Genomic DNA, 52,765 nt, shown 5'->3' on the forward strand with positions numbered 1-52,765 from the left:
TGCGAACTGCCGGAAGGCGTTGAGATGGTAATGCCGGGCGACAACATCAAAATGGTTGTCACCCTGATCAAGCCGATCGCCATGGAAGACGGCCTGCGCTTCGCCATTCGCGAAGGTGGTCGTACCGTTGGTGCTGGCGTGGTTGCCAAGATCGTCGAGTAATCGATTGATCTGATCCAAAAAGAGCCCCCGCCCAGCGGGGGCTTTTTTATGGGCGGAAGATATCTGCTGGTTATTTTCTAACCGGGTTGACACTCCCTGGGGGCGTCTATAGAATCACGCCTCCTTTTAACGGGCGTATTGCGTCCGTTAACTGGGAATCGCAGCTTGGAATCTGAGGTCAAAATGCAAAACCAACAAATCCGTATACGGTTGAAGGCTTTTGACCATCGCCTGATCGATCAATCAACCCAGGAAATCGTGGAAACCGCGAAACGTACTGGTGCTCAGGTGCGTGGTCCGATTCCTCTGCCAACTCGCAAAGAGCGGTTCACCGTTCTGACTTCGCCACACGTCAACAAAGACGCTCGCGATCAGTACGAAATCCGCACTCATAAGCGTGTACTGGACATCGTCCAGCCAACGGATAAAACCGTTGATGCTCTTATGAAGCTCGATCTTGCGGCTGGCGTGGAAGTGCAGATCAGCCTCGGCTAAAACCTGGCGGTTTTAGTCGTGTAACGCTCTGAAATGGGCGGCCATAGCGGGTGAAAGCCCCGTACACTCATGAGGTTACAACATGACTATTGGTGTAGTCGGTCGTAAGTGCGGCATGACCCGCATTTTCACCGAAGAAGGTGTCTCCATTCCGGTCACGGTCATTGAGATCGAGCCGAATCGCGTCACCCAGTTCAAAACTGAGGAGTCCGATGGCTATCGTGCAGTGCAAGTCACTGTCGGCGAGCGTCGCGTTTCTCGTGTCAGCAAGGCTCAAGCCGGTCACTTCGCCAAGGCGAACGTCGCGGCAGGTCGTACCGTTCTGGAATTCCGTCTTGAAGAAGGCGACTACCAGGCTGGCGATCTGATCAACGCTGAAATTTTCCAAGCTGGTCAACTGGTCGACGTGACCGGTCAGTCCAAAGGTAAAGGCTTCGCCGGTACCATCAAGCGTTGGAACTTCCGCGGCCAAGACAACACCCACGGTAACTCCGTGTCCCACCGCGTTCCGGGTTCGATTGGCCAGTGCCAGACGCCGGGCCGTGTATTCAAGGGCAAGAAAATGTCCGGTCACATGGGTGCTGAGCGCGTGACTGTGCAGTCCCTGGAAGTAGTGCGCGTGGATGCTGAACGCAACCTGCTGCTGGTCAAGGGTGCCGTTCCTGGCGCTACTGGCGGCAACCTGGTTGTGCGTCCGGCTGCCAAGGCTCGCGGTTAAGGGGAAGCTGACATGCAATTAAATGTAAATGGCGCTCAAGCGATCGAAGTCTCCGATGCGACTTTCGGTGGCGACTACAACGAGACCCTGGTTCACCAAGCTGTCGTCGCCTACATGGCTGGCGGCCGTCAGGGCAGCAAGCAGCAGAAGACTCGTTCCGACGTTTCCGGTGGCGGTAAGCGCCCGTGGCGTCAGAAGGGTACTGGCCGCGCGCGTGCCGGTACCTCCCGTGGTCCGATCTGGCGTGGCGGTGGTGTGACCTTCGCAGCACGTCCGCAGAACCATGATCAGAAGCTGAACAAGAAGATGTATCGCGCTGCGATCCGTTCGATTCTTGCTGAGCTGGTCCGTAGCGACCGTCTGGTAGTGGTTGAAGACTTCGCTGTCGAGGCTCCGAAAACCAAAGAGCTGCTGGGCAAGCTGAATGGTCTGGGTCTGAGCGACGTTCTGATCGTCTCCGACGCCGTAGATCAAAATCTGTACCTGGCTGCTCGCAACCTGCCACACGTCGACGTTCGTGACGTGCAGGGTTCCGATCCGGTCAGTCTGATCGCGTATGAAAAGGTACTGGTTACCGTTTCTGCCGTGAAGAAATTCGAGGAGCTGCTGGGATGAACCAGGAACGCGTATTCAAAGTGCTGCTTGGCCCGCACATCTCCGAGAAGGCCACGACTCTGGCAGACAAGAAAAGCCAGTTCGTTTTCAAAGTTGCGACTGACGCAACCAAGCTGGAAATCAAGAAGGCCGTCGAAAGCCTGTTCAGCGTGAAGGTTCAGCATGTCACTACCCAGAACGTTCTGGGCAAGAGCAAGCGCACCGCTCGCGGTCTGGGCAAGCGTAACGACTGGAAGAAGGCGATCATCTCCCTTCAGCCAGGCCAGGATCTCGATTTCGCCACCAGCAGTGCTGAGTAAGGAAGGGGTGCATCATGGCAATCGTTAAATGCAAACCGACTTCCGCGGGCCGCCGTTTTGTGGTCAAGGTGGTCAATCAGGAGCTGCACAAAGGCGCTCCTCATGCTCCACTGCTCGAGAAGAAGTCGAAGTCTGGCGGTCGTAACAACAACGGCCGTATCACCACCCGTCATATCGGTGGTGGTCACAAGCAGCATTACCGTCTGGTCGATTTTCGTCGCAACGACAAAGATGGCATCCCTGCCACTGTCGAGCGCGTTGAATATGACCCGAACCGTACCGCGCACATCGCTCTGCTGAAATATGCCGATGGTGAGCGTCGTTACATCATCGCACCGAAAGGTGTGAGCGCCGGCGATCAGCTGGTTGCAGGTTCGATGGCGCCGATCAAGGCCGGCAACAGCCTGCCGCTGCGTAACATTCCGGTGGGTTCGACCGTTCACGGTATCGAGCTGAAGCCGGGTAAAGGTGCTCAAATCGCTCGTTCCGCTGGTGCTTCGGCTCAGCTGATCGCACGTGAAGGCGTCTACGTCACCCTGCGTCTGCGCAGCGGTGAAATGCGTAAAGTGCTGGCCGAATGCCGCGCGACCCTGGGTGAAGTCTCGAACTCCGAGCACAGCCTGCGTTCGCTGGGTAAAGCTGGTGCCAAGCGCTGGCGTGGCGTTCGCCCGACCGTTCGTGGTGTTGCCATGAACCCGGTCGACCACCCACACGGTGGTGGTGAAGGTCGTACCTCTGGTGGTCGTCATCCGGTGTCTCCATGGGGCTTCCCGACGAAGGGCGCGAAGACTCGTGGTAACAAACGCACCGACAACATGATCGTCCGTCGTCGCAAGTAACTAGAGGGATACGACAGTGCCACGTTCTCTGAAAAAAGGTCCTTTTATCGATCTTCACCTACTGAAGAAGGTCGAAGTGGCAGCAGAAAAGAACGATCGCAAACCGGTTAAAACCTGGTCGCGCCGTTCGATGATTCTGCCGCAGATGGTCGGTCTGACCATCGCCGTGCATAACGGCCGCCAACACGTCCCCGTTCTCGTGAACGAAGACATGGTCGGCCACAAACTGGGCGAATTTGCCGGCACCCGTACCTATCGTGGGCACGTGGCTGACAAGAAAGCCAAGCGTTAAGGGGTAAGGAAATGGAAGTAGCCGCTAAGTTGTCGGGCGCTCGCATCTCCGCCCAGAAAGCCCGCTTGGTCGCCGACCAGATCCGCGGGAAGAAGGTGGGCGAAGCGCTCAACCTGCTGGCTTTCAGCAGTAAGAAAGCCGCGGAAATCATGAAGAAAGTGCTGGAGTCGGCCGTGGCCAACGCCGAGCACAACGAAGGCGCCGACGTTGATGACCTGAAGGTCAGCACCGTTTTCGTCAACGAAGGGCGTTCGCTGAAGCGCATCATGCCGCGTGCCAAAGGCCGCGCTGATCGCATCGTCAAGCGGTCTTGCCATATCACTGTCAAGGTTGCGGACAAGTAACGGAGTCGATCAGATGGGTCAGAAAGTACATCCCACTGGCATTCGCCTGGGAATCGTCAAGGATCACACCTCCGTCTGGTACGCAGACGGCCGGACTTATGCGGACTACCTGTTCGCTGATCTGAAGGTGCGTGAGTATCTCCTCGACAAACTAAAAAGCGCGTCCGTAAGCCGTGTCGACATCGCTCGTCCGGCCCAAACCGCACGCATCACCATCCACACCGCTCGTCCCGGCATTGTGATCGGCAAGAAAGGTGAAGATGTTGAGAAGCTGCGTCAGGACCTGACCAAGCAAATGGGTGTGCCAGTGCACATCAATATCGAAGAGATCCGCAAGCCGGAGCTCGACGGTATGCTGGTTGCGCAGAGCGTAGCTCAGCAGCTGGAGCGTCGCGTTATGTTCCGTCGCGCCATGAAGCGCGCTGTACAGAACGCCATGCGTATTGGTGCCAAGGGCATCAAGATCCAGGTGAGTGGTCGTCTCGGCGGTGCGGAAATCGCACGTACCGAGTGGTATCGCGAAGGTCGTGTGCCGTTGCACACCCTGCGCGCTGACATTGACTATGCCACCTACGAAGCGCACACCACTTACGGTGTGATCGGTGTGAAGGTTTGGATCTTCAAGGGTGAGGTCATCGGTGGCCGCCATGAAGAGCTGAAGCCGCAAGCACCTGCGCCTCGTAAAGCTGCTAAGAAATAAGGAGTACGCATCATGTTGCAACCAAAGCGTACGAAGTTCCGCAAGCAGATGACCGGCCACAACCGTGGTCTGGCTCAGCGCGGTAGCAAGGTCAGCTTCGGCGAGTTCGCGCTGAAGTCCGTTGCCCGCGGTCGTCTCACCGCCCGTCAGATCGAGTCCGCTCGTCGTGCTCTGACTCGTCACGTCAAGCGTGGCGGGAAGATCTGGATTCGCGTTTTCCCGGACAAGCCGGTTACCAAGAAGCCTCTCGAGGTGCGTATGGGTAAAGGTAAGGGTGGCGTTGAATATTGGGTAGCCCAGATCCAGCCAGGCAAAGTCCTGTACGAGATCGAAGGCGTTTCCGAAGAGCTGGCGCGTGAGGCTTTCGCCCTGGCTGCTGCAAAGCTGCCGCTCGCCACCACCTTTGTTAAACGGACGGTGATGTGATGAAAGCGAAAGAACTTCGTGAAAAAAACGCAGAGCAGCTGAACGAGCAACTGCTCGGCCTGCTGCGCGACCAGTTCAATCTGCGCATGCAGAAAGCAACTGGCCAGTTGGGGCAGTCTCACCTGCTCTCGCAAGTTAAGCGCGACATCGCTCGTGTGAAAACTGTGCTCAACCAGCAGGCAGGTAAGTGATCATGGCCGAAGTTGAAAAAACAGTCCGTACGCTGACCGGCCGTGTCGTCAGCGACAAGATGGACAAGACCATCACCGTTCTGATCGAGCGTCGCGTAAAGCACCCGATCTACGGTAAATACGTGAAGCGTTCGACCAAGCTGCACGCTCACGACGAATCCAACCAGTGCAAGATCGGCGACAAGGTTTCCATCCGCGAAACCCGTCCGCAGTCCAAGACCAAGTCCTGGGCTCTGGTTGAAGTCGTCGAACGCGCCGTCGAAGTCTAAGAGCTAAGGGTCGGAGAAATTTTATGATTCAGACTCAATCCATGCTCGATGTGGCTGACAACAGCGGTGCACGTCGCGTCATGTGCATCAAGGTGTTGGGCGGTTCGCATCGTCGCTACGCCGGCATCGGCGACATCATCAAGGTCACCGTCAAGGAAGCAATTCCGCGCGGCAAAGTGAAGAAAGGTCAGGTCATGACCGCAGTGGTCGTTCGTACCCGTCACGGCGTTCGCCGTGCCGACGGTTCGATCATCCGCTTCGACGGCAACGCTGCTGTTCTGCTGAACAACAAGCAAGAGCCGATCGGTACCCGCATCTTCGGGCCAGTGACCCGTGAACTGCGTACCGAGAAGTTCATGAAGATCGTCTCGCTCGCCCCTGAAGTGCTTTAAGGAGATCCGACATGCAAAAGATTCGTCGTGACGACGAGATCATCGTGATCGCCGGCAAAGACAAAGGTAAGCGCGGTAAGGTGCTCAAGGTTCTCGCTGACGACCGTCTGGTCGTCGGTGGCATCAACCTGGTCAAGCGTCATACCAAGCCGAACCCGATGTCGGGCGTTCAAGGCGGTATCGTCGAGAAAGAAGCGCCACTGCACGCTTCCAACGTTGCCATTTTCAACAGCGAAACCAACAAGGCTGATCGCGTTGGTTTCAAAGTCGAAGACGGCAAGAAAATTCGTGTCTTCAAGTCCACCCAGAAGCCGGTTGGCGCTTGAGAATCATAGGTAAAACACCATGGCACGACTGAAAGAGATTTACCGGAAGGAAATCGCGCCCAAGCTGAAGGAAGAACTGAAGCTGGCGAACGTGATGGAAGTTCCGCGCATCACCAAGATCACCCTGAACATGGGCCTGGGCGAAGCGATCGGTGACAAGAAAGTCATCGAGAACGCCGTTGCCGACCTCGAGAAGATCACCGGTCAGAAAGTCGTTGTGACTCATGCCCGTAAGTCGATCGCAGGTTTCAAGGTTCGTGAAGGTTGGCCGATTGGCGTCAAGGTCACTCTGCGTCGCGAGCGTATGTACGAGTTCCTGGATCGTCTGCTGTCCATCTCCCTGCCGCGCGTGCGTGACTTCCGCGGCCTGAATGCCAAGTCCTTCGACGGCCGCGGCAACTACAGCATGGGCGTGAAAGAGCAGATCATCTTCCCGGAAATCGATTACGACAAGATCGATGCGCTGCGTGGTCTGGACATCACCCTGACCACCACTGCCCGTACGGATGATGAAGGCCGCGCTCTGCTGCGTGCTTTCAAATTCCCGTTCCGCAACTGATTGGAGTAGGAACATGGCCAAGACGAGCATGAAAAACCGCGAGCTGAAGCGTCAGCGCACGGTTGCCAAGTACGCCAAAAAGCGTGCCGAGCTGAAAGCCATCATCGTGGATCAGAACGCAACTCCAGAAGCACGTTGGGAAGCCAGCGTTGCCCTGCAGAAGCAGCCACGTGATGCCAGCGCTTCGCGTCTGCGCAACCGCTGCCGCATCACCGGCCGTCCGCACGGTGTATTCCGTAAGTTCGGTCTGTCGCGTATCAAGCTGCGTGAAGCAGCCATGCGCGGCGACGTACCAGGTCTGGTCAAAGCCAGCTGGTAAGCCGACGCGGCAAACGCCGGAGCTAGCTCCGGCGTACAAGCAATATGAATCAAGCCCCTTTTGGGGCTTGATTCATTTTTGATCAGTCTCTAGAATGCCCGGCTCGCCTGAGCCCGGATTTCCGTGAGTTCTGGTGATTCTTAGCCGAGAGGCTAATTCTTTTTGTATCAGGAGCGTCTAGCCCATGAGTATGCAGGACCCGTTAGCGGACATGCTAACTCGTATCCGTAATGCCCAGATGGCTGAAAAGTCCGTCGTAAGCATGCCTTCTTCTACCCTGAAGGTGGCTGTAGCCAAAGTTCTGAAAGACGAAGGTTATATTGCGGGTTATCAGATCAGCGGCGAAGCAAAGCCGCAGCTGTCCATCGAGCTGAAGTACTTCGAAGGCCGTCCGGTCATCGAAGAAGTCAAGCGCGTCAGCCGTCCCGGCCTTCGCCAGTACAAATCCGTCGATGATCTGCCGAAAGTTCGCGGCGGTCTCGGTGTTTCCATCGTCTCCACCAACAAGGGTGTGATGACGGACCGCGCTGCGCGCGCTGCCGGTGTCGGCGGCGAAGTGCTTTGCACTGTGTTCTAAGGGGGGATAAGCATGTCTCGCGTTGCTAAGAACCCCGTCAAGCTGCCTGCTGGTGTAGAGATCAAACTCGCCGGTCAGCAGCTTTCGGTGAAGGGTGCCAAGGGCACTCTGGAACTGAACGTTCACTCGTCCGTTGAAGTGCTGCAGGAATCCGGTGAGCTGCGTTTCGCTGCTCGCAACGGCGACCAGCAGACTCGTGCGATGGCCGGTACTACCCGCGCTCTGGTCAACAACATGGTCATCGGCGTAAGCCAAGGCTTCGAGCGCAAGCTCCAGCTGATCGGTGTTGGTTACAAGGCGCAGGCCAAGGGTCAGGTGCTGAACCTGGCGTTGGGCTTCTCTCACCCTATCGACTACCAACTGCCGGAAGGCGTTGTGGCCGAAACCCCGAACCAGACCGAGATCCTGATCAAGGGTGTCGACAAGCAGCTGGTTGGTCAGGTTGCCGCGGAGATTCGTGACTTCCGCCGTCCTGAACCTTACAAGGGCAAAGGTGTTCGTTACGCTGACGAAGTCGTCCGCCGTAAAGAAGCCAAGAAGAAGTAAGGGGCTAGGAAATGACCGACAAAAAAGTTACTCGTCTGCGTCGCGCTCGCAAAGCACGCCTGAAAATGCACGAGCTCGAAGCCGTGCGTCTGTGCGTGTACCGCTCTTCGCAGCACATCTATGCCCAGGTCATCTCGGCCGACGGCAGCAAGGTTCTGGCCAGCGCCTCTACCTTGGACAAAGCACTGCGTGACGGCGCCACCGGCAACGTCGACGCGGCCAAGAAAGTTGGTGAGCTGGTTGCCGAGCGTGCGAAAGCCGCTGGTGTGACCCAGGTTGCATTCGACCGTTCTGGCTTCAAGTACCACGGCCGCGTCAAGGCGCTGGCTGATGCTGCTCGTGAAGGCGGGCTGGAGTTCTAAGTTATGGCAAATAACGACCAAAAGCGCGACGAAGGCTATATCGAGAAGCTGGTTCAGGTGAACCGCGTTGCCAAGACCGTTAAAGGCGGCCGTATCTTCACCTTCACCGCGCTGACCGTGGTAGGTGATGGCAAGGGCCGTGTAGGTTTCGGCCGTGGCAAATCCCGTGAAGTGCCGGCTGCCATCCAGAAAGCGATGGAAGCTGCTCGTCGCAACATGATCCAAGTTGATCTGAACGGCACCACTCTGCAGTACGCCATGAAGTCCGCCCACGGCGCTTCGAAGGTTTACATGCAGCCTGCTTCCGAAGGTACCGGCATCATCGCTGGTGGCGCCATGCGTGCCGTCCTGGAAGTCGCTGGTGTTCAGAACGTTCTGGCCAAGTGCTACGGCTCTACCAACCCCGTGAACGTGGTTCATGCCACTTTCAAAGGTCTGAAGGCTATGCAGTCTCCGGATTCGGTTGCAGCCAAGCGTGGCAAGAGTGTCGAGGAGATTCTCTAACCATGGCTAACACCGTCAAAGTGACTCTGATCAAGAGCACCAATGGCCGTCTGGCCAATCACAAAGCCTGCGTCAAAGGCCTCGGCCTGCGTCGCATCAATCATACCGTCGAAGTTCTGGATACTCCGGAAAACCGCGGCATGATCAACAAGGCTTATTACCTTCTCCGTGTGGAGGGTTGATCCATGTACCTGAACGATTTGAGTCCAGCGCCGGGTTCCCGTCGCGAGAAGCACCGTCCGGGCCGTGGTATCGGTAGTGGTTTGGGCAAGACCGGTGGCCGTGGTCACAAAGGTCAGACCTCCCGCTCCGGTGGCACCATTGCTCCGGGTTTCGAAGGCGGCCAGCAGCCTCTGCACCGTCGTCTTCCCAAGTTCGGTTTCGTGTCTCTGAAGGCTATGGATCGCGCGCAAGTGCGTACTTCCGAGCTGAACAAGATCGAAGGCGACGTAGTTACTCTGCAGGCGCTGAAGGATGCCAACCTGATTAATCAAAACGTACAGCGTGTGAAAGTCATGCTGTCCGGTGAGATTACTCGTGCGGTCACCCTCAAAGGTATCGCCGCCACCAAAGGTGCGCGTGCGGCTATCGAAGCAGCTGGCGGTAAGTTCGAGGAATAAATGGCTAAGCAAGGTGCTCTCTCTGCTCTGGCTGGTGGCGGGTTGTCCGAACTCTGGGCTCGTCTGCGTTTTCTGTTCATGGCGATCATCGTCTATCGAATCGGCGCGCATATCCCAGTTCCCGGTATAAACCCTGACCGTCTGGCCGATCTGTTTCGACAGAATGAGGGGACCATTCTTAGCTTGTTCAACATGTTTTCCGGCGGCGCGCTGGAGCGGATGAGTATCTTTGCACTGGGGATCATGCCGTACATCTCGGCATCGATCATCATGCAGCTGATGACCGCCGTCAGTCCGCAGCTGGAGCAGTTGAAGAAGGAAGGTGAGGCTGGTCGTCGCAAGATCAGCCAGTACACCCGCTACGGCACCTTGGTTCTGGCTTTCGTCCAGGCTATCGGCATGTCCGTTGGTCTGGCGAGCCAGGGCGTAGCGTTCTCGGGCGATTTCGGCTTCCACTTCGTCGCAGTCACCACGTTCGTGGCGGGTGCGATGTTCATGATGTGGCTGGGCGAGCAAATCACCGAGCGCGGTGTTGGCAACGGTATTTCGATGCTGATTTTTGCGGGCATCGTAGCCGGTCTGCCGTCGGCGATCGGGCAGTCTTTCGAGTCTGCACGTCAGGGCGATATCAATATTTTCGCTCTCATCGCCATCGGTTTGCTGGCAGTAGCGATCATCGGTTTCGTGGTGTTCATTGAGCGTGGCCAGCGTCGCATTGCGGTGCACTACGCCAAGCGTCAGCAGGGCCGCAAGGTCTTCGCTGCGCAGACCAGCCACCTGCCGTTGAAGGTGAACATGGCGGGCGTAATCCCGGCCATTTTCGCCAGCAGCCTTCTGTTGTTCCCGGCCTCGCTGGGTGCCTGGTTTGGTCAGTCCGAAGGTATGGGCTGGCTGCAGGATATTTCACAGGCTATCGCTCCTGGTCAGCCGTTGAACATTTTGCTGTTTAGTGCAGGGATCATCTTCTTCTGCTTCTTCTACACAGCGCTGATGTTCAACCCCAAAGACGTAGCGGAAAACCTGAAGAAGTCCGGTGCCTTTATTCCGGGTATCCGTCCCGGTGAGCAGTCTGCACGCTATATCGATGGCGTTCTGACTCGCTTGACCATGTTCGGTGCTCTGTACATGACGGCCGTATGCTTGTTGCCCCAGTTCCTGGTGGTGGCGGCCAACGTACCGTTCTACCTTGGCGGGACCTCGTTGCTGATCGTGGTGGTGGTTGTGATGGACTTCATGTCGCAAGTACAATCGCACCTCGTTTCGCACCAGTACGAATCCCTGATGAAGAAAGCCAACCTGAAGGGCTACGGCAGCGGCATGCTCCGCTGAAGTGTCCATAGGGTTCGAGGAGTTGGTGATGAAAGTTCGTGCATCGGTGAAAAAGCTGTGCCGCAACTGCAAAATTATTCGCCGTGAAGGTGTAGTGCGAGTGATTTGCAGCGCGGAACCGCGTCACAAACAGCGCCAAGGCTGAATGTGATCGACGCTATAAGCCCGGCAGCTAGTGCGCTGCCGGGTTGATTATTTGTTTTTACAGCGATAATATCTCGCGCCCCATTTCTTGGCTTCCGGGGCGTAGGTAGCTGTCAATTGGAGTTCCACTGAATGGCCCGTATTGCAGGCGTTAACATTCCGGATAACAAGCACGCTGTTATCTCGCTGACCTACATCTTTGGTGTTGGTCGCACTACTGCACAGAAGATCTGTGCCGCTACCGGTATTAATCCGGCAGCAAAGATCAAGGATCTCTCTGACGAGCAGATCGAGCAGCTGCGTGGTGAAGTCGCCAAGGTGAATACCGAGGGTGATCTGCGCCGTGAAGTGAACATGAAAATCAAACGCTTGATGGATCTGGGTTGCTACCGCGGCCTGCGTCATCGTAAAGGTCTGCCGGTTCGCGGTCAGCGCACCAAGACCAACGCACGCACCCGCAAGGGCCCGCGTAAGCCGATCCGCAAGTAATCGCGTTCGCGAATCGACAGGAATTTAGTCATGGCAAAACCTGCTGCTCGTACTCGTAAGAAAGTCAAAAAGACGGTGGTTGATGGCATCGCCCACATCCACGCTTCTTTCAACAACACCATCGTGACCATTACCGACCGTCAAGGTAACGCCCTGTCCTGGGCTACTTCCGGTGGTTCGGGTTTCCGCGGTTCCCGCAAGTCCACCCCGTTCGCTGCCCAGGTGGCTGCTGAGCGTGCTGGTCAAGCTGCGCTGGAATACGGCCTGAAGAACCTCGACGTCAACGTCAAGGGCCCAGGTCCGGGTCGTGAGTCCGCTGTCCGTGCTCTTAACGGCTGCGGTTACAAGATCGCCAGCATCACCGATGTGACGCCAATCCCGCATAACGGGTGCCGTCCTTCGAAGAAGCGTCGCGTGTAATCAGGAGACAGTGAGAAATGGCTCGTTACATTGGTCCCAAATGCAAACTGTCTCGTCGTGAAGGCACTGATCTGTTCCTGAAGAGTGGCGTCCGCGCTCTGGAATCGAAGTGCAACATCGAAGCAGCCCCAGGTATCCACGGTCAGCGCCGTGGCCGTCAGTCCGACTACGGCACCCAGCTGCGTGAGAAGCAAAAAGTTCGTCGTATCTACGGTGTACTGGAGCGTCAGTTCAGCGGTTACTACAAGCAGGCAGCTAGCCAGAAAGGCGCTACCGGCGAAAACCTGCTGCAACTGCTCGAGTGCCGTCTGGATAACGTCGTTTACCGTATGGGTTTCGGCGCTACTCGTGCCGAGTCCCGTCAGCTGGTTTCGCACAAAGCGATCAGCGTAAACGGCAAGACTGTCAACGTACCGTCCTACCAGGTCAAAGCTGGTGACGTGGTTGCAGTTCGCGAGAAGTCGAAGAATCAGCTGCGCATCGTTCAGGCTCTTGAGCTGTGTGCTCAGCGTGGCCGTGTTGAGTGGGTAGATGTAGACACCGAGAAGAAATCCGGCGTGTTCAAAAGCGTTCCGGTTCGTGGTGATCTCTCCGCTGACATCAACGAGAGCCTGATTGTCGAGCTCTACTCCAAGTAAGGGCTAGAAAATAGGTGCATCCATGCAGATTTCGGTAAATGAGTTCCTGACCCCCCGCCATATCGATGTGCAGGTGGTCAGTCAGACCCGCGCCAAGATCACCCTCGAGCCTCTCGAGCGTGGTTTCGGCCATACCCTGGGCAACGCGCTGCGTCGCATCCTGTTGTCCTCCATGCCTGGCTGTGCAGTAGTCGAGGCCGAGATTGACGGTGTACTCCATGAGTACAGCGCCATTGAAGGTGTTCAGGAAGACGTCATTGAAATCCTGCTCAACCTCAAAGGTCTGGCCATCAAACTGCACGGTCGAGACGAAGTTACACTGACTCTGGCGAAGAAGGGCTCTGGCGTCGTAACCGCTGCCGACATTCAGCTGGATCATGATGTTGAAATCGTCAACGGCGACCACGTAATCGCCAATCTGGCCGCTAATGGCGCGCTGAACATGAAGCTCGTCGTAGCTCGTGGTCGCGGCTACGAGCCGGCCGATTCGCGCCAGAGCGATGAAGATGAAAGCCGCAGCATTGGTCGCTTGCAGCTCGACTCTTCCTTCAGCCCGGTGCGTCGCGTGTCTTACGTGGTGGAAAACGCTCGCGTCGAGCAGCGCACCAACCTGGACAAGCTGGTTATCGATCTCGAAACCAACGGTACCCTGGATCCTGAAGAGGCCATCCGTCGTGCCGCTACCATCCTGCAACAGCAGCTGGCTGCATTCGTCGACCTGAAGGGCGACAGCGAGCCGGTTGTTATCGAGCAGGAAGACGAGATCGATCCGATCCTGCTGCGTCCGGTTGATGACCTTGAACTGACCGTCCGTTCGGCCAACTGCCTCAAGGCAGAGAACATCTACTACATTGGTGACCTGATCCAGCGCACCGAAGTAGAGCTGCTCAAAACGCCGAACCTGGGTAAGAAGTCCCTGACCGAAATCAAGGACGTTCTGGCTTCCCGTGGTCTGTCCCTCGGTATGCGCCTCGACAACTGGCCGCCGGCAAGTCTGAAGAAAGACGACAAGGCCACTGCCTGATCGTCATCATCACCGAACGTGTAGTTTGGTAAGGAATTGAACCATGCGTCATCGTAAAAGTGGCCGTCACCTCAGCCGCACCAGCGCTCACCGCAAGGCCATGTTTCAGAACATGGCGGTATCGCTGTTCGAGCATGAGCTGATCAAAACTACTCTGCCGAAAGCCAAGGAACTGCGCCGCGTTGCCGAGCCGCTGATCACCCTGGCTAAAGAAGACAGCGTCGCCAACCGTCGTCTGGCTTTCGACCGTACTCGTTCGAAAGCTATCGTTGGTAAACTGTTCAACGATCTGGGCAAGCGCTATGCCACCCGTCAGGGCGGTTACCTGCGTATCCTCAAGTGCGGCTTCCGCGCTGGCGACAATGCTCCGATGGCTTATGTTGAGCTGGTCGACCGTCCGGTCGGCGGCGCAGTAGAAGCTGCCGAGTAAGGCATCGTTGCAAAAAAGAACCGGGCTTAGGCCCGGTTTTTTTATATGTGGTTTTTAGTAAAAAACTATCGTGCTGCAAGTTCTTATTCATTTGTCGCTTCGCCTGTGCTCGTTAATACTCAATGTCAATCCCGCTCAGTCGGGAACGATCAGGCCAGCTAAGGAGATAGACGATGAGTGACAAGACCGAGGGCAAATGCCCCTTTTCGGGGAACGCCTCTGCGGAAAAGCCGAAGCATGCCGCTGGTGGCGGTACCGGTAACCGTGACTGGTGGCCCAATCAGCTGCGTGTCGAGCTGCTGCACCAGCACTCCTCCAAGTCCAACCCGCTGGGTGAGGACTTCAACTATGCCGACGCCTTCAACTCGCTGGACTATGAGGCGCTGAAGAAAGACCTGCGCGCCCTGATGACCGACTCGCAGGAGTGGTGGCCCGCTGACTTCGGCCACTACGGCCCGCAATTCATCCGTATGGCCTGGCACGCTGCCGGTACCTATCGCACGGGAGATGGCCGTGGCGGCGCTGGCCGTGGGCAGCAACGTTTCGCGCCGCTCAACAGCTGGCCGGACAACGTCAACATCGACAAGTCGCGCCGCTTGCTGTGGCCGATCAAGCAGAAGTACGGGCAGAAAATTTCCTGGGCCGATCTGTTGGTGCTGACCGGCAACGTTGCCCTGGAAACCATGGGCTTCCGCACCTTCGGCTTCGCCGGTGGCCGCGTAGATACCTGGGAACCGGATCAGGACGTTTACTGGGGTACTGAAAAGACCTGGCTGGGCGGCGACGAGCGCTATGGCAAGGGCGCTGCCGGCCGTGAAGACGATCAGGGCGTACTGGTCGCCGACGCAGAGCTGCATGGCCAGGAGCAGGACCGTACCGACGGTCAGGGCCGTAACCTGGAGAACCCGCTCGCTGCCGTGCAGATGGGCCTCATCTATGTGAACCCGGAAGGCCCTGAAGGCAATCCCGATCCGCTCGCCGCCGCCCATGACATCCGCGAGACCTTCGCGCGCATGGCGATGAACGATGAAGAAACCGTGGCGCTGATCGCCGGCGGTCACACCTTCGGCAAGACCCACGGTGCCGGCCCGGCCGATCACGTTGGCGCCGAGCCGGAAGCGGCCGGCCTGGAAGAGCAGGGCCTGGGCTGGAGCAGCTCGTTCGGCAGCGGCAAGGCCGGCGATGCGATCACCAGTGGCCTGGAAGTGACCTGGACCAGCACGCCCGCGCAGTGGGGTAACGAGTTCTTCGAGAACCTGTTCAAGTTCGAGTGGGAATTGACCAAGAGCCCGGCCGGTGCTCATCAGTGGGTGGCCAAGAACGCCGAGGCGATCATCCCAGATGCCCACGACCCGTCGAAGAAGCGCCTGCCGACGATGCTGACTACCGACTTGTCGCTGCGTTTCGACCCCGCCTACGAGAAGATCTCGCGTCGCTTCCTGGAGAATCCGCAAGCCTTCGCCGAAGCGTTCGCCCGCGCCTGGTTCAAGTTGACCCACCGCGATCTCGGGCCGAAGTCGCGTTACCTGGGCCCAGAAGTTCCGAAAGAAGAGCTGTTGTGGCAAGACCCGCTGCCGGCTGTTCATCATCCGCTGATCGACGACGCGGACGTGGCGACCCTCAAGGCACAGGTGCTGGCCTCTGGCCTGTCGGTGGCCGAGCTGGTCGGCACTGCCTGGGCTTCGGCTTCGACCTTCCGTGGGTCCGACAAGCGCGGCGGTGCCAATGGCGCCCGTATTCGCCTGGCACCACAGAAGGATTGGGCGGCTAACCAGCCCGAGCAACTGGCCAAAGTGCTGGCGAGGCTGGAAGGCATTCGCGGCGAGTTCAACCGCTCCGCTACCGGCGGCAAGCAGGTGAGCCTGGCCGACCTTATCGTACTGGCCGGTAATGCCGGTATCGAGCAGGCCGCCAGCAAGGCGGGTCGTACCGTGAAGGTGCCGTTTTCGCCAGGCCGCAGCGATGCGTCCCAGGCGCAGACCGATGTCGAGTCCTTCGCGGTGCTCGAACCGATCGCCGATGGCTTCCGCAACTACCTCAAAGGCCGCTACAGCGTGCCAGCCGAGGCGCTGCTGATCGACAAGGCGCAACTGCTGACCCTGACGGCGCCGGAACTGACGGTACTGGTCGGCGGCCTGCGAGCGATCAACATCAACGTGGAGGGTACGAGCCACGGTGTATTGACCGACAAGCCTGGCGCGCTGACCAACGACTTCTTCGTCAACCTGCTCGACATGGGCACTGCTTGGAAGGCGGCGGCCGGTGACGGCAATCTGTTCGAGGGGCGTGACCGCAAGAGCGGCGAATTGAAGTGGACGGGTACCCGGGTGGACCTGGTGTTCGGCTCCAACGCCATTCTGCGTGCCCAGGCCGAGGTCTATGCCAGCGCCGATGCGCGCTTCATCGAGGACTTCGTGGCCGCCTGGACCAAGGTCATGAACCTCGACCGCTTCGACCTCGCCTGATCCATGGCCGGGCGCATGCGCCCGGCTCGGTGAGCGGCTCAAGCCAACGCCTCCTTTCGGAGGCGTTGTGCTTTTTGCTTGACCCCGACGGGTGATGGGCCGAGCATTCACCTATTCCATTCGCTGCACCAAGGATTCCGCGCATGAAGGGCCACATCGAAGTCATCGACTACCTCAAAACCCTGCTCAAAGGAGAGCTGGCCGCGCGCGATCAGTATTTCATCCACTCGCGTCAGTACGAAGACTGGGGCTTCAGCAAGCTCTACGAACGCATCAACCACGAGATGGAGGAGGAGACCCAGCACGCCGATGCCCTGCTCAAGCGGATTCTGTTCCTGGAAGGCGTTCCGGACATGGTGCCGGATGCCTTCACCTTCGGGCAGACCGTGCCGGATGCCCTGAAACTGGATCTGGCTCTCGAGTATCAAGTGCGTGCGGCCCTGAGCAAGGGCATCGAACTGTGCGAGCGCCATCAGGATTATCAGACCCGCGATATCCTGCTGCTGCAACTCAAGGATACCGAGGAAGACCATGCTTACTGGCTGGAGATCCAGCTGCAGCTGATCGACAAGCTGGGCCTGGAGAAATACCTGCAGAGCCAGATGTAGATCATCGGCAAGAAAAAGCCCCGCTCGCGGGGCTTTCTCGTTTCAGGGAGGCGCTCAGGCGCGATCACGTTCCAGCAGCGGCTTGAGGAAGTGCCCCGTGTGGGACTGCGGCATCTCGGCCACTTCTTCCGGCGTGCCGACGGCGATGATCTGTCCGCCTTTGGAGCCCCCTTCGGGCCCCAGATCCACCAGCCAGTCGGCGGTCTTGATCACGTCCAGGTTGTGCTCGATCACCACCACGGTGTTGCCGTGGTCGCGCAAGCGGTGCAGAACGTCGAGCAATTGCTGGATATCCGCGAAGTGCAGGCCGGTGGTCGGTTCGTCGAGGATGTACAGGGTCTTGCCGGTGTCACGCTTGGAGAGCTCGCGGGACAACTTGACCCGCTGCGCCTCGCCACCGGACAGAGTGGTCGCCGACTGGCCGAGCTTGATGTACGAAAGGCCCACGTCCATCAGCGTCTGCAGCTTGCGCGCAAGGGCCGGTACGGCATCGAAGAACGCGCGGGCGTCCTCGATGGTCATTTCCAGCACCTCGTGGATGCTCTTGCCCTTGTATTTGATCTCCAGGGTTTCGCGGTTGTAACGCTTGCTCTTGCACACGTCGCAGGGCACGTAGATGTCCGGCAGGAAGTGCATCTCCACCTTGATCAGGCCATCGCCCTGGCACGCCTCGCAGCGCCCGCCCTTGACGTTGAACGAGAAGCGCCCCGGGCCATAGCCGCGTGAGCGTGCTTCCGGCACGCCGGCGAACAGCTCGCGGATCGGCGTGAACAGGCCGGTGTAGGTCGCCGGGTTGGAGCGCGGCGTACGGCCGATGGGGCTCTGGTCGATGTCCACCACTTTGTCCAGGTGCTGCAGGCCGTCGATGCTGTCGTGGGCAGCGGCTTCCAGCGTAGTGGCGCCGTTCAGTGCGGTGGCACTGAGCGGGAACAGGGTGTTGTTGATCAGCGTCGACTTGCCCGAGCCGGAGACCCCGGTCACGCAGGTCAGCAGGCCGATGGGGATTTCCAGGTTGACGTTCTGCAGGTTGTTGCCACGAGCACCCTTGATCTTCAGCGACAGCTTCTTGTTGCGCGGTGTGCGCTTGGCCGGCACGACGATCTTGGTGCGGCCGGACAGATACTTGCCGGTGACCGAGTCCGGGTGCGCCATGACTTCTTCAGCTGTACCCTCGGCAACGATCTGCCCGCCGTGCACGCCCGCACCCGGGCCGATGTCGACCACGTAGTCGGCCATGCGGATGGCGTCTTCATCGTGCTCGACCACGATCACCGTGTTGCCGATGTCGCGCAGGTGGCGCAGGGTGCCGAGCAGGCGCTCGTTGTCACGCTGGTGCAGGCCGATGGACGGCTCGTCGAGGATGTACATGACGCCCACCAGGCCGGCGCCGATCTGGCTCGCCAGGCGGATGCGCTGGGCCTCGCCGCCGGATAGCGTGTCGGCGCTGCGATCCAGAGTCAGGTAGTCGAGGCCGACGTTGACCAGGAACTGTAGGCGTTCGCAGATTTCCTTGAGGATCTTGCTGGCGATCTCGCCACGGCGACCGTCCAGGGTCAGGCCGCCGAAGTAGTCGCTGGCCGCGCCAATCGGCAGGCCGGTAACGGCAGGCAGGGTCTTCTCGCCCACCCATACATGACGCGCCTCGCGACGCAGGCGTGTGCCGCGGCAGTCGGGGCAGGGCTGGGTGCTGAGAAACTTGGCCAGTTCCTCGCGCACGCTGGTCGACTCGGTTTCGCGGTAGCGGCGTTCGAGGTTGGGCACGATGCCTTCGAACGGATGCGAGCGCTTGACGATATCACCACGGTCGTTGAGGTACTTGAAGTCGACGTTCTGCGAACCGCTGCCGCCGAGAATCACCTTCTGGTGCTCGGCGTCAAGTTCGGCGAACGGCTTGTCCAGGCTGAAGCCATAGTGTGACGACAGTGAGCCGAGCATCTGGAAGTAGTAGACGTTACGCCGGTCCCAGCCGCGTATCGCGCCTTCGGCCAGGGTCAGCTCGCCGTTGACCAGGCGCTTGGCGTCGAAATACTGCTTCACGCCCAGACCGTCGCAGGTCGGGCAGGCGCCGGCCGGGTTGTTGAAGGAGAACAGCTTGGGCTCCAGTTCACTGATCGAATGGCCGCACACGGGGCAGGCGAAGCGCGCGGAGAAGATGATCTCTTCGCCTTCTTCCCCGTCCATGGGCGCGATCAGCGCCAGGCCGTCGGCCAACTTGAGCGCGGTCTCGAAGGATTCGGCCAGGCGCTGCTGCAGATCGCCGCGGGCCTTGAAACGATCGACCACGGCGTCGATGCTGTGCTTCTTCTGCTTGTCGAGCTTGGGCAGTTCGTCCAGCTCGTATAACTTGCCGTCCACCCGCACGCGCACGAAGCCTTGGGCGCGCAACTCGTCGAACACCGCCAGGTGCTCACCCTTGCGTTCGCGAATCACCGGGGCCAGCAGCATCAGCTTGCTGCCTTCGGGCATGGCCAGCACCTGATCGACCATCTGGCTGACCGTCTGGGCTTCCAGCGGCAGGTCGTGATCGGGGCAGCGCGGCGTACCGGCGCGGGCGTAGAGCAGGCGCAGGTAGTCGTAGATCTCGGTGATGGTGCCGACGGTCGAACGCGGGTTGTGGGAGGTGGACTTCTGCTCGATGGAGATCGCCGGCGACAGGCCTTCGATGGTGTCGACATCGGGCTTTTCCATCATCGACAGGAACTGCCGGGCATAGGCCGACAGCGACTCCACGTAGCGACGCTGGCCTTCGGCGTACAGCGTGTCAAAGGCCAGGGACGACTTGCCCGAGCCCGACAGGCCGGTGATCACGATCAGCTTGTCGCGTGGCAATGTCAGGTCGATATTCTTCAGGTTGTGGGTACGGGCCCCACGAATCAGGATCTTGTCCAAAAGGAACCTCTAGGCTGACTGGGTTTTCGTCGCTGTCTTTACCGGAGGCCCTTGTCACAGCCTCGCCTGGCGGGCGGATAAACCGCCGAGTATACGGGCGGCAACAGGCGTGCGGCAAAGCGCCGCTGCTGTGCCAGTAGGGTTTCGACTGGTAGAATCGCCGGCTTGTTTCAACAGGTTATCGACGATGCGCGATTCGCACAGCGAACGCATGAGTGGCGCGGAAACTCGTGCAGCCGGTGGGCTGGCGTTGGTGTTCGCATTCCGCATGCTGGGCATGTTCATGGTGTTGCCGGTATTGGCTATTTATGGGCAGGAGCTCGCCGGTTCAACCCCGGCCCTGATCGGCCTGGCGATCGGTGCCTACGGCCTGACCCAGGCCTTTCTGCAGATTCCCTTCGGGGTGATCTCCGATCGCATCGGTCGGCGCCCGGTGATCTACTTCGGCCTGGTGATCTTCGCCGCCGGCAGCCTGCTGGCGGCCAATGCCGATTCCATCTGGGGCGTGATCGCGGGGCGCGTGCTGCAGGGCGCTGGGGCGATTTCCGCCGCGGTGATGGCGTTGCTGTCCGACCTTACCCGTGAGCAGCACCGCACCAAGGCCATGGCCATGATCGGTATGAGCATCGGCCTTTCGTTCGCCGTGGCGATGGTAGTCGGGCCACTGTTGACGCGCGCCTTTGGCCTTTCCGGTTTGTTCCTGGCCACCGGCGCCATGGCGCTGCTGGGCATCGTCATCGTCGCTGGCCTGGTGCCTTCGAGTGCCGGCCCGCTGCAGCACCGCGAGTCCGGCGTCGCCAGGCAGGCCCTGTGGCCGACGCTCAAACACCCGGACCTGCTGCGGCTGGATTTCGCCATCTTCGCCCTGCACGCCATCCTCATGGCCAGCTTCATCGCCTTGCCGCTGGCACTGGTGGAGCAGGGCGGCCTGCCCAAGGAGCAGCACTGGTGGGTGTACCTCACTGCGCTGCTCGGCGGATTCTTCCTGATGGTGCCGTTTATCATCTACGGCGAGAAGAAGCGCCAGATGCGCCGTGTACTGGTCGGCTCGATCATCGTGCTGCTCGGCTGCGAGCTGTTCTTCTGGGCGTTCGGCCACGGCCTGCGCAACCTGGTGCTGGGCATCGTGGTGTTCTTCACCGCGTTCAACCTGTTGGAAGCTTCGCTGCCCTCGCTGATCAGCAAGGTGGCGCCGGCGGGCGGCAAAGGCACGGCCATGGGCGTGTATTCGACCAGCCAGTTCCTCGGCTCGGCCCTGGGCGGCATTCTTGGCGGCTGGCTGTATCAGCACTACGGGCTGGCAGGCGTGTTCGGCGGCTGTGCACTGTTGACGGTTCTCTGGCTGGCCTTTGCTGTTACTATGCGTGAACCGCCGTACGTGACCAGCCTGCGGTTGCCGCTTTCCAGCGCGGCGTTGCAGGAAGTGGGGCTGGCGGAGCGAATTCAGGCAGCGCCGGGAGTGGCGGATGCCGTAGTGGTGGTCGAAGAGGCCGCCCTCTATGTGAAAGTGGATACCCAACAATTGGATCGCACGTCGCTGCAGCGCTTGATCGAAGCGGCGCCGGTGACGTGCTGAAAGTAGGAGAGCGTTATGGCCCGTGGGGTTAACAAAGTCATTCTGGTCGGTACCTGCGGACAGGATCCGGAAACGCGCTATCTGCCCAGCGGCAATGCCGTGACCAACCTGAGCCTGGCCACCAGCGAGCAGTGGACGGACAAGCAGACCGGTCAGCGTGTCGAGAAAACCGAGTGGCACCGTGTGTCGCTGTTCGGCAAGGTCGCCGAGATCGCTGGTGAGTACCTGCGCAAGGGCTCCCAGGTGTACATCGAGGGCAAGCTGCAGACCCGCGAGTGGGAAAAGGACGGCGTGAAGCGCTACACCACCGAGATCATCGTCGACATGCAGGGCACCATGCAGCTGCTCGGCGGTCGTCCGGACAATGCCGGTGGTGGTGATTCCGCTCCACGTCAGTCGCGCCCGGCACCGCAGCGCGAGCCGCAGCAGCAGGCGCCGCGCCAGTCCGCGCCGCAGCAGCAGAAGCCGCAGCCCGCCCAGGACTACGACAGCTTCGACGACGACATTCCGTTCTGATCGTCAGCTGACTGCAATAGGCCCCGCACTGCGGGGCCTTTTCATTTCTGCCAACGCGGCTCAGGCCGGCTTGAAGAGGCGCTTGCGCAGCAGGCCCTGGCAGATCCACAGCACCAGCGCGAGGCTGATGCCGCAGAGGTTGGCCAGTACGTCCAGCGGGCTGAACTCGCGTACCGGCTGGATCACATGCTGCAACCATTCCAGCAGGGGCGCCTGGATGTACAGCAGCGGCCATAGCAGCCAGCCGGGCATGCTGGGAAAAGCGATACGGGTAACCAGAGACAGGCCGCCGAAGGCGATCAGATGGAGGAATTTGTCCGACTCGTCGAACAGGTCGGGTGGTGGCTCGGGGCGAAACAGGCCGTAGGCGAGTACCGCACAGCAGGCCAGGAACAGCAGTTTTCTCACGTTTCTCTTCCTTCGCTTCTCTATCGGCTCGCCATTCAGACCCAGATCGCGCCGCAGGGTTGCCCGCAGCGTGCCTTCGCCGAGCCCTGGCGCGTCAAGATGAAGCCCGGTGGTGACGCCGCGGGGTAAAAACAGCAAAATGCAGGCCATGGGGCTGAACCGTTCGGGCTCTGCCAAGAGTCGGCTACCCAGGCACCGTTGCCGGGCGTCGGCTCAAATCTGATTGTGGAGCTTCTAGTTTCGTTATGCGCATGCGCCTGTTGTTGCTGGGTGGTGGCAGTACGCTGGGTCGGGCGTTGATTCGCCTGGGGGCCGAAGAAGATATCGGTTTCCTCGCCCCGCGCCCGCCGGCCCAGGGTTGGGATGCCGCCAGCCTCACTCAGTTGGTCGACGATACCCGCCCTGATGCGGTGATCAACCTCGCCTATTATTTCGACTGGTTTCAGGCCTCCAAGGTCAGCGAAGAGCGTTTCGCCGCTCAGGAGCGTGCCGTCGAGCGCCTGGCCGAGCTCTGCCAGCATCACGATATTCGCCTGCTGCAGCCGTCCAGTTACCGGGTGTTCGATGGCGCCCGGGCGACCGCCTACAACGAGAAGGACGAAACCCAGCCGCTGAGCATGCGCGGCCAGGTGCTGGTGCGCATGGAGCAGAGCGTGCGCGCCTTGTGCCCGCGTCATGTGCTGCTGCGCTTCGGCTGGATCCTCGATGACAGCCCGGACGGCCTGCTGGCACGCTTTCTGGTGCGCGCCGAGCGTGACAAGGCGCTGTACCTGGCCGACGACCGACGTGGCAACCCGACGCCGGTGGACGATGCCGCGCGAGTGATTCTCGCCGTCCTCAAGCAGCTCGACTGCGCCGCGCCGCTGTGGGGCACCTATCATTACGGCGGCCACGAGGCGACCACGGCGTTGGCGCTGGGCCAGGCGATGCTCAGCGAGGCCCGGCACCTGCGCCAGAACCTGCTGGAAGAGATCTGCGGGCAGGCCCACGCCGCCAGGGGCGATGCCTCGGAAGAGCCGCAGCACGGCGTACTCGCGTGCAAGAAGATCCTTCACACCTTCGGCGTCAAGCCGCGCGCCTGGCGTGCCGGCCTGCCGAGCCTGCTGGAGCACTATTACCGCCATGTCTGATCAACCTGTTCTCGTCACCGGCGGTGCCGGCTTCATCGGCTCCAACCTGGTCGACGCCCTGCTGGCGCGTGGGCACAGCGTGCGCGTGCTGGACAACCTGTCCATGGGCAAGCTGAGTAACCTGCCGTTCGATGATGCTCGCCTGACCTTCATCGAAGGCGACGTAGCCGACGCCGCGCTGGTCAGCCGCGCGGTGGCCGGTTGCAGCGCCGTGGTGCACCTGGCAGCCGTGGCCTCGGTACAGGCCTCGGTGGACGATCCGGTCAGCACCCACCAGAGCAACTTCATCGGCACCCTGAACATTTGCGAAGCCATGCGCGAGCACGGCGTGCGTCGCGTGGTGTTCGCTTCCAGCGCCGCGGTGTATGGCAACAATGGCGAAGGCGTGGCCATCGACGAAGCCACCGCCAAGGCACCTTTGACGCCTTACGCGTCGGACAAGCTGGCCAGCGAGCACTACCTGGAGTTCTACGCGCGGCAGCATGGACTGGAGCCGGCGATTTTTCGTTTCTTCAACGTGTTCGGCCCACGCCAGGACCCATCCTCGCCATATTCGGGGGTGATCAGTATCTTCACCCAGCGCGCCCAGCAAGGCCTGCCGATCAGCGTGTTCGGTGACGGCGAGCAGACCCGGGATTTCTTCTATGTCGCCGATCTGGTCGCACTGCTGCTGCAGGCGCTGGACGCCGGGCAGCCGCCTGCAGGCGCGGTGAACGTCGGTTGGAACGAGTCGGTAAGCCTCAAGCAGTTGCTGACGCAGATCGGTGAGCTGCTCGGCGGCCTGCCGCCGGTGACGCATCTGGACGCGCGAGCCGGCGATATCCGCCATTCCCGTGCCGACAATGGCCGCCTGGCGAACGAGTACCGGCTGCCGACGCAGACGTCGCTGCGTGATGGGCTGGCGGCGTTGCTTAATAGCTGAGGCGCTAATCGCCGGGCAGCGAAAAGCCGGCAATGCCGGCTTTTTGCGTTCGAGTGGCCAGCGGACTAAACGCTGTTCCTGTGGGAGCGTGCATGGCCCGCTCCCACAAAAAGCAGATCGCTGTCAGCCCACTCCTTCTAGCTGTCTCCAGCTGTCCTTAGAACTTGTAACCCAGCCCCACCATGTACACGAACGGATCGACATCCACGTCGACTTTGGCGCGCACGCCCAGGGCGGTGTTGTCCACATAGGCGGTGGTGTCGATGTCGATGTAGCGAGCCTGGGCGTTGATCATCAGGTTGTCGGTGAGCATGTAGTCGGCACCGATCTGCCAGGCCAGGCCCCAGGAGTTCTTGGCGCGGAAGTTGTCGAAACCGGCTGACGAGGCGCCGCTGCCCACGTGTTCGTCGTAGATCCAGGTGTAGTTGATGCCGCCGCCGACGTAGGGCTGGAAGGCCGACTTGGCGTCGAGCGGGTAGTACACCAGGCTCAGGGTCGGCGGCAGGTGCTTGAGGGTACCGAGCTTGCCGTTGGCGGCGTCCAGCACGGTGCCCTTGATCTTCACGTCATGCTCGAACGGCGTGGCGGCGAGCAGTTCGACGCCCAGGTGGTCGGTCAGCATGTAGGCGAAGTTCAGGCCTAGCTGGGTGTCGCTGCTCATGGTCGCCTTGCCGCCCAGGTCGGTGCCCGCCAGGCCGCCGCGGTCGACCTTGACCGAGGAGCTGTCCGCCTCGGGGTTGACGGTGATGGCGCCGGCGCGCACGAGGATGTCACCGGCCTGGTGCGCCTGGGCAACGGGGGCCGCCAGCGCCAGGGCGATCAGCGAGGCAGAGAACAGCGACTTGTACATGGTGAGCTCCTAACGGTCATTCGAATCATCTCGGATGGCGTCAGGGTAAGGCGCTGGGCGAAGCGCCTGTTGACTCAGCTCAATAGCTGGCTAAGCAAGGGTGCGACGATTTGTCACGATGCAGGGTCTGTCGAGGCTTCAGCGCAACCCGTAGTGCCGGGCCCATGCTGACGCGTCAACAGACCCTAATTGGCCGGTAGTTCGTAGGGATAAATTTTGTCCGCCGCCAGCTGATAGCCGACCTCGGCCAGTTCGCTGCTGCTGTGCTCGACCTTGAGCGGGCCTTCGACCCAGAAGGGCTGGTACAGCGCGTCGAGCAGCACGCCCAGTTCGGTGTTGACGTGGATGATCTGGTTGGACGGCGGTGGCGGCACATGGATGCAGGCGCCGAAGTAGGGCACCAGCAGGAACTCGGTCACGCGGCCTTCTTCGGTGACGTCCAGCGGTACGATGTAGCCGGGGATCTTGACGTTCTGGCCGTCCATCTCCTTGACCACCGGCGCCGACGGGAACTGCTGCAACGAGGCCGCGCCGCCCTCGGACAAGGCATCGCCCAACTGCGACATGTCGTGCATCGGCGTCATCTGCGGCACCTGTGGCGGTGCGTCCTTGGGGATCAGTTCCTGCCAATTCAGAGTACGCAATTCGGCAGCCCAGAGCGGCGAGGCCAGGGTGAGGAGCAGAGCGGTAAGCAGGGCGCGACGCATGACACTACCTTCGGGTTGGAAAACGAAGCCGGGCTGATTGGCCCGGCTTCGTTCAGTCACAGTCGGATGGAGAGCCCATCCGCTAACGACTGCCGATACGCGCGCCAGGCCGGGACACAGCCCATCAGCAGGGCGGCCGCCAGAATAGCGCCGAGCAGCGTCCACTCATAGGGGGTTGGTGCGCTGAGCGGCAAATACAGGCCATAGTTGGCCTGCACGTAGCCTTGTGCACCGGCGATGCCGGCATACAGCAGCGCCGTGCCGGCCACCACGCCAGCCACCGCCAGCGAGAACGCCTCGAGAACCAGCAGGCTGGCGACGTGCCAGGGCCGCGCGCCGACCGAACGGAGGATGGCCATCTCCCGGCGACGCTCGTTGAGGCTGGTGAGAATCGCCGTGAGCATACCGATCAGCCCGGTCAGCACCACGAACAGCGAGACCACGAACAGCGCCTTTTCCGCCGTGCCCATCAGGCTCCACAGCTCCTGCAGGGCGACACCGGGGAGAATCGCCAGCAACGGCTCGCCGCGATATTCGTTGACCTCGCGCTGTACGGCGAAGGTGGCGATCTTGCTCTTCAGGCCGAGCATCGCCGCGGTGATCGCCTTGGGCTGCAGGTCCATGTGCCGCGCCTGTTCGGCGCTGACCTTGCCGGCGCCGCGGGCGGGTACGCCGTTCTGCCAGTCGACGTGCAGCGCTTCCATGCCTTCCAGGGAAATGTGCAGGGTGCGATCCACCGGGGTGCCGGTACGGGCCAGAATTCCGCTGACCACGAACGGCTTGTCGTCGTGCTGCTGCAGGCTGACCGTCGCCACACCGTGGGACAGCACCAGTTTGTCGCCGAGCTTGTAGTTCAGCGCCTCGGCCACCTCGGCGCCGAGCACCACGTCGAACAGGTCGTGAAAGCGCTCGCCCTGGGCCAGCTGAAGGGATTGCCCGCGGCCGTAATGGTAATGGTCGAAGTAGCCCTCGTTGGTGCCCATCACCCGATAGCCGCGGTGCGAGTCGCCCAGGGAAATGGGGATCGCCCAGTCGACCTGGCGATGCGCGGCGAGTTTCTCGAAGCTGTCCCAGCGGATGTTGTTGGTGGCGTTGCCGATGCGGAACACCGAGTAGAGCAGCAGGTTGACGCTGCCGGAGCGGGCGCCGACGATCAGGTCGGTGCCGCTGATGGTGTTGGCGAAGCTGGCACGCGCTTCGGTGCGCACCCGCTCCACCGCGAGCAGCAGGCACACCGACAGGGCGATGGCGAATACCGTGAGCAGGGCGGTAAAACGGCGGTTGGCCAGGCTGGCCAGGGCGAGTCGTAACAGGAACACCTCAGACCTCCTGGGGTTTGCTGGCGCGGTTGAGTTCACCCAGCGACAGGCTGCGGTCGAACAGTGCGGCCAGGCTTTGGTCATGGCTGACGAACAACAGGCTGGCGCCGACGTCGCGGCATTCGCCGAACAGCAGCTCGAGGAACGCCTGACGGGCATCGGCATCCAGCGCCGAAGTCGGCTCGTCGGCGATCACCAGCTCCGGTTGGCCGATCAGCGCGCGGGCGGCGGCGACGCGTTGTTGCTGGCCGATGGACAGCGAGTCGGCGCGCCGTTCGAGCAATTCCGGGCGCAGCCCCAGGTGCTCCAGCAGCTTGCCGGCGGCCTGGTCGACGCTGCCGTAGCGCTGGGCGGCGCGCTCGGCCCGCAGACCGGAAAAGCGGCACGGCAGTTCGACGTTGTCGCGCACGCTCAGGAATGGCAGCAGGTTGAACTGTTGGAAGATGTAGCCGGTGTGGTCGACGCGAAAGCGATCCCGACGCGCCGCCGAGAGCGTGGCGAGGTCTTCGCCCAGCAGGCGAATGGTGCCGCGGCCAGGTTTCTGTACGCCGCCGAGCAGGCCGAGCAGGGTGGTCTTGCCGCTGCCGCTGGGGCCCTTGAGAAACAGGGTCTCGCCGCGTTGCAGGTGAAAATGGGGAATGTCCAGAAGCTCGTCCTGGCCGGGCCAGGCGAAGCCGAGGTCAGTGAGTTCGATCAGTGCTGTGGTCATGGGGACTGCTGGCGCTGGAGGGAAAGGCAGCAAGTGTGCCAGTCATGGCCACGAAATGCTGAGCCAGAGGGTGTTGCCGAACGTGTGTAACGGCAGATGCCGCCTTGTGGCGGCATCTGCGTGGTCGGTCAGAATGTCAGGCGCGGGTTGGCCGGGGTCGACTCGACGCCCTGCTGGCCGCTCGGGCCGATCAGTTGCACGTTGATCTTCTGGGTGGCAGGGAATTGCTTGTAGAACGCCGACAGGTCGAGGGTCTTCAGCTCACCCGGCTGTTTGCAGGTGAAGTTGTAGTCCGCATCGATATCGCTATGTTCGTGGTGATGGTCGTCGCCGTCAGCATGCTCGTCGTGGTCGTGGTCGTGGTCGTGGTCGGCTTCGGCGTTGCCGAACAGCGGGCTGCGTACTTCGTGTTCGTTCAGGCTGCAGCCGGCAGCGGCAGGCAGGGCGAACAGGGCCAGGGGCTTTTCAAGCAGCGCGCGGGCGGCGGCGACGGTTTTCTTGTCGGCATCGCTGGTAGCGGCATGCTCGAAGCCGACGATGTTCATGGCCGGGCTTTCCAGCTCGATTTCCAGAGTGCTGCCTTCCAGTGCCACGTTCAGCGTGGCGACGCCGTGTTCGTGTTTGCCGAGGCTACCGTGTTCATGGTCGTGGGCCTGGGCAGCAGCCAGGGGCAACAGGGCGAAGGGCAGGGCGAGCAGCAGGTGGCGCATGGGAAGCTCCGGTCGGGTGAGTGCTGGAATGGATTGATACGTTATAACAAATTTATGCGTGGTGGTAGAGCGGCTTGGTTTGCCTGCCCGCCCGTGGGAGCATGGCGCATCGATTAGGTGGAGGTAGGCATGGTGCGTATTCGCGGGCGGATCGGCGATTGGCCGGTGGACCTGACGGTGGAACTGGATCCGCAGGATTGGGCGCAGCTGGCAGGGGCGGTGACGGTGCCTGCAGCGCAGGTGCCGACGACGGTGGCGTCAGCCCCGGCCCAGGCGGATCAGGATGGCCAGTGGCAGACGGTGCTGGAGTTGTTACGCCGTGCAGGGCGTATCGAGGGGCCGCAGCTCATGGCGCAACTGGCTGCGCTGGCCGGCGGTGAAGTGGCGGGCAAGCGCCTGCTGGTTCGCCTGCGCCATTGTGATCAGGTGCGCATGGAAACCGGCGCCGATGCACCGGTTTATTGCTGGGTTGGGCAGCCAGAGTGAGGCGGCAAGTACCGTGTTCACGCACGGCACGGGCCGCATCTGTAGCCCGCGGTTGAGCGCAGCGATACCCGGGAAAATGGCTCTCACCCAGGCTACGTGCTGATAGGTGCCCTGGGTATCGCTGCGCTAACGCCAGGCTACGTCAGCGGGGCACGGTTAAAAGACTCAATACAGCGCCTGGTAGACCCGGCGGCGGTAGGTGGTGACCAGCGGATTGTCGTTGCCGAGCAGGTCGAACACTTGCAGCAGGGTCTTGTGCGGCAGGCCGTCGGCGTAATTGCGATTGCGCACGAATAGCTTCAGCAGGCCGTCCAGCGCCGGCTCGTATTGCTGGCGGGCGAGTTGCTGGATGGCCAGCTGATAAGCCGCTTCGTCGTCCTCGCCGTTCTGCGCCAGGCGGCTTTTCAGGGTGGCGGCGTCCGGCAGGTCGGCGGCCTGGCGCAGGAAGGTGATCTGCGCGCGGGCACCGGCGAGTGCCTGCTTGTGCTCATCACCTTTCACGGCGCCCAGCACCTGCTCGGCCTCGTTCAGTTCGCCCCGTTCGGCCACGCAGCGGGCGTAGAGAATCAGCGCGGCGGCGTTCTCGTTGTTTTCCGTCAGCAATTCCTTGAGCGCGGCTTCGGCTTCACCGATGCGGCCGTCGGCGAAGGCCGTCTGGGCCACTTCCATCAGGTCGGTCTGGGGCGCCGGTGGCTCGGCTACATGGGGCTGCAGCAGGGCGCGAATCGCCGACTCCGGCTGGGCACCCTGGAAGCCGTCGACCGGCTGGCCGTTCTTGAACAGCACCACGGTCGGCAGGCTGCGAATGCCGAAGCGCGCGACGATGTCCTGCTCGACGTCGCAGTTGACCTTGGCCAGCAGCAGCTCGCCCGCGTAGCCCTCGGTGATCTGCGCCAGTACCGGCATCAGCGCCTTGCAGGGTGCGCACCATTCGGCCCAGAAGTCGACGAGCACCGGCTTGTTGAACGAGTTCTCGATCACCAGTTGCTCGAACTGGGCGGCGCCATTGATATCGAAGATGTAGGGGGTGTCGCTCATGGTCGGTCTCTGTCCGCGCGAAAAGTGGTGTGACTATAAATGTGGGCGCCGCCGCAAGGCTACAAGGCCCCGTGATACAGGCTGACGTGGCGGAAGGTTTCCGGCTCTGCCAGGTCGGGCCAGGTGCAGCCCTCCAGCCCGGCGATGCGCCGGTAGCGCGGGTGGCTGAAGTCGCGTACCCGGGAATCGGCCACCAGTACCTCGCGGGCGTGCTCGAGCACCCGGTCGAGCAGCGGCAGGTTGCTGCGGTCGTAGAGCACGTCGGCGACGATCGCCATGTCGTAGTCGCGGGGCTCGCTGTACAGGTCGCTCGAATAGGCCAATTCCAGGCCATTGAGCGCCGCGTTGGCGCGGCAGGCCGCCAGCGCCAGGGGATCCAGGTCGCAGGCCACTACCTGGGCAGCGCCCGCTCGGGCGGCGGCGATGGCGGCCACGCCGGAGCCGGTGCCGAGGTCGAGCACTCGCTTGCCTCGCACCCACTCGGGGTGGCGCGCCAGCCAGTCGACCAGCACCAGGCCACTGGCCCAGCAGAAGCACCAGTACGGCGGTTCTTCGAGAATGCGCCGGGTTTCCTCGGGGCTGAAGCAGCGATCCATGTTCGCCGGGTCGATCAGCCACAGGCGCAGGTCGGTGCCTGGCAGAGTTGTAGCGGTCAGCCGAGCATCGCCGAGCAGTTCGCCCAGAGCGGCCTGCAGGTCTGGCGGTGGCGTCACAGCGCCGGGGTCACGCGGACTTCGCCGAGGGCCTGGCTTTGCGGCTCGCGGATCAGCTGGCTCGGCATGTGCAGCACCAGCTTGCCGGATTGATGCACACGGCCACGTAGCTCGACGCGAATGCCCTGATGGAAATTCTCCGGATTGAACTGCAGGCGAAACGGCAGGGGCGCGCCGGTGCCACGCAACTGGATGTTGCCAAGCAGCTTGTGCGGCAGACCGCGGTCGCTGATGGTCAGTAGGGCCAGCTCCACATCGGCGCCGGCGGGCACGTCGAGCAGGGTGCCGGTGAGTTCGCGCAGATGAGCCGGCGTCGGCGCCGGTTGCTCGCTCTCGACCGCTGGCGGGGCGGGTGGAGCGGGTGGCGGCGTTTCTCCGGCGCAGGCGGCGAGCAGGGCGACTAGGCAGAGCGGGGCAAGCGGGCGCAATGGCATCGGATGATCCTGGCAGACGGGCAATGCCCGGATTCTCGCCATAGCCGGCGGTGAATGCAAAGGAAAGCGCGGCCTGCATCCGCGCGCTTGGCGCCGGGCGGCGTGGATGCGCTACCATGCGGGCTTTCTCGCCTGCGACCGTTCCAGCCATGCATTGCCCGTTTTGCTCCGCCAACGACACCAAAGTCATCGATTCGCGTCTGGTCGCCGAAGGTGATCAGGTGCGCCGTCGCCGCGAATGCCTGGCCTGTGGCGAGCGCTTCACCACCTTCGAGACCGCCGAGCTGGTGATGCCGCGTCTGATCAAGCAGGACGGCAGCCGCCAGCCTTTCGACGAGGACAAGCTGCGGGCCGGCATGCAGCGTGCGCTGGAAAAGCGCCCGGTCAGCGTCGAGCGGCTGGAAGCGGCCATCGCCCACATCAAGCACCGGCTACGCGCCACCGGCGAGCGCGAGGTCAAGTCCTTGGTGCTCGGTGAGCTGGTGATGACCGAGCTGCAGAAGCTCGACGAGGTGGCCTACATTCGTTTCGCCTCGGTATATCGCCGCTTCCAGGACCTCAACGAATTCCGCGAGGAAATCGACCGCCTTTCCCGCGAGCCGAACCAGGACTGAGATGAGCAGCAACGATCACGCATTCATGGCGCGGGCCCTCGAGCTGGCGCGCAAGGGCCTGTATTCCACTCATCCCAATCCCCGTGTCGGCTGCGTGATCGTGCGTGACGGCAAGATCGTCGGCGAAGGCTGGCACGCCAAGGCCGGCGAACCCCACGCCGAGGTACACACGTTGCGCCAGGCCGGCGACAAGGCTCGCGGCGCCACTGCCTACGTCACGCTGGAGCCGTGCAGCCATCATGGCCGTACGCCGCCGTGCGCCGATGCGCTGGTGGCCGCCGGCATCACCCGGGTCGTGGCGGCCATGCAGGATCCCAATCCGCAAGTAGCCGGACGCGGTCTGCTGCGCCTGATGAATGCCGGTATTTCCGTGCAGGGCGGCGTGCTGGAGACCGAGGCGCGAGCGCTGAACGCGGGCTTCATCAAGCGCATGGAAAGCGGCCTGCCGCTGGTGCGCGTGAAATTGGCGATGAGCCTGGACGGGCGCACCGCCATGGCCAGTGGCGAAAGCCAATGGATCACTGGGCCGGCGGCGCGTGCCGCGGTGCAGCGCCTGCGTGCGCGCTCCAGCGTGGTGCTCAGTGGCGCCGATACGCTGCTGGCCGATGGTGCGCGCCTGACCGTGCGCCCGGACGAACTGGGCCTGGGCGCCGAGCTGACTGCCCTGGCCCAGGCGCGGCCGCCGCTGCGCGTGCTGGTCGACGGGCGCCTGCGGGTGCCGCTCAGCGCTCCATTCTTCCAGGCTGGCCCGGCGCTGGTCGCCACCTGCGCGGCGGCCACCTCGCGCTGCCGTTATCTGGATGACGGCCACGAACTGCTGGCCATGCCCGGCAGCAACGGCCATGTCGATCTGCGTAAGTTGCTGCTGGAGCTGGCCTCGCGTGGCGCCAACGAAGTGCTGGTCGAGGCCGGGCCGAAACTGGCCGGCGCCTTTGCCCGGCTGGGGCTGGTCGACGAGTACCAACTGTTCGTCGCGCCCAAGTTCCTCGGCTCCAGCGCGCGGCCGCTGCTCGACCTGCCGCTGGCGCGCATGGCCGAAGCGCCAGCCCTGAAGATCGTCGACATGCGCGCCGTGGGTGACGACTGGCGCATCATCGCCGTGCCCGATCGCGCGAGCTGAATGCGCATCGGCTGGAGTCCGTTGTCGATCTTTCTGGGCATGTGCACGGGCAGCTACAAGGCAGAAGCAGACACTCAAACCAACCTGTGGGAGCCCCGACCTCGGGGCGAAACGATTGCAGCCTGACTGCCTATTTCGGCGGTGGCTGAGCGATTCGCCGCGAGGTCGCAGCTCCCACAATGGATCGGATAACGGCCGCTTGCGCCACGCTGCAGTCAAATAACTAAAGCCCGGCACGAAGATCGTGAACAGCCTCTTGGGCAGAGCCGCCGTGCGCTGGCGCAGCAAGTGTGGTAAAACGCCTGTCGGCTGCGACAAGCAGCCACACGTTCTCAGGGCGGGGTGTAATTCCCCACCGGCGGTAATGGTGCCAAGAACCTGTTTTAGATCTGCTGCGCGTCGGCCATACGGCGTTGAAATTGGGCTCGGGCTGCTCATTTACAGCCTGTAAACTCCGCGCCCTCGCCCAATTTCGCCTTGTCTGGCGCTAGCTCGCGAGATCTAAACTCAGGTTCTACCTAGCCCGCGAGCGCCCGGTACGGCACCAGCCGCCCGGGGACGAGCAGACCCGGTGCGATTCCGGGGCCGACGGTATAGTCCGGATGAAGAGAGAGCGGGATTGCCTGGTCAGGCAGCCCTCGTGCTGCTGCATGTCCGTACCATCCCTATCGATCCAAGCTGCCCTGTTTTAACCATAAACAGGAGTCGAACATGTCCATCTCTAACAACGTACGCCGGGTCGCATTCGTGCAGGCCTGCTGGCACCGCGAAATCGTCGATCAGTCGCGCCATGCCTTCATCGAAGAAATGCAGCGCCAGGGTTACGCGGCCAGCGAAATCGATTGCTTCGAAGTCGGCGGCGCCTTCGAAATCCCCCTGCACGCCAAGCGCCTGGCCAAGAGCGGCCGCTACGCCGGCATCGTCGCTGCCGGGCTGGTGGTCGATGGTGGTATCTACCGCCACGAGTTCGTCGCCCAGGCGGTGATCGAGGGCCTGATGCAGGTGCAGCTAGACACCGACGTGCCGGTGTTCTCAGCGGTGCTCACGCCCCATCATTTCCATGCCGGCGAAGAACACCAGACGTTCTTCCGCGAGCATTTTCTGGTCAAGGGCGCCGAAGCGGCGCGCACTTGTGCCGACACGCTGCGCAAACTCAAAGAATTGCCGGTCTGACGAGGAGTTCTCATGTTCACCGGAATCATCGCATCCATCGGCAGCATCGCCGCCATCACGCCCAAGGGCGGTGATGTGCGGGTCTACGTGAAGACCGGCAAGCTGGATCTGGGCGACGTCGTGCTGGGCGACAGCATCGCGGTCAACGGCGTGTGCCTGACCGCCGTCGAACTGCCGGGTGACGGCTTCTGGGCCGACGTCAGCCGGGAAACCCTGGCGCGTACCGCCTTCATCGACCTGAAGAGTGGCAGCCGGGTCAATCTGGAAAAGGCCCTGACGCCGACCACGCGCCTCGGTGGCCACCTGGTCAGCGGGCATGTCGACGGCGTTGGCGAGATCGTCTCCCGCGAGGAGAACGCCCGCGCCATCCAGTTCAAGGTGCGCGCGCCGCGCGAGCTGGCCAAGTACATCGCCCACAAGGGCTCGATTACCGTCGATGGCACCAGCCTGACGGTCAACGCCGTCATTGGCGCCGAGTTCGAGCTGACCATCGTGCCGCACACCCTGGCCGAAACCATCATGGCCGACTACCGCCCCGGGCGTCGCGTCAACCTCGAGGTCGACCTGCTGGCCCGTTACCTGGAGCGCCTGCTGCTCGGTGACAAGGCCGCCGAGCCGAGCAGCTCCGGGCTGACCGAAGGTTTTCTCGCCGAACACGGCTACCTGAAGCATTAAGGACACCGCCACCATGGCACTCAACAGTATCGAAGAGCTGGTCGAGGACATCCGCGCCGGCAAGATGGTCATCCTCATGGATGACGAAGACCGCGAGAACGAAGGCGACCTGATCATCGCCTCCGAATGCGTGACCGCCGAGCACATCAATTTCATGGCCCGCTTCGCCCGCGGCCTGATCTGCATGCCGATGACCCGTGAGCGCTGCGAAACCCTCAAGCTGCCGCTGATGGCGCCGCGCAACGGCTCCGGTTTCGGCACCAAGTTCACCGTGTCCATCGAGGCGGCCGAAGGCGTCACTACCGGCATTTCCGCTGCCGACCGCGCACGTACCGTGCAGGCCGCTGCGGCCAGGCACGCGGTGGCCGAAGACATCGTCAGCCCTGGCCACATCTTCCCGCTGATGGCTCAGCCCGGCGGCGTGCTGGCACGTGCCGGCCATACCGAGGCGGCCTGCGATCTGGCGCGCATGGGCGGCTTTGAGCCGAGCGGGGTGATCTGCGAGATCATGAACGACGACGGCACCATGGCCCGTCGCCCGGAGCTGGAAGAATTCGCTGCCAAGCACGGCATCAAGATCGGCACCATCGCCGACCTGATCCACTACCGCATGCTCCACGAGCGCACCGTGCAGCGCATCACCGAGCAGCCGCTGGATAGCGAGGTCGGCCAGTTCAACCTGGTGACCTACCGCGACTCGGTGGAAGGCGACGTGCACATGGCCGTGACCCTGGGCACCATCTGTGCCGAAGAACCGACCCTGGTGCGCGTGCACAACATGGACCCCATGCGCGACCTGCTGATGGTGCGCCAGCCGGGGCGCTGGAGCCTGCGCGCGGCGATGACCGAAGTGGCCGAGGCCGGCAGCGGCGTGGTGTTGCTGCTCGGCCATTCGCTGGGCGGCGACGAGGTACTGGCGCATATCCGCGAAGCGGACGGCGCCACCACCAGCAAGATGCCGAGCACCTACAGCACGGTCGGTGCCGGTTCGCAGATCCTGCGTGACCTGGGCGTGCGCAAGATGCGCCTGATGAGCGCGCCGATGAAGTTCAACGCGATATCCGGTTTCGACCTGGAAGTTGTAGAATACCTGCCGCCCAAATAAGCGCGGCGACCGCGATGGAGCCTCGGCTCTCATCGCCTATATTTTCGGGGCCTGCCATGGCAGGCCCTGGCTCTTTAAAGACAGCTCGAGAACTCGCTATGACACTCAAGACCATCGAAGGTACTTTCATCGCTCCCAAGGGCCGCTTCGCCCTGGTGGTCGGCCGCTTCAACAGCTTCGTGGTCGAAAGCCTGGTCAGCGGCGCGGTCGATGCCCTGGTTCGCCACGGCATCAGCGAAGACGACATCACCATCATCCGCGCTCCGGGTGCCTTCGAGATTCCCCTGGTCGCCCAGAAAGTCGCCCAGCGCGGCGAGTACAGCGCCATCATCGCCCTCGGCGCAGTGATCCGTGGCGGCACCCCGCACTTCGAATACGTGGCCGGTGAGTGCACCAAGGGCCTGTCCCAGGTCTCCATGGAGTTCGGCGTGCCGGTCGCCTTCGGCGTGCTGACCGTCGATTCCATCGAGCAGGCCATCGAGCGTTCCGGCACCAAAGCCGGCAACAAGGGCGCCGAAGCTGCCCTGTCCGCTCTGGAAATGGTCAGCCTGCTGGCGCAGTTGGAGGCCAAGTGAGCCAGAACGACAACAAGCCAGCCAAGAAAGGCCCGAGCCCCAAGCTGCTGGCTCGCCGTCAGGCGCGCACCCTGGCCATGCAGGCCCTGTACTCCTGGCACATCGCGGGCCAGGCACTCAACGAGATCGAAGCGCAGTTCCGCGTCGACAACGATTTCAGTGCGGTCGACGGCGCTTACTTCCACGAGATCCTGCACGGCGTGCCGCGCCAGAAGAGTGAGATCGACGGCCTGTTCGAGCCGCTGCTCGACCGCCCGCTGGACGAGATCGACCCGGTCGAGCTGTCCATCCTGCGCCTGTCCACCTACGAGCTGCGTAACCGCATCGACGTGCCGTACCGCGTGGTGATCAACGAAGGCATCGAACTCGCCAAGGTGTTCGGCGCCACCGACGGTCACAAGTTCGTCAACGGCGTGCTCGACAAGCTGGCGCCGACCCTGCGCGCCGACGAAGTCCGCGACTTCAACAAGCGCTGAGTGTTTTGGGCGAGTTCGAACTGATTCGTCATTACTTCGCCGCAGCCGCCTGTGCACAGGCGGCCGATGGTGTGGTGCTGGGAATCGGCGACGACTGCGCCTTGCTCGAAGTGCCCGCCGGCGAACAACTGGCGGTGTCCACCGATACCCTGGTCGCTGGCGTGCATTTTCCGGCCGATGCGCCGGGACGCCTGCTCGGCCAGCGCGCCCTGGCCGTCTCCGTCAGTGACCTGGCCGCCATGGGCGCCGCGCCCCTGGCGTTCACCCTGGCGCTGACCCTTCCTGACGTTTCTCCCGACTGGCTGGCCGAATTCACGGCCGGGCTGGAAAGCATGGCGCGCCAGTGTGGCGTACGCCTGGTCGGCGGCGACACCACCCGCGGGCCGCTGAGCCTGACCCTTACCGTGTTCGGCCGCGTCCCGGCTGGCCAGGCGCTGACCCGCGCGGGCGCCCGTCCGGGCGACCTGCTGTGCGTCGGCGGCCCGTTGGGCAATGCGGCCGGCGCGCTGCCGTTCGTGCTGGGCGAGCGGGCCGAGCAAGCCGGTGCTGCCGAGCTTCTGGCCCACTACTGGTCGCCCATGCCGCAGCTGCAGCTGGGCCAGGCCCTGCGTGGCATGGCCACGGCGGCGCTGGATATCTCCGACGGCCTGCTCGCCGACTGCGGGCACATCGCCCGGGCGTCCGGCGTCGCGCTGTTCGTCGAGCAGCAGCGCCTGCCGCTGTCGGCGGCTCTGCTGGCTTGTGTGGGTGACGAAAGCGCACGTCAGTTGGCGCTTGGGGGTGGCGACGACTACGTGCTTGCCTTTACCCTGCCTGCCGAGAAACTGGACGTGCTGCGCGCCATGGGCCAGCCTGTACAGGTGATCGGTCGGGTCGAGGCCGGACAGGGCGTGCACCTGCTGGACGCCGGAGGCCACGCCATCGAGCCACGGTACAGTGGCTACCAACATTTCGGAATGCACCGTGACTGATCATCCCAAGCAAGTCCCCGCCGAATTCGTGCCACCTTCCGTATGGCGCAACCCGTGGCATTTCCTGGCCTTCGGCTTCGGCACCGGCACCATCGCCAAGGCGCCGGGTACCTGGGGTTCGCTGGCCGCCGTGCCGTTCATCCCGCTCTGGCAGATGCTGCCGGACTGGGGCTACTGGCTGATGCTGGGCGTGACCATGGTGTTCGGCGTGTGGCTGTGCGGCAAGGTCGCCGACGACCTGCGCGTGCATGACCATGAAGGCATCGTCTGGGACGAGATGGTCGGCATGTGGATCACCCTGTGGCTGGTGCCCGAGGGCTGGGGCTGGGTGCTGGTGGGGTTCCTGATGTTCCGCTTCTTCGACATTCTCAAGCCGTGGCCGATCCGCTGGATCGATCGCCACGTGCACGGTGGTTTCGGCATCATGCTCGACGACGTTCTGGCTGGGGTCTTCGCCTGGCTGGCCATGCAGCTGCTCGTTTGGGGCTGGGCCAATGGCCTAGCCTCCAACCTGGGCTTTGGCTGATCAGGAGGCAGGATGATGCGTGCGCTATGGCTGGCTCTGTTGTTGTCCTTCGGTGTCTGCGCTCAGGCGAGCGGTGACGTGCCGGCCAGCATCCGAATGGCCAGCGACGTGTGGGTCGATCGCATCAACCCCGACGGCACCGGTATGTCCTGGGACATCCTGCGCCTGGTCTTCGAGCCCGCCGGCGTCAAGCTGGAAATGCAGATCGTGCCCTATACCCGCTCCATCGGCCTGGTGAAGCGCGGCGAGGCGGACGCCTGGGTCGCCTCCTACCAGAACGAGGTCAGTGGCGGCGTGGTGTACCCGAGCTGGCATTACGATTCCGACCTGATCAGCGCCCTGAGCCTGGCGGCCAAGGCTGCGCCGGACCAGGCCGAGCTGCGCCGCTCACGTCTGGTGTGGATGCGCGGCTACGAGTATCAGCGCTACATCCCCGGGCTGACCCATTACAACGAGCTGCAGCGGCGCAGTGGCATCCTGTCGATGCTCGACCAGGGCCATGCCGATTACTACATCGATGCCCGCCCAGAGGTCGAGCAAACGCTCGCTGGCGCCAACGATCCCGGCAAGTATCGGGTGACCGACCTGCTGCGCCTGCCGCTTTACATCGGTTTTTCCGATACGCCACGTGGGCGCGCGCTGGCCAAGCTGTTCGACCAGCGCATGGCCGAGCTGGTTGAAAAAGACGAGCTGCGTGCGGTCTTCGAGCACTGGGGCCAGCATTACCCTTTCGAATAGCTGGGAGAGGCACGGATGCGTCGAGTAATGATGGTCATGGCAGGCTTGTTGGCGGCGCCGCTGTTGCTGGCAGCCACACCGGTTCAGGTGGTCGGCCTGTTTCCCGGCGCGGCGGTGGTCTCGGTCGACGGCCAGCGCAAGCTGGTGCGCGTCGGTCAGACCGGTCCCGGCGGCGTGCAGGTGGTCAGCGTCGACAGCCGCAGCGCGGTGCTGCGCGTCGATGGCGTGGAGCGCAGTTACGGCCTGAGCCGTGAATACAACACCGAAGGTTTTGCGGCCCCACAGAAACAGACCCTCAGCATCGCCCGCAGCAATGGCGGCCACTACTGGGCCGAAGGCGCGATCAATGGTCGCGCCCAGCAATTTCTGGTCGATACCGGCGCCACGTCGGTGGCCCTCAATGAAAATCATGCCCGCCGCCTGGGTATCGACTACCGCACCCGCGGCCAGCCGATCCAGGTCAGCACTGCCAGCGGCACGGCGCAGGGTTGGCGGGTGACCCTCGACAAGGTCAGCGTCGGCTCCCTGCAGGTCATGGGCGTCGAGGCGGTGGTGCTCGAGGGTGCCTCGCCCACCGAAGCGCTGCTGGGCATGAGCTTTCTCAATCGCGTCGGCTGGCGGGTCGAGAACAACCTGCTGGTGCTCGAATCGCGCATCTGAATCTGGGCGCCATGGGCGGGCGCCCCTATCGTCTTAGAGCCTGTTCATAATCTTTAAGCCCAGGTTCGGCGATTTTGGCGGCTAAGTGGCGGGAGCGGTCGTTATTCGATCCACTGTAGGAGCCGCGACCTCGCGGCGATTCGCTCAGGCACCGCCGAAATAGGCAGTCAGGCTGCAATCGTTTCGCCCCGAGGTCGGGGCTCCCACAGATTGGTTTGAGTGGCTGCTTCTGCCTTGTAGTTGCCGCTTCATGCGCAGATAAGACTTTGAACAGGCTCTCAGTGCGAGTCGTCAGCGCTGGTCTGCGGCGTGCCGCGGTACAGCCGGCTGACTAGCGGGCCGATGGACAAGCCCTGGAGCAGGATCGAGGTGAGCACGACGATGTAGGTCAGGCTCAGCAGCAGATCGCGTTCCTCGCCGAGCGGCAATGACAACGCCAGTGCCACCGACACGCCACCGCGTAGCCCGCCCCAGGTGAGGATGCGGATCGCCCCGTGGGACACCTGGCGACGCCCGCCGGCACGCCGGCGCATCACGAACACCGCTGGCGCCACCGTCAGCAGGCGCGCCACCAGCACCGCACCGCCGAGCACGAAGGCGGCGATGATGTGCAGCCAGGAGAACGGCAGGAGCAGCAGCTCCAGGCCGATCAGGGCGAACAACAAGGCGTTGAGGATCTCGTCGATCAGCTCCCAGAAACCGTCCACATAGCGGCGCGATTCGTCCGACATGGCGTGCTTGCGGCCCAGGTTGCCGATGATCAGGCCGGCCACGACCATGGCGATCGGCCCGGAAACGTGCAGCCGCGCCGCCAGTGCCGCGCCGCCGAATACCAGCGCCAGGGTCAGCATCACCTCGACCTGATACTGGTCGATGCTGCGCAACATGAGCAGCACGCCATAGCCCAGTGCGGCGCCGAACAGCAGGCCACCCACCGCTTCGTGAACGAACAGCCAGCTCACCGTGCCCAGGGTCGGCGTGCTGCCCAGTTGCAGGATGCCGAGCAGGATGGTGAACACCACCACCGCGGTACCGTCGTTGAACAGTGACTCGCCGACGATGGTGGTGGCCAGTGGCTTGGGCGCGCCGGACGATTTGAGGATGCCCATCACCGCAATCGGGTCGGTCGGCGAGATCAAGGCGCCGAACAGCAGGCAGTAGATGAACTCCACGTGCCAGCCGAACAGGGCAAAGATGTAGTAGGCCAGGGTGCCGATCACGCTGGTGGCGATCAGTACGCCGACAGTGGCCAACAGGCCAATGGGCCATTTGTAGCTGCGCAAATCATGCAAGTCGACGTGCAATGCGCCGGCGAACAGCAGAGCCGGCAGGAACCAGGTCATCAGGATGTCGGAGAAGTCGATGCGGCGGATGATTTCCTGCGCCTCGATCTCGATCAGTGGATAACCGAGCTGGCTCAGGCCCTGGGCGATCAGCGAGAAGATCAGCGCGGTGGCCATCACGCCAATGGTCGGCGGCAGGCGGATGAAGCGGTAGTTGACGTAGGTAAGCAGCGTGGTAAGGACGATGAAGGCGGCAACGAGGTCGAGCACGGGGTCTCCTTTGACGGCTGATGTTCGCCATCCCGGCGAACACCCTGGAGCCCCGATGATACCTGGCTTGTAACCGGATATGTTGCAGCATCGGCCCGCCGGCCCATGGCAGAACGATGGCAAAAAGGGGGAACCGAAGCGGCGCTACAGGGTCGAGTAAACATGGGTCGGAAGGCTGCAGGGCGCGTGCGCCCTGGCAAGAGGGGCATCGCGTGACGATGTTCCAGCCTCCGGCATTGGAGGGCCGATGCGCAATGCATACGGCCAGCTCGACACGCCAACGGCGGTCGTAAACTGGAGTCGAAATATGCTGAAAAGCTTCGGCAAGGTGCTGCTGGGCGCTGTTGCGCTGATCGCAGTACTGGCCTTGCTGGTCCACTGGATCACCCCGGCGGTGCTCGCGCAGCACCGCGAAGACCTCATCTATTACCTGCAGGCGCACCTGTTCCTGGTGTTCGTGTCGATGCTGGCGGCCCTGGCGGTTGGCATTCCGGCCGGTATCCTGCTCAGCCGTCCTGGCCGCGAGCACAGCGCCGAGCGCTTCATGCAGGTGTTCAACGTGGGCAACACCGTGCCGCCGCTGGCGGTGCTGGCCATCGCGCTCTCGGTGGTCGGCATCGGCAACGGCCCGGCGGTTCTCGCCTTGTTCCTCGCCTCGTTGTTGCCCATCGTGCGCAATACCTACGAAGGTCTGCGCAACGTGCCGGGTTCCCTCAAGGAAGCCGCCACCGGCATTGGCATGACGCCGCGTCAGGCGCTGTGGAAGGTCGAGCTGCCCAACGCGGTGCCGATCATCGTCGGTGGCATCCGTGTGGCGCTGGCACTGAACGTCGGTACGGCGCCCCTGGTGTTTCTGATCGGCGCCAACAGCCTCGGCAGTCTGATCTTTCCCGCCATCGCCCTGGAAAACCAACCCCTGCTGATTCTTGGCGCCGCTGCCACGGCTCTGCTGGCGCTGCTGCTCGACGGCCTGGTGGCTGCCACCAGTCGTTTCTGGTTCGAGCGTGGGGTGGCCCGTTGAAGGAAAAGATAATGAAGTCTCTCGTTCTATGCTTCGGCCTGCTGCTGGCAGCGACCAGCCAGGCTGCGGAAATTCGTATCGGTGCCAAGGTGTTCACCGAGCAGGTGATCCTCTCCGAACTGACCGCGCAGTACCTGCGCCCCCACGGCTACCAGGCGCGCATCGTCGGCAACCTGGGCAGCACCATCGCCTGGAACGGCATGAAGAGTGGCCAGCTGGACCTGACCTGGGAATACACCGGCACCTCGCTGGTGGCCTACAACAAGGTCACCGAGCGCCTCGACAAGGAAGCCGCCTACCAGCGCGTCAAGGAGCTGGATGCCAAGAGCGGCGCGATCTGGCTGGCGCCCTCGCGCTTCAATAACACCTACGCTCTGGCGCTGCCGGAGAAGGTCGCCGAGGAGAATCCGGATATCCACACCATCAGCGACCTCGCCCAGGCCCTGAAAACGCCGGGCAAAGGCAACCGCCTACTGGCGCTGGACATCGAATTCGCCAATCGCTCCGACGGCCTGGACGGGCTTGTCAAAGAATACGGCCTGACCTTTACGCGCAACGAAATCCGCCAGATGGATCCGGGCCTGGTCTACACCGCGCTGCGCAATGGCCAGGTGTTCGTTGGCCTTGTGTACACCACCGACGGCCGCCTGGATTCCTTCGGTTTGCGCCTGCTCGAGGACGACCGTAAATACTTCCCGGACTACACCGCCGCACCGGTGGTCAACGCCGACTACCTCAAGCAGCACCCGGAGCTGGAAGCGCTGCTCAAGCCGCTCGCCGAGCGCCTGGACGACGCCACCATGCGTCGCCTCAACGCCCGCGTCGACGTGGATCGCGAAACGCCCGCTGCAGTGGCCGCCGACTTCCTGCGTCAGGAAAAACTGATCGGGGAGGGCAATTGACATGGATTTCATGACCGCTTTCCAGCATATCGACTGGGGCCAGGTGCTCAGCCTGACCGTAGAGCACATCGCCCTGGTCGGCATCGCCGTGGGCCTGGCGATTCTCATCGGCGTGCCGCTGGGCATTCTGATGACCCGTTTCCCCTGGCTTGCCGGGCCGCTGCAGGGCCTGGCTACCGTGGTGCTGACGCTGCCGGCCATCGCCCTGTTCGGTCTGTTGCTGCCGTTCTACTCGCAGTTCGGCCAGGGCCTGGGGCCACTGCCGGCGGTAACCGCGGTGTTCCTGTACTCGCTGCTGCCCATCCTGCGCAACACCTACCTGGCGCTGACCAGCGTGGAGCCGGGCATTCGCGAGGCGGGCAAGGGCATTGGCATGAGCTTCTGGCAGCGCCTGCGCATGGTCGATCTGCCGATCGCCGTGCCGGTGATCCTGGCCGGCGTGCGCACTGCCGTGGTGATGAACATCGGCGTGATGACCATCGCCGCCACCATCGGCGCCGGAGGCCTCGGCGTGCTGATTCTCACCGCCATCAGCCGCAGCGATATGGCGACCCTTTTCGTTGGAGCCGTGCTGGTGAGCCTGCTCGCCATCGTCGCCGACCTGTTTTTGCAGTGGCTGCAGAAAACGCTCACTCCCCGTGGCCTGAAAGCCGCCCACTGAGGACTCGAACATGATTCAACTCGACAAACTGACCAAGAAATTCCATCAGAAAGGCAAGGACGTCGTCGCCGTCAACGAAGTCAGCCTGACCGTCGACGAAGGCCAGATCTGCGTGTTCCTCGGCCCCTCCGGCTGCGGCAAGAGCACCACCCTGAAGATGATCAACCGGCTGATCGAGCCGACTTCCGGGCGCGTGCTGATCAACGGCGAAGATACCACCGGCATCGACGAAGTGACCCTGCGCCGCAACATCGGCTACGTGATCCAGCAGATCGGTCTGTTCCCCAACATGACCATCGAGGAGAACATCACCGTGGTGCCCAAACTGCTCGGTTGGGACAAGAAGCGCTGCCACGAACGTGCGGTGGAGCTGATGAGCATGGTGCAGCTGGAGCCCAAGCAGTACCTGTCGCGTTACCCGCGCGAACTGTCCGGCGGCCAGCAGCAGCGGATTGGCGTGATCCGCGCCCTGGCGGCCGACGCCCCGGTATTGCTGATGGACGAACCCTTCGGTGCAGTCGACCCGGTCAACCGCGACGCCATCCAGAACGAGTTCTTCCAGATGCAGCGCGCGCTGAACAAGACCGTGATCATGGTCAGCCACGACATCGACGAGGCCATCAAGCTGGGCGACAAGATCGCCATCTTCAAGGACGGCACGCTGCTCCAGTTCGATCACCCGGACACCCTGCTGGCGCACCCGGCTGACGATTTCGTCAGCGGTTTCGTCGGCCAGGACAGCACCCTCAAGCGCCTGCTGCTGATCCGCGCCGAAGACGCCGCCGACGATGCACCCTCGGTACTGTCCGAGACCAGCATCGCCGATGCCGTGGAGCTGATGGAGGAGCATGACCGCCGTCACCTGGTGGTCACCGACGCTGGCAAGAAGGCCCTGGGCTACGTTCGCCGTCGCGATATGCGCGGGCAGGGCGGCTCGGTGCAGCCCTTCGTGCAGCCGTTCAACGCCACCGCCGCCCACGACGAACACCTGCGCATCCTGCTGTCGCGCATGTACGAGTTCAATCGCTCGTGGCTGCCGGTGCTCAGTGCGGAGAACGACTTTCTCGGCGAGGTGACCCAGGAGTCCATCGCCGACTACCTCAGCTCCGGCCGCTCGCGGGGCAAGAGCAGCATCGTCTCGCCGGCGGAGCAGGTCGCCAGTTGACGAGCTGCCCGAAGCCGGTCGTGTATGGCCGGCTTCGGGCTTACCCTCACGTTCAGGCCTGCTCGAAGATCACGTAGACCTTGCGGCATGGCTCCAGCACTTCCCAGGTGCCGGTGAAGCCGGCCGGGATCACGAAGCGGTCGCCGGCGCGCACGGTCTTGGCATTGCCATCGCCGTCGCGCAGCACCGAGACGCCCTGGAGGATTTCGCAGTATTCGTGCTCGGTGTAGGTCACCGTCCACTGGCCGACCTCGCCCTCCCAGATGCCGGTGTTGAATTGCCCGCAAGGGCTGGCGTAGTGGTTGCGCACCTGCTGCTGCGGGTCGCCCTTGAGGATCTTTTCGGCAGCGGGGCGGTAGCTTTCGGTGCTACCGGTGCTTTGCGCGAAATCGACGATCTGCTGGATATTCATATTCGCTTCCCTGGTCAACGTGAACGTACGTCGATCTTCCCATGGCCACTGCAGGCCAGGGGCGGCGCGGCGTAACGATTTGTTCGAGTCTATGTTTAAAAAAATGAACGCAGCAAGGGCGTTTGCCCACCAAGTGTCAAGAATATTGAAAATCCTGCGAGCGCTGGTTTAGTGTGGCTCGCAGTTTTCGGCCCTTGGCGGCCACCGTAGGCGGCCACGCGCCTCCACCGACGAAAGAGGATGATCAGATGACCCGTTTGACCCGTACCGACTGGGAGCAGCGTGCAAAGGATCTGAAAATCGAGACCCGCGCCTTCGTGCAGGGGCAATACCAGGCTGCACAGAGCGGTGAAACCTTCGAATGCATCAGCCCGGTCGATGGCCGGGTACTCGGCCGGGTCGCCAGTTGCGACCTGGCCGACGCCGAACTGGCGGTCAAATCGGCGCGAGCCGCCTTCGATTCCGGCGTGTGGTCGCGTATCGCTCCGGCCAAGCGCAAGGCCAAGATGATCCGCTTCGCCGAGCTGCTGATGGCCAACGCCGAAGAGCTGGCGCTGCTGGAAACCCTCGACATGGGCAAGCCGATCAGCGATTCGTTGGGCATCGATATTCCAGCGGCGGCCAACGCCATTCGCTGGAGCGCCGAGGCGATCGACAAGGTCTACGACGAAGTCGCGCCTACGCCCCATGACCAGCTCGGCCTGGTGACCCGCGAGCCGGTTGGCGTGGTGGCAGCCATCGTGCCGTGGAACTTCCCGCTGTTGATGTCCAGCTGGAAGCTCGGCCCAGCCCTGGCCACCGGTAACTCGGTGATCCTCAAACCCTCCGAGAAATCTCCGCTGACCGCCATTCGCGTCGCTGCCCTGGCCATCGAAGCGGGCATTCCGGCCGGCGTATTCAACGTGCTGCCCGGTCATGGCCATACCGTGGGCAAGGCCCTGGCGCTGCACATGGACGTCGACACCCTGGTATTCACCGGCTCCACCAAGATCGCCAAGCAGCTGATGATCTACGCTGGCGAGTCGAACATGAAGCGCGTGTGGCTGGAGGCGGGTGGCAAGAGCCCCAATATCGTCTTCGCCGATGCGCCGGACCTCAAGGCCGCCGCCGAGTCCGCTGCCAGCGCCATCGCCTTCAACCAGGGCGAAGTGTGCACCGCCGGCTCGCGCCTGCTGGTGGAGAACGCCATCAAGGAGCGCTTCCTGCCCATGGTGGTCGAGGCCCTGAAAGGCTGGAAGGCCGGCAACCCGCTGGACCCGGACACCAACGTCGGCGCGCTGGTCGACACCCAGCAGATGGACACCGTGCTGCGCTACATCGAAGCCGGCCACAAGGATGGCGCCAAGCTGCTGATCGGCGGCAAGCGCACCCTTGAGGAGAGCGGCGGCACCTACGTCGAGCCGACCATCTTCGACGGCGTGACCAATGCCATGACCATCGCCCGCGAGGAAATCTTCGGGCCGGTACTTTCGGTGATCGGCTTCGACAGCGCCGAGCAGGCCGTGCAGATTGCCAACGACACGGTGTACGGCCTGGCCGCAGCGGTGTGGACGGCGGATATCTCCAAGGCGCATCTCACCGCTCGCGCCCTGCGCGCCGGCAGCGTGTGGGTCAACCAGTACGACGGCGGCGACATGACCGCGCCGTTTGGTGGCTTCAAGCAGTCGGGCAACGGCCGTGACAAGTCGCTGCACGCCTTCGACAAGTACACCGAGCTGAAAGCCACCTGGATCAAACTCTGATCCTGCACGGATGAGGCTCGCCAGCCGGCGAGCCAGAGCAGACCGGCGGCCGGGCTCCTAGAGCCCGGCCGCTGTGCTTTTACGGGAGTCAGTAATGCGTTGGGGAACCTACTTCGCCGTCTGCGCGGCGGTGATCAGTATCGGTCTGGCCATGGGCGTGACCATGCCGCTGGTGTCGTTGCGCCTGGAGAGCTGGGGCTATGGCTCGTTCGCCATCGGCATCATGGCGGCCACGCCGGCCATCGGCGTGCTGCTGGGCGCCTCGCTGGCCGGTGGGCTGGCTTCGCGCTGCCCGACGCCGCGGCTGATGCAGTTCTGCCTATTGGCTGGCGCGTTGTCGGTCACCGGCCTGGCGCTGCTGCAGAGCTACGCCATCTGGATCGTGCTGCGCCTGCTGCTGGGCGTGACCCTGACCGTGGTGTTCATCCTCGGTGAAAGCTGGATCAACCAGCTGGCCGTCGAGAAGTGGCGCGGCCGCCTGGTGGCGCTGTATGGCACCGGCTATGCGCTGAGCCAGCTGTGCGGGCCGCTGCTGCTCAGCGTGCTGGGTACCGATACCGACCTGGGGTTCTGGTTTGGCGTGTCGCTGCTGATCGGCGGCTCGCTGCTGTTGATCGGGCGCACCGGCGCGCCAGTGGTCGATGCCCACAGTGCATCCGGGCGTGGCCTGCTGGTGTTCTGCCAGCGTATGCCGGCGATCGCCTGGGCGGTGATGCTGTTCGCAGCCTTCGAGGCGATGATGCTCACCCTGCTGCCGATCTACGGTCTGCGCCAGGGCTTCACCCAGGAAGTGGCGTTGTTCATGGCCAGCGTGGTGGTGGTCGGCGATGCCGCGTTGCAATTGCCCATCGGCCTGCTGGCCGATCGCATCTCGCGGGTCACGTTGTTCCGGGCCTGTGGCGTGGTGCTGCTGTTCTCCAGCCTGGGCATTCCGCTGCTGTTGCACACGCCAGTGATCTGGCCGGTGCTGGTGCTGTTCGGCGCCAGCGCGGGCGGCCTGTTCACCCTGTCGCTGATCCTCATCGGCGAGCGCTTTCGCGATGATCAACTGGTGCGCGCCAATGCCCACGTGGCGCAGCTGTGGGGCATCGGCTGCCTGATCGGGCCGCTGGCCACCGGCGCGGTCAGCCAGTGGGTCAGCGGGCATGCGCTGCCGATGTTGATGGCGGTCGGCGCAGCGGCGTTCATCTGGCTGGCCTGGCGGCCCCGTGCCTTCGACGAGCAGGTGGCGCTATAGCATCTTCTCCAGGCCGATGGCCCGGGCGAACCAGGCGTTGAAGCGCCGCCAGCGGCTGCCTGGTTCCTCGGTGAGGACGAATTCCTTGCCGTCGTCCTCGCCGAGCCAGACCATTCGCGTCGCGCCGTTGGCGTCGTGCTGCAGGCGCACTTCGTAGCTGACCGATGGCTTCATGCCCTGCAGTGCCAGTTCGCGCAGGTAAGCAGCGAGCTTGGGGCTGTCGACCAGCACGCCGACCTCGGTATTCCACAGCACCGAGCGCGGGTCGACGTTGAAGGAGCCGACGAAGGATTTCTGCTTGTCGATGACGATGGCCTTGCTGTGCAGGCTGGAGTTCGAGCTGCCGCTGAAGCTGTAGGCCGGTGGGGAGTCCGCGCCCGGCTGGCTGCGCAGCTCGTACAGGCGCATGCCGTGCTCGAGCATTTCCTGGCGGTAGGGCGCGTAACCGCCATGCACGGCGGGCACATCGGTGGCCTCCAGGGCATTGGTGAGCAGGCGGATCTCCACGCCGTTGTCGGCCAGTCCGATCAGGTACTGCAGGCCGGCGGGGGCGGGTACGAAGTAGGCGGACACCATCACCAGATCGCTTTTTGCGCCCTGCAGGTGCGGCGCCAGCTGGGTGGTGAGCAGCAACTGCGGGTCCGGTTCGCCGCTGGCCAGCACCTTGCTCGGTGCATCCCACAGGGCGATGCCCGGTGCCCAGATCAGCTCGTCGAGCCACACCTTGAGCTTGGGGTCGTGCTGGTAGGCGAGCAGGCGTTCGTATAACTCCGGCTGTTCGACGCGGGCGGTGTCCAGGTAGTCGCGCAGGCCCTTGCGCGCCTTGTCGAGATCCTTCTGCGAGGGCTGGCGCCAGACGAATTCCTCGATGGGCTTGCTCAGCCGGCTGTTCCAGTACTGGTCGAAACTCTGCGCCAGGTCGCGGGCGACCGGGCCGATGGCGAGCATGTCGATGTCGGTGAAATTCATGTTCGGTTCGGCGTCGAAATACTCGTCACCCAGGTTGCGCCCGCCGACGATGGCCGCAGCACTGTCGGCCAGCCACAGCTTGTTATGCATGCGCCGGTGCTGTTGCGAGAGGTTCAGGCCGCGGCCGATCACCCGGGTGACTCCCGTCAGGCGGCCCAGGTGCAGCGGATTGAACACGCGGATCTGGATGTTCGGGTGGGCGGCCAGCAGGGCGATCCGGTAGTCCTCGCCGTCGCTGGTGGTGTCGTCGAGCAGGATGCGGATGCGCACGCCGCGGTCGGCGGCCTGCAGCAGCTCCTTGACCAGTGCGCGGGTGCTCAGGCCGTCGTGCACGATGTAGTACTGCAGATCGAGACTGTGCTGCGCGGCGCGAATCAGTTCGGCGCGGGCGGCGAAGGCTTCGTTGCTGGCCGGCAGCAGGCGAAAGCCGGAGTGGCCCTGATGCTCGGCGGCGCGCGCTTCGAGCCCGGCGCCGAACGACGACTCGGCCGCGGGAATGGCCTGGCTGGGCACGATGGGCACCTGGTTGGTACAGCCGCCGAGAATCAGCAGGGCGATAAAGAGCACGCGCAAGGGCACAGTTGCAGCCTCCAATCGGCTGTCCGGATGTGCTGATAGGACGCTGCTGCGCCGGGAAAGATTCAGTCTCTTGGCGGTGGTGACTCTTCCAGCATGGCCGCAACGGTTTCGCCCACCTTGCGCACCGCTGCCTCGATGATCGGGCTGGGGCGCGTGGCGTAGTTCATGCGCAGGCAATTGCGGTACTTGCCGGCGGCGGAGAAGATGCTGCCCGGTGCGACCTGGATCTTGTGCGCGGCCAGTTCGCGGTTCAGGCGCTGGCTGTCGAAACCCTCGGGCATCTCCACCCACAGCATGAAGCTGCCCTGGGGGCGGCTGACCCGCACCGAAGGCGGGAAGTAACGGCTGACCCAGTCGCTCATCTGTTCCAGATTGCGCGCGTACTGGCCGCGCATGCGACGCAGGTGCGGCTCGTAATGGCCGCCTTCGATGTACTCGGCCAGCGCCAGTTGCGGCAACTGCGCGGTGGCACCGGTGCCCATGTACTTCATGTGCAGCACCTGGTCGAGGTAGCGGCCGGGAGCGATCCAGCCGACGCGAAAACCGGGCGCCAGGGTCTTGGAAAACGAGCTGCACAACAGCACGCGGCCGTCGTCGTCATAGGATTTGATGGTGCGCGGGCGCGGGTAGTGAAAGGCCAGCTCGCCGTACACGTCGTCTTCGATGATCGCCACGTCGTGGCGCTGGGCCAGGGCCAGAAGAGCGCGCTTGTTGGCCTCGGGCATGATGTAGCCCAGTGGGTTGTTGCAGTTGGGGGTGAGTTGGATGGCCTTGATCGGCCACTGTTCCAGGGCCAGCTCCAGCGCCTCGAGGCTGATGCCGGTGAGCGGGTCGGTGGGCAACTCCAGGGCCTTCATGCCGAAGCCCTTGAGCGCCTGCATCACGCCGTGGAAGCTCGGCGAATCGACGGCAACGATATCGCCCGGCACGCAGATCGCCCGGATCGCCGCCGAAAGCGCCTCGTGGCAGCCGGTGGTGATGACGATGTCCTCGTAGGTCAGCTGGCAGCCGGAGTCCAGGGTCAGGCGGGCGATCTGCTCGCGCAGGCGCACGTCACCGTAGATGCTGCCGTAGGTGAGGGTGTGCAGATCCTGCTTGCGGCTCAGCCGAGACAGCGCGCGCAACAGGGGCTTGAGCGTGGGGCTGTCGATGTCCGGGCGGCCGCGACCCAGTTGGACGAAGTCATTGCGTGGTGACGGGGCGATCTGTTCCAGGACCTGGTCCCACTGCGAGACGTCCACGGGGCGTTGCGGCGCCCGGCTGATCTTCGGCAGCGCCGGCTTGTCCCGCCCTTGCGGAACGAAGTAGCCGGATTTCGGTTTCGGCAGCGCCAGGCCGCGATCTTCCAGATGGCGGTAGGCCTGCTGCACGGTGCTCAGGCTGACCCCGTGCTCCTGGCTCAAGGCGCGCACCGAGGGCAGGCGGTCGCCCGGCCGGTAGAGGCCCTGCTCGATGCGCTCGCCAATCAGGTCGGCCAGGTTGGTATAGAGGGTCATGTTCGCGCACCTGTATGCAAGAGAGCCAGTTGAACCATACAGATGGTCGTTTTTGAAACCATTCAGTTCAATCGATGGCTGATCTGTATGGATTTAATTCCCTTTCTGTGCATCTGTCATGCTTTTTCTCTGACCGCCATCATGATCTCCCATGACCTCGATGCGCAGGAGAGCGACATGAACGGGCTGAGCGATGTGCGATTGACCTTGAAAGGCAGCGAGCTGGAAGGCGGTAACGGGCTGCGACTGGCCGCGGTGCCGGCGCGCACGGCGATGACGCATCGCTGGCAGCGTTTCATCCGTCGCCTGACCACCCGGCGCGCGCTGCTCAAGCTCAGCGATGCTCAACTGCAGGACATTGGCCTGAGCCGCGAGCAGGCAGAGCGCGAAGCCACGCTGCCGTTCTGGAAACTCTAGACAGGTAGCCCGGCGTTGAGCGCAGCGATACCCGGGACTCATTGTTCTGGGTATCGCTGCGCTCAACCGCAGGCTAGCGGCGCTATCAGGCCAGTTCCTTGAGGCGGTGCCAGAGCATGCCCAGCGCCAGCAGGGGCGAGCGCAGGTGGCGACCGCCGGGAAAGGTCATGTGCGGCACCTTGGTGAACAGCTCGAAGCCGCCGCCAGCTTGCCCGGCGATGGCTTCGGCGAGCAGCTTGCCGGCCAGGTGTGTGGCATTCACGCCATGGCCCGCGTAGGCCTGGGCGTAGAACACGTTGGGTTGATCCTTGAGTTGACCGATCTGCGGCAGGCGGTTGGCGCCGATGCCGATCATCCCGCCCCACTGGAAGTCGATGCGCACGTCCTGCAACTGCGGGAACACCGTGAGCATCTTCGGGCGCATGTAGGCGGCGATATCGGCAGGGTCGGTGCCGGAATAGCGGCAGGC

68 protein-coding genes, 1 pseudogene and 1 riboswitch (1 of these 70 only partly in view) are annotated in these 52,765 nt (G+C 62.8%); of the genes and pseudogenes, 54 read left to right on the forward strand and 15 right to left on the reverse strand.

The window, feature by feature from the left end; translation table 11 throughout:
- From tuf to bfr, 31 genes and pseudogenes are all read left to right on the forward strand, one after another.
- Positions 1-162: pseudogene (gene tuf, locus BVH01_RS17280) on the forward strand (elongation factor Tu); the annotation flags it as partial.
- Between the two features lie 183 nt (positions 163-345).
- Positions 346-657 (forward strand): 30S ribosomal protein S10, encoded by a 312-nt coding sequence (gene rpsJ / locus BVH01_RS17285; protein ID WP_013789756.1) that lies wholly within the window; start codon positions 346-348, stop codon positions 655-657.
- An 82-nt stretch (positions 658-739) separates the two neighbouring features.
- On the forward strand, positions 740-1,375 hold the full coding sequence (rplC, locus tag BVH01_RS17290; protein WP_013789757.1) for a 50S ribosomal protein L3: 636 nt from the start codon (positions 740-742) through the stop codon (positions 1,373-1,375).
- 12 nt (positions 1,376-1,387) lie between these two features.
- On the forward strand, positions 1,388-1,990 hold the full coding sequence (gene rplD, locus BVH01_RS17295; RefSeq protein ID WP_013789758.1) for a 50S ribosomal protein L4: 603 nt from the start codon (positions 1,388-1,390) through the stop codon (positions 1,988-1,990).
- Positions 1,987-2,289, forward strand: coding sequence for a 50S ribosomal protein L23 (gene rplW / locus BVH01_RS17300; protein ID WP_013789759.1), 303 nt, complete (start codon positions 1,987-1,989; stop codon positions 2,287-2,289). The genes rplD and rplW overlap by 4 nt, the downstream gene beginning before the upstream one ends.
- A 14-nt stretch (positions 2,290-2,303) precedes the next feature.
- Positions 2,304-3,128 (forward strand): 50S ribosomal protein L2, encoded by an 825-nt coding sequence (gene rplB, locus BVH01_RS17305; protein WP_013789760.1) that lies wholly within the window; start codon positions 2,304-2,306, stop codon positions 3,126-3,128.
- 16 nt (positions 3,129-3,144) lie between these two features.
- Positions 3,145-3,420: a 30S ribosomal protein S19 gene (gene rpsS / locus BVH01_RS17310; protein ID WP_013789761.1), complete on the forward strand. Its 276-nt coding sequence runs from the start codon at positions 3,145-3,147 to the stop codon at positions 3,418-3,420.
- Positions 3,421-3,431: 11 nt separating this feature from the next.
- Positions 3,432-3,764, forward strand: a complete 333-nt coding sequence (gene rplV / locus BVH01_RS17315) for a 50S ribosomal protein L22 (RefSeq protein ID WP_003103908.1) — start codon at positions 3,432-3,434, stop codon at positions 3,762-3,764.
- Positions 3,765-3,777: 13 nt separating this feature from the next.
- Positions 3,778-4,464 (forward strand): 30S ribosomal protein S3, encoded by a 687-nt coding sequence (gene rpsC / locus BVH01_RS17320; protein WP_013789762.1) that lies wholly within the window; start codon positions 3,778-3,780, stop codon positions 4,462-4,464.
- A gap of 12 nt (positions 4,465-4,476) precedes the next feature.
- Positions 4,477-4,890, forward strand: a complete 414-nt coding sequence (gene rplP / locus BVH01_RS17325; RefSeq protein ID WP_003243901.1) for a 50S ribosomal protein L16 — start codon at positions 4,477-4,479, stop codon at positions 4,888-4,890.
- A complete protein-coding gene (rpmC, locus tag BVH01_RS17330) occupies positions 4,890-5,081 on the forward strand; it encodes a 50S ribosomal protein L29 (protein ID WP_013789763.1) in 192 nt (63 codons plus the stop codon). The genes rplP and rpmC overlap by 1 nt, the downstream gene beginning before the upstream one ends.
- Before the next feature lie 2 nt (positions 5,082-5,083).
- Positions 5,084-5,350 carry a 30S ribosomal protein S17 gene (gene rpsQ, locus BVH01_RS17335; protein WP_003243904.1) on the forward strand — a complete coding sequence of 89 codons (267 nt, stop codon included), beginning with the start codon at positions 5,084-5,086 and terminating at the stop codon, positions 5,348-5,350.
- Between the two features lie 23 nt (positions 5,351-5,373).
- Complete coding sequence (gene rplN, locus BVH01_RS17340) at positions 5,374-5,742, forward strand: 50S ribosomal protein L14 (protein WP_002555479.1); 369 nt, start codon at positions 5,374-5,376, stop codon at positions 5,740-5,742.
- Positions 5,743-5,753: 11 nt separating this feature from the next.
- Positions 5,754-6,068, forward strand: a complete 315-nt coding sequence (rplX, locus tag BVH01_RS17345) for a 50S ribosomal protein L24 (protein WP_003463290.1) — start codon at positions 5,754-5,756, stop codon at positions 6,066-6,068.
- Between the two features lie 19 nt (positions 6,069-6,087).
- Positions 6,088-6,627, forward strand: coding sequence for a 50S ribosomal protein L5 (rplE, locus tag BVH01_RS17350; protein WP_013789764.1), 540 nt, complete (start codon positions 6,088-6,090; stop codon positions 6,625-6,627).
- Positions 6,628-6,640: 13 nt separating this feature from the next.
- Positions 6,641-6,946 (forward strand): 30S ribosomal protein S14, encoded by a 306-nt coding sequence (gene rpsN, locus BVH01_RS17355; RefSeq protein ID WP_013789765.1) that lies wholly within the window; start codon positions 6,641-6,643, stop codon positions 6,944-6,946.
- Between the two features lie 184 nt (positions 6,947-7,130).
- Positions 7,131-7,523 carry a 30S ribosomal protein S8 gene (rpsH, locus tag BVH01_RS17360; protein ID WP_013789766.1) on the forward strand — a complete coding sequence of 131 codons (393 nt, stop codon included), beginning with the start codon at positions 7,131-7,133 and terminating at the stop codon, positions 7,521-7,523.
- Positions 7,524-7,535: 12 nt separating this feature from the next.
- A complete protein-coding gene (gene rplF, locus BVH01_RS17365; RefSeq protein WP_013789767.1) occupies positions 7,536-8,069 on the forward strand; it encodes a 50S ribosomal protein L6 in 534 nt (177 codons plus the stop codon).
- A gap of 11 nt (positions 8,070-8,080) precedes the next feature.
- A complete protein-coding gene (rplR, locus tag BVH01_RS17370) occupies positions 8,081-8,431 on the forward strand; it encodes a 50S ribosomal protein L18 (RefSeq protein ID WP_003293038.1) in 351 nt (116 codons plus the stop codon).
- Between the two features lie 3 nt (positions 8,432-8,434).
- On the forward strand, positions 8,435-8,935 hold the full coding sequence (rpsE, locus tag BVH01_RS17375; RefSeq protein WP_013789768.1) for a 30S ribosomal protein S5: 501 nt from the start codon (positions 8,435-8,437) through the stop codon (positions 8,933-8,935).
- A 2-nt stretch (positions 8,936-8,937) separates the two neighbouring features.
- Positions 8,938-9,117, forward strand: a complete 180-nt coding sequence (rpmD, locus tag BVH01_RS17380; RefSeq protein WP_013789769.1) for a 50S ribosomal protein L30 — start codon at positions 8,938-8,940, stop codon at positions 9,115-9,117.
- Between the two features lie 3 nt (positions 9,118-9,120).
- Entirely contained in the window at positions 9,121-9,555 is a 435-nt protein-coding gene (rplO, locus tag BVH01_RS17385; RefSeq protein WP_070887126.1) for a 50S ribosomal protein L15, read from the forward strand.
- Positions 9,556-10,884, forward strand: coding sequence for a preprotein translocase subunit SecY (gene secY, locus BVH01_RS17390; protein ID WP_075931518.1), 1,329 nt, complete (start codon positions 9,556-9,558; stop codon positions 10,882-10,884). It abuts the gene before it with no gap.
- 28 nt (positions 10,885-10,912) lie between these two features.
- A complete protein-coding gene (gene rpmJ, locus BVH01_RS17395) occupies positions 10,913-11,029 on the forward strand; it encodes a 50S ribosomal protein L36 (RefSeq protein ID WP_002555468.1) in 117 nt (38 codons plus the stop codon).
- Positions 11,030-11,160: 131 nt separating this feature from the next.
- Complete coding sequence (rpsM, locus tag BVH01_RS17400; RefSeq protein ID WP_070887128.1) at positions 11,161-11,517, forward strand: 30S ribosomal protein S13; 357 nt, start codon at positions 11,161-11,163, stop codon at positions 11,515-11,517.
- Between the two features lie 30 nt (positions 11,518-11,547).
- A complete protein-coding gene (gene rpsK, locus BVH01_RS17405) occupies positions 11,548-11,937 on the forward strand; it encodes a 30S ribosomal protein S11 (protein ID WP_013789773.1) in 390 nt (129 codons plus the stop codon).
- Between the two features lie 17 nt (positions 11,938-11,954).
- Positions 11,955-12,575 (forward strand): 30S ribosomal protein S4, encoded by a 621-nt coding sequence (gene rpsD, locus BVH01_RS17410; RefSeq protein WP_013789774.1) that lies wholly within the window; start codon positions 11,955-11,957, stop codon positions 12,573-12,575.
- 22 nt (positions 12,576-12,597) lie between these two features.
- On the forward strand, positions 12,598-13,599 hold the full coding sequence (rpoA, locus tag BVH01_RS17415) for a DNA-directed RNA polymerase subunit alpha (protein WP_013789775.1): 1,002 nt from the start codon (positions 12,598-12,600) through the stop codon (positions 13,597-13,599).
- A 43-nt stretch (positions 13,600-13,642) separates the two neighbouring features.
- Positions 13,643-14,029, forward strand: coding sequence for a 50S ribosomal protein L17 (rplQ, locus tag BVH01_RS17420; protein WP_042552930.1), 387 nt, complete (start codon positions 13,643-13,645; stop codon positions 14,027-14,029).
- A gap of 173 nt (positions 14,030-14,202) precedes the next feature.
- Positions 14,203-16,494, forward strand: coding sequence for a catalase/peroxidase HPI (gene katG, locus BVH01_RS17425; RefSeq protein WP_075931519.1), 2,292 nt, complete (start codon positions 14,203-14,205; stop codon positions 16,492-16,494).
- A 143-nt stretch (positions 16,495-16,637) separates the two neighbouring features.
- The gene (gene bfr, locus BVH01_RS17430) at positions 16,638-17,102 is read left to right on the forward strand and encodes a bacterioferritin (protein ID WP_075931520.1); all 465 of its coding nucleotides are present in this window, start codon (positions 16,638-16,640) and stop codon (positions 17,100-17,102) included.
- A gap of 54 nt (positions 17,103-17,156) precedes the next feature.
- Here the strand turns inward: bfr and uvrA are convergent, their stop codons facing one another.
- Positions 17,157-19,991: an excinuclease ABC subunit UvrA gene (uvrA, locus tag BVH01_RS17435; RefSeq protein ID WP_075931521.1), complete on the reverse strand. Its 2,835-nt coding sequence runs from the start codon at positions 19,989-19,991 to the stop codon at positions 17,157-17,159.
- Between the two features lie 187 nt (positions 19,992-20,178).
- On the opposite strand from uvrA, the gene BVH01_RS17440 reads away from it, so the two are divergent.
- Positions 20,179-21,567 (forward strand): MFS transporter, encoded by a 1,389-nt coding sequence (locus tag BVH01_RS17440; RefSeq protein ID WP_075931522.1) that lies wholly within the window; start codon positions 20,179-20,181, stop codon positions 21,565-21,567.
- A 15-nt stretch (positions 21,568-21,582) separates the two neighbouring features.
- On the forward strand, positions 21,583-22,083 hold the full coding sequence (locus BVH01_RS17445) for a single-stranded DNA-binding protein (protein WP_075931523.1): 501 nt from the start codon (positions 21,583-21,585) through the stop codon (positions 22,081-22,083).
- Between the two features lie 60 nt (positions 22,084-22,143).
- On the opposite strand, the gene BVH01_RS17450 is transcribed toward BVH01_RS17445, so the two are convergent.
- Positions 22,144-22,491 (reverse strand): hypothetical protein, encoded by a 348-nt coding sequence (locus BVH01_RS17450; RefSeq protein WP_075931524.1) that lies wholly within the window; start codon positions 22,489-22,491, stop codon positions 22,144-22,146.
- Positions 22,492-22,736: 245 nt separating this feature from the next.
- Here BVH01_RS17450 and BVH01_RS17455 point away from each other — a divergent pair, with 245 nt between their 5' ends.
- Together BVH01_RS17455 and BVH01_RS17460 are read left to right on the forward strand one after the other, a co-directional pair.
- Positions 22,737-23,621 (forward strand): sugar nucleotide-binding protein, encoded by an 885-nt coding sequence (locus BVH01_RS17455; RefSeq protein ID WP_075931525.1) that lies wholly within the window; start codon positions 22,737-22,739, stop codon positions 23,619-23,621.
- Positions 23,614-24,543 carry an NAD-dependent epimerase/dehydratase family protein gene (locus tag BVH01_RS17460; protein ID WP_075931526.1) on the forward strand — a complete coding sequence of 310 codons (930 nt, stop codon included), beginning with the start codon at positions 23,614-23,616 and terminating at the stop codon, positions 24,541-24,543. The genes BVH01_RS17455 and BVH01_RS17460 overlap by 8 nt, the downstream gene beginning before the upstream one ends.
- A gap of 157 nt (positions 24,544-24,700) precedes the next feature.
- Here the strand turns inward: BVH01_RS17460 and BVH01_RS17465 are convergent, their stop codons facing one another.
- The 5 genes from BVH01_RS17465 to BVH01_RS17485 all read right to left on the reverse strand — a co-directional run bounded on the left by BVH01_RS17465 (position 24,701) and on the right by BVH01_RS17485 (position 28,838).
- Complete coding sequence (locus tag BVH01_RS17465; RefSeq protein ID WP_075931527.1) at positions 24,701-25,393, reverse strand: OmpW family protein; 693 nt, start codon at positions 25,391-25,393, stop codon at positions 24,701-24,703.
- Positions 25,394-25,578: 185 nt separating this feature from the next.
- Complete coding sequence (locus BVH01_RS17470) at positions 25,579-26,100, reverse strand: DUF3299 domain-containing protein (RefSeq protein ID WP_075931528.1); 522 nt, start codon at positions 26,098-26,100, stop codon at positions 25,579-25,581.
- A 56-nt stretch (positions 26,101-26,156) separates the two neighbouring features.
- Positions 26,157-27,419 carry an ABC transporter permease gene (locus BVH01_RS17475; protein WP_075931529.1) on the reverse strand — a complete coding sequence of 421 codons (1,263 nt, stop codon included), beginning with the start codon at positions 27,417-27,419 and terminating at the stop codon, positions 26,157-26,159.
- A 1-nt stretch (position 27,420) separates the two neighbouring features.
- Positions 27,421-28,128, reverse strand: coding sequence for an ABC transporter ATP-binding protein (locus BVH01_RS17480; protein ID WP_075931530.1), 708 nt, complete (start codon positions 28,126-28,128; stop codon positions 27,421-27,423).
- A gap of 128 nt (positions 28,129-28,256) precedes the next feature.
- On the reverse strand, positions 28,257-28,838 hold the full coding sequence (locus tag BVH01_RS17485; protein WP_075931531.1) for a DUF2796 domain-containing protein: 582 nt from the start codon (positions 28,836-28,838) through the stop codon (positions 28,257-28,259).
- 129 nt (positions 28,839-28,967) lie between these two features.
- On the opposite strand from BVH01_RS17485, the gene BVH01_RS17490 reads away from it, so the two are divergent.
- Positions 28,968-29,324, forward strand: a complete 357-nt coding sequence (locus BVH01_RS17490; protein WP_075931532.1) for a hypothetical protein — start codon at positions 28,968-28,970, stop codon at positions 29,322-29,324.
- 165 nt (positions 29,325-29,489) lie between these two features.
- On the opposite strand, the gene trxA is transcribed toward BVH01_RS17490, so the two are convergent.
- Genes trxA through BVH01_RS17505 form a run of 3 tightly spaced genes read right to left on the reverse strand, consistent with a single transcriptional unit; the run spans position 29,490 to position 31,509 of the window.
- Positions 29,490-30,362, reverse strand: coding sequence for a thioredoxin (gene trxA, locus BVH01_RS17495; RefSeq protein WP_075931533.1), 873 nt, complete (start codon positions 30,360-30,362; stop codon positions 29,490-29,492).
- A gap of 59 nt (positions 30,363-30,421) precedes the next feature.
- Entirely contained in the window at positions 30,422-31,075 is a 654-nt protein-coding gene (locus tag BVH01_RS17500; protein ID WP_075931534.1) for a 50S ribosomal protein L11 methyltransferase, read from the reverse strand.
- Complete coding sequence (locus BVH01_RS17505; RefSeq protein WP_075931535.1) at positions 31,072-31,509, reverse strand: YbaY family lipoprotein; 438 nt, start codon at positions 31,507-31,509, stop codon at positions 31,072-31,074. Before BVH01_RS17505 ends, BVH01_RS17500 begins: the two co-directional genes overlap by 4 nt.
- 149 nt (positions 31,510-31,658) lie before the next feature.
- Between BVH01_RS17505 and nrdR the strand changes: the two genes are divergently transcribed.
- The 11 genes from nrdR (at position 31,659) to BVH01_RS17560 (ending at position 40,142) form a co-directional block, all read left to right on the forward strand.
- On the forward strand, positions 31,659-32,123 hold the full coding sequence (nrdR, locus tag BVH01_RS17510; RefSeq protein WP_013789794.1) for a transcriptional regulator NrdR: 465 nt from the start codon (positions 31,659-31,661) through the stop codon (positions 32,121-32,123).
- Position 32,124: 1 nt separating this feature from the next.
- Positions 32,125-33,243 (forward strand): bifunctional diaminohydroxyphosphoribosylaminopyrimidine deaminase/5-amino-6-(5-phosphoribosylamino)uracil reductase RibD, encoded by a 1,119-nt coding sequence (ribD, locus tag BVH01_RS17515; RefSeq protein ID WP_075931536.1) that lies wholly within the window; start codon positions 32,125-32,127, stop codon positions 33,241-33,243.
- A 324-nt stretch (positions 33,244-33,567) separates the two neighbouring features.
- Positions 33,568-33,862, forward strand: a riboswitch (FMN riboswitch).
- A gap of 92 nt (positions 33,863-33,954) precedes the next feature.
- On the forward strand, positions 33,955-34,416 hold the full coding sequence (locus BVH01_RS17520) for a 6,7-dimethyl-8-ribityllumazine synthase (protein WP_075931537.1): 462 nt from the start codon (positions 33,955-33,957) through the stop codon (positions 34,414-34,416).
- A gap of 12 nt (positions 34,417-34,428) precedes the next feature.
- Positions 34,429-35,091, forward strand: coding sequence for a riboflavin synthase (locus tag BVH01_RS17525; RefSeq protein WP_075931538.1), 663 nt, complete (start codon positions 34,429-34,431; stop codon positions 35,089-35,091).
- Positions 35,092-35,104: 13 nt separating this feature from the next.
- Positions 35,105-36,196 (forward strand): bifunctional 3,4-dihydroxy-2-butanone-4-phosphate synthase/GTP cyclohydrolase II, encoded by a 1,092-nt coding sequence (gene ribBA, locus BVH01_RS17530; protein WP_075931539.1) that lies wholly within the window; start codon positions 35,105-35,107, stop codon positions 36,194-36,196.
- Positions 36,197-36,294: 98 nt separating this feature from the next.
- The gene (gene ribE / locus BVH01_RS17535) at positions 36,295-36,771 is read left to right on the forward strand and encodes a 6,7-dimethyl-8-ribityllumazine synthase (protein ID WP_075931540.1); all 477 of its coding nucleotides are present in this window, start codon (positions 36,295-36,297) and stop codon (positions 36,769-36,771) included.
- The gene (nusB, locus tag BVH01_RS17540; protein ID WP_075931541.1) at positions 36,768-37,247 is read left to right on the forward strand and encodes a transcription antitermination factor NusB; all 480 of its coding nucleotides are present in this window, start codon (positions 36,768-36,770) and stop codon (positions 37,245-37,247) included. The genes ribE and nusB overlap by 4 nt, the downstream gene beginning before the upstream one ends.
- 5 nt (positions 37,248-37,252) lie before the next feature.
- The gene (thiL, locus tag BVH01_RS17545; RefSeq protein WP_075931542.1) at positions 37,253-38,218 is read left to right on the forward strand and encodes a thiamine-phosphate kinase; all 966 of its coding nucleotides are present in this window, start codon (positions 37,253-37,255) and stop codon (positions 38,216-38,218) included.
- Positions 38,211-38,744, forward strand: a complete 534-nt coding sequence (locus BVH01_RS17550; RefSeq protein ID WP_075931543.1) for a phosphatidylglycerophosphatase A — start codon at positions 38,211-38,213, stop codon at positions 38,742-38,744. Before thiL ends, BVH01_RS17550 begins: the two co-directional genes overlap by 8 nt.
- 15 nt (positions 38,745-38,759) lie before the next feature.
- On the forward strand, positions 38,760-39,482 hold the full coding sequence (locus BVH01_RS17555) for an ABC transporter substrate-binding protein (protein WP_075931679.1): 723 nt from the start codon (positions 38,760-38,762) through the stop codon (positions 39,480-39,482).
- Between the two features lie 15 nt (positions 39,483-39,497).
- Complete coding sequence (locus tag BVH01_RS17560; protein WP_075931544.1) at positions 39,498-40,142, forward strand: TIGR02281 family clan AA aspartic protease; 645 nt, start codon at positions 39,498-39,500, stop codon at positions 40,140-40,142.
- Between the two features lie 278 nt (positions 40,143-40,420).
- On the opposite strand, the gene BVH01_RS17565 is transcribed toward BVH01_RS17560, so the two are convergent.
- Entirely contained in the window at positions 40,421-41,695 is a 1,275-nt protein-coding gene (locus BVH01_RS17565) for a sodium:proton antiporter (RefSeq protein ID WP_075931545.1), read from the reverse strand.
- Positions 41,696-42,002: 307 nt separating this feature from the next.
- Between BVH01_RS17565 and BVH01_RS17570 the strand changes: the two genes are divergently transcribed.
- The 4 genes from BVH01_RS17570 to BVH01_RS17585 are packed head-to-tail and all read left to right on the forward strand — an operon-like array spanning position 42,003 to position 45,444.
- Positions 42,003-42,716, forward strand: a complete 714-nt coding sequence (locus tag BVH01_RS17570; protein WP_075931546.1) for an ABC transporter permease — start codon at positions 42,003-42,005, stop codon at positions 42,714-42,716.
- 11 nt (positions 42,717-42,727) lie between these two features.
- On the forward strand, positions 42,728-43,618 hold the full coding sequence (locus tag BVH01_RS17575) for a glycine betaine ABC transporter substrate-binding protein (RefSeq protein WP_075931547.1): 891 nt from the start codon (positions 42,728-42,730) through the stop codon (positions 43,616-43,618).
- A gap of 1 nt (position 43,619) precedes the next feature.
- On the forward strand, positions 43,620-44,279 hold the full coding sequence (locus BVH01_RS17580) for an ABC transporter permease (protein ID WP_075931548.1): 660 nt from the start codon (positions 43,620-43,622) through the stop codon (positions 44,277-44,279).
- A 10-nt stretch (positions 44,280-44,289) separates the two neighbouring features.
- A complete protein-coding gene (locus BVH01_RS17585; protein ID WP_075931549.1) occupies positions 44,290-45,444 on the forward strand; it encodes an ABC transporter ATP-binding protein in 1,155 nt (384 codons plus the stop codon).
- Between the two features lie 52 nt (positions 45,445-45,496).
- On the opposite strand, the gene BVH01_RS17590 is transcribed toward BVH01_RS17585, so the two are convergent.
- Positions 45,497-45,856 (reverse strand): cupin domain-containing protein, encoded by a 360-nt coding sequence (locus tag BVH01_RS17590; RefSeq protein WP_075931550.1) that lies wholly within the window; start codon positions 45,854-45,856, stop codon positions 45,497-45,499.
- A gap of 248 nt (positions 45,857-46,104) precedes the next feature.
- Between BVH01_RS17590 and BVH01_RS17595 the strand changes: the two genes are divergently transcribed.
- Entirely contained in the window at positions 46,105-47,598 is a 1,494-nt protein-coding gene (locus BVH01_RS17595; RefSeq protein WP_075931551.1) for an aldehyde dehydrogenase, read from the forward strand.
- Between the two features lie 94 nt (positions 47,599-47,692).
- Positions 47,693-48,835, forward strand: coding sequence for an MFS transporter (locus BVH01_RS17600; RefSeq protein WP_075931552.1), 1,143 nt, complete (start codon positions 47,693-47,695; stop codon positions 48,833-48,835).
- On the opposite strand, the gene BVH01_RS17605 is transcribed toward BVH01_RS17600, so the two are convergent.
- Entirely contained in the window at positions 48,830-50,383 is a 1,554-nt protein-coding gene (locus BVH01_RS17605; protein WP_075931553.1) for a phospholipase D family protein, read from the reverse strand. The genes BVH01_RS17600 and BVH01_RS17605 overlap by 6 nt on opposite strands.
- A 62-nt stretch (positions 50,384-50,445) precedes the next feature.
- Positions 50,446-51,879 carry a PLP-dependent aminotransferase family protein gene (locus tag BVH01_RS17610; protein WP_075931554.1) on the reverse strand — a complete coding sequence of 478 codons (1,434 nt, stop codon included), beginning with the start codon at positions 51,877-51,879 and terminating at the stop codon, positions 50,446-50,448.
- A 177-nt stretch (positions 51,880-52,056) separates the two neighbouring features.
- Between BVH01_RS17610 and BVH01_RS17615 the strand changes: the two genes are divergently transcribed.
- Positions 52,057-52,296 (forward strand): DUF1127 domain-containing protein, encoded by a 240-nt coding sequence (locus BVH01_RS17615; RefSeq protein ID WP_075931680.1) that lies wholly within the window; start codon positions 52,057-52,059, stop codon positions 52,294-52,296.
- Between the two features lie 85 nt (positions 52,297-52,381).
- On the opposite strand, the gene BVH01_RS17620 is transcribed toward BVH01_RS17615, so the two are convergent.
- A protein-coding gene (locus tag BVH01_RS17620; RefSeq protein ID WP_075931555.1) for an FAD-binding oxidoreductase crosses the window boundary here: on the reverse strand, positions 52,382-52,765 show its 3' portion. Its footprint extends 930 nt past the window's final position; the window shows 384 of its 1,314 coding nt (coding positions 931-1,314); its start codon lies off the right edge, out of view; it ends in the stop codon at positions 52,382-52,384.

The sequence above is a fragment of the Pseudomonas sp. PA1(2017) genome, from assembly GCF_001945375.1.
Lineage (GTDB): Bacteria > Pseudomonadota > Gammaproteobacteria > Pseudomonadales > Pseudomonadaceae > Aquipseudomonas.

Bases quoted from the DNA above. Each gene is read 5' to 3' on its own strand.
- BVH01_RS17465 (WP_075931527.1), bottom strand. From the start codon at position 25,393: ATGTACAAGTCGCTGTTCTCTGCCTCGCTGATCGCCCTGGCGCTGGCG.
- BVH01_RS17580 (WP_075931548.1), top strand. From the start codon at position 43,620: ATGGATTTCATGACCGCTTTCCAGCATATCGACTGGGGCCAGGTGCTC.
- bfr (WP_075931520.1), top strand. From the start codon at position 16,638: ATGAAGGGCCACATCGAAGTCATCGACTACCTCAAAACCCTGCTCAAA.
- nrdR (WP_013789794.1), top strand. From the start codon at position 31,659: ATGCATTGCCCGTTTTGCTCCGCCAACGACACCAAAGTCATCGATTCG.
- BVH01_RS17570 (WP_075931546.1), top strand. From the start codon at position 42,003: ATGCTGAAAAGCTTCGGCAAGGTGCTGCTGGGCGCTGTTGCGCTGATC.
- BVH01_RS17505 (WP_075931535.1), bottom strand. From the start codon at position 31,509: ATGCCATTGCGCCCGCTTGCCCCGCTCTGCCTAGTCGCCCTGCTCGCC.
- rpsM (WP_070887128.1), top strand. From the start codon at position 11,161: ATGGCCCGTATTGCAGGCGTTAACATTCCGGATAACAAGCACGCTGTT.
- BVH01_RS17525 (WP_075931538.1), top strand. From the start codon at position 34,429: ATGTTCACCGGAATCATCGCATCCATCGGCAGCATCGCCGCCATCACG.
- BVH01_RS17590 (WP_075931550.1), bottom strand. From the start codon at position 45,856: ATGAATATCCAGCAGATCGTCGATTTCGCGCAAAGCACCGGTAGCACC.
- rpoA (WP_013789775.1), top strand. From the start codon at position 12,598: ATGCAGATTTCGGTAAATGAGTTCCTGACCCCCCGCCATATCGATGTG.
- ribE (WP_075931540.1), top strand. From the start codon at position 36,295: ATGACACTCAAGACCATCGAAGGTACTTTCATCGCTCCCAAGGGCCGC.
- BVH01_RS17485 (WP_075931531.1), bottom strand. From the start codon at position 28,838: ATGCGCCACCTGCTGCTCGCCCTGCCCTTCGCCCTGTTGCCCCTGGCT.
- BVH01_RS17480 (WP_075931530.1), bottom strand. From the start codon at position 28,128: ATGACCACAGCACTGATCGAACTCACTGACCTCGGCTTCGCCTGGCCC.
- rplF (WP_013789767.1), top strand. From the start codon at position 7,536: ATGTCTCGCGTTGCTAAGAACCCCGTCAAGCTGCCTGCTGGTGTAGAG.
- BVH01_RS17490 (WP_075931532.1), top strand. From the start codon at position 28,968: ATGGTGCGTATTCGCGGGCGGATCGGCGATTGGCCGGTGGACCTGACG.
- ribD (WP_075931536.1), top strand. From the start codon at position 32,125: ATGAGCAGCAACGATCACGCATTCATGGCGCGGGCCCTCGAGCTGGCG.
- rplP (WP_003243901.1), top strand. From the start codon at position 4,477: ATGTTGCAACCAAAGCGTACGAAGTTCCGCAAGCAGATGACCGGCCAC.
- BVH01_RS17455 (WP_075931525.1), top strand. From the start codon at position 22,737: ATGCGCATGCGCCTGTTGTTGCTGGGTGGTGGCAGTACGCTGGGTCGG.
- ribBA (WP_075931539.1), top strand. From the start codon at position 35,105: ATGGCACTCAACAGTATCGAAGAGCTGGTCGAGGACATCCGCGCCGGC.
- katG (WP_075931519.1), top strand. From the start codon at position 14,203: ATGAGTGACAAGACCGAGGGCAAATGCCCCTTTTCGGGGAACGCCTCT.
- BVH01_RS17610 (WP_075931554.1), bottom strand. From the start codon at position 51,879: ATGACCCTCTATACCAACCTGGCCGACCTGATTGGCGAGCGCATCGAG.
- BVH01_RS17575 (WP_075931547.1), top strand. From the start codon at position 42,728: ATGAAGTCTCTCGTTCTATGCTTCGGCCTGCTGCTGGCAGCGACCAGC.
- rplX (WP_003463290.1), top strand. From the start codon at position 5,754: ATGCAAAAGATTCGTCGTGACGACGAGATCATCGTGATCGCCGGCAAA.
- rpmJ (WP_002555468.1), top strand. From the start codon at position 10,913: ATGAAAGTTCGTGCATCGGTGAAAAAGCTGTGCCGCAACTGCAAAATT.
- rpsJ (WP_013789756.1), top strand. From the start codon at position 346: ATGCAAAACCAACAAATCCGTATACGGTTGAAGGCTTTTGACCATCGC.
- rplV (WP_003103908.1), top strand. From the start codon at position 3,432: ATGGAAGTAGCCGCTAAGTTGTCGGGCGCTCGCATCTCCGCCCAGAAA.
- rpsC (WP_013789762.1), top strand. From the start codon at position 3,778: ATGGGTCAGAAAGTACATCCCACTGGCATTCGCCTGGGAATCGTCAAG.
- BVH01_RS17445 (WP_075931523.1), top strand. From the start codon at position 21,583: ATGGCCCGTGGGGTTAACAAAGTCATTCTGGTCGGTACCTGCGGACAG.
- trxA (WP_075931533.1), bottom strand. From the start codon at position 30,362: ATGAGCGACACCCCCTACATCTTCGATATCAATGGCGCCGCCCAGTTC.
- rpmD (WP_013789769.1), top strand. From the start codon at position 8,938: ATGGCTAACACCGTCAAAGTGACTCTGATCAAGAGCACCAATGGCCGT.
- rplC (WP_013789757.1), top strand. From the start codon at position 740: ATGACTATTGGTGTAGTCGGTCGTAAGTGCGGCATGACCCGCATTTTC.
- rpsE (WP_013789768.1), top strand. From the start codon at position 8,435: ATGGCAAATAACGACCAAAAGCGCGACGAAGGCTATATCGAGAAGCTG.
- BVH01_RS17615 (WP_075931680.1), top strand. From the start codon at position 52,057: ATGAACGGGCTGAGCGATGTGCGATTGACCTTGAAAGGCAGCGAGCTG.
- rplE (WP_013789764.1), top strand. From the start codon at position 6,088: ATGGCACGACTGAAAGAGATTTACCGGAAGGAAATCGCGCCCAAGCTG.
- rplD (WP_013789758.1), top strand. From the start codon at position 1,388: ATGCAATTAAATGTAAATGGCGCTCAAGCGATCGAAGTCTCCGATGCG.
- rplO (WP_070887126.1), top strand. From the start codon at position 9,121: ATGTACCTGAACGATTTGAGTCCAGCGCCGGGTTCCCGTCGCGAGAAG.
- BVH01_RS17555 (WP_075931679.1), top strand. From the start codon at position 38,760: ATGCGTGCGCTATGGCTGGCTCTGTTGTTGTCCTTCGGTGTCTGCGCT.
- BVH01_RS17600 (WP_075931552.1), top strand. From the start codon at position 47,693: ATGCGTTGGGGAACCTACTTCGCCGTCTGCGCGGCGGTGATCAGTATC.
- rpsQ (WP_003243904.1), top strand. From the start codon at position 5,084: ATGGCCGAAGTTGAAAAAACAGTCCGTACGCTGACCGGCCGTGTCGTC.
- rplW (WP_013789759.1), top strand. From the start codon at position 1,987: ATGAACCAGGAACGCGTATTCAAAGTGCTGCTTGGCCCGCACATCTCC.
- rplN (WP_002555479.1), top strand. From the start codon at position 5,374: ATGATTCAGACTCAATCCATGCTCGATGTGGCTGACAACAGCGGTGCA.
- secY (WP_075931518.1), top strand. From the start codon at position 9,556: ATGGCTAAGCAAGGTGCTCTCTCTGCTCTGGCTGGTGGCGGGTTGTCC.
- BVH01_RS17460 (WP_075931526.1), top strand. From the start codon at position 23,614: ATGTCTGATCAACCTGTTCTCGTCACCGGCGGTGCCGGCTTCATCGGC.
- rpsK (WP_013789773.1), top strand. From the start codon at position 11,548: ATGGCAAAACCTGCTGCTCGTACTCGTAAGAAAGTCAAAAAGACGGTG.
- rpsN (WP_013789765.1), top strand. From the start codon at position 6,641: ATGGCCAAGACGAGCATGAAAAACCGCGAGCTGAAGCGTCAGCGCACG.
- rpmC (WP_013789763.1), top strand. From the start codon at position 4,890: ATGAAAGCGAAAGAACTTCGTGAAAAAAACGCAGAGCAGCTGAACGAG.
- rplB (WP_013789760.1), top strand. From the start codon at position 2,304: ATGGCAATCGTTAAATGCAAACCGACTTCCGCGGGCCGCCGTTTTGTG.
- rplR (WP_003293038.1), top strand. From the start codon at position 8,081: ATGACCGACAAAAAAGTTACTCGTCTGCGTCGCGCTCGCAAAGCACGC.
- BVH01_RS17470 (WP_075931528.1), bottom strand. From the start codon at position 26,100: ATGCGTCGCGCCCTGCTTACCGCTCTGCTCCTCACCCTGGCCTCGCCG.
- BVH01_RS17595 (WP_075931551.1), top strand. From the start codon at position 46,105: ATGACCCGTTTGACCCGTACCGACTGGGAGCAGCGTGCAAAGGATCTG.
- rplQ (WP_042552930.1), top strand. From the start codon at position 13,643: ATGCGTCATCGTAAAAGTGGCCGTCACCTCAGCCGCACCAGCGCTCAC.
- rpsD (WP_013789774.1), top strand. From the start codon at position 11,955: ATGGCTCGTTACATTGGTCCCAAATGCAAACTGTCTCGTCGTGAAGGC.
- BVH01_RS17440 (WP_075931522.1), top strand. From the start codon at position 20,179: ATGCGCGATTCGCACAGCGAACGCATGAGTGGCGCGGAAACTCGTGCA.
- rpsH (WP_013789766.1), top strand. From the start codon at position 7,131: ATGAGTATGCAGGACCCGTTAGCGGACATGCTAACTCGTATCCGTAAT.
- BVH01_RS17560 (WP_075931544.1), top strand. From the start codon at position 39,498: ATGCGTCGAGTAATGATGGTCATGGCAGGCTTGTTGGCGGCGCCGCTG.
- BVH01_RS17520 (WP_075931537.1), top strand. From the start codon at position 33,955: ATGTCCATCTCTAACAACGTACGCCGGGTCGCATTCGTGCAGGCCTGC.
- BVH01_RS17585 (WP_075931549.1), top strand. From the start codon at position 44,290: ATGATTCAACTCGACAAACTGACCAAGAAATTCCATCAGAAAGGCAAG.